Origin of the sequence: Alkalitalea saponilacus, from assembly GCF_900168165.1 — a bacterium.
Classification (GTDB): Bacteria; Bacteroidota; Bacteroidia; order Bacteroidales; family Marinilabiliaceae; genus Natronoflexus; species Natronoflexus saponilacus.
The window spans coordinates 57,672-111,001 of record NZ_FUYV01000019.1 but is presented as its reverse complement, the minus strand read 5'-3'; the positions used below and the strand labels follow the sequence as shown (position 1 = coordinate 111,001).

Genomic DNA, 53,330 nt, shown 5'->3' with positions numbered 1-53,330 from the left:
TTAATTGAGTTCACGCCTTTAAATTTATTTCGTTCATTCATGCTACTAAAGTAGCATTAAAAAAAATATTGGGCGGTCTAAGCGCCTATACCAATTATTTTATTAAGATGATTAAGGGGCGTTAGCCCTGTAATCTTCGTAGAAAATAATTATTTGATAATACACAAGGGGCGTAGCCCTGACATCTAAATATTTTATCACTATATGAATCCAATCCCATCCCATTGCTTCTAATCATTACGTGCATAAGTTAAATTAGTAAACCATTCGTATGAAAATTATAGCCTATAATAAAGTTTGAAAAATTATTTAAACAGTTACTTAAAGTTTGGGAGTTTAGGGTTGATGGTTTATGGTTCTTGTGAAAATGAGTTGTGCGGTTAGAGTTCTGCTTTCAGGGCGGTAAAGTTTAATGTTCGAGGTTTAAAGTTATAAGTTTAAAGTTGAGGGTTTGTGTTAAACATTGAACCTAAAACTTTAAACCTAAAACTTCCTGTCACCGATTCTCCTTTCCCACCCTGTCACCTTGTTACCCTTCCGTTTTCCGTTTTCCGTTTTCCCTTTTTCCTTATGTTTCTAAATTGTCATACATATCACAGCCTCCGTTACGGAGTTTTATCGCCTCAGGAACTGGTGCAGCGTGCTGTTGCAGCCGGAGCAGAGGTGTTGGTGCTTACTGATATTAACAGTACGTCGGGGGTGTTTGATTTTGTTGCGGCTTGCCGGGCGGCGGGAATAACGCCTTTGGTGGGATTGGAATTTCACAAGAACGGACGCTTGCTTTATACAGGTATTGCACGTAATTTCACTGGCTTTGGTGAACTTAACCGCTTTTTAACTTCTCATAGACTGTCGCAGCAACCCTTGCCGGATGTTGCTCCCGCTTTTCAAAATGCTTTTGTGGTTTATCCGTTTCATGGTTTTGTTCCGGTTGTTTTGCGTGAAAACGAATTTGTGGGAATCAGACACTTTCAGTTGAACAGGCTTCTGACTTCGCCCTTGTCGCGACAGATGCATAAATTATTGGTATGGCAGCCGGTAGTGTTTGCTTCCTGTACAGGATTTGAGGTTCATCGCCATTTGAGGGCAGTGGATGGTAACCGGCTTTTGAGCCGGATTACCGAAGAAGATATGGCTTCGAGGTATGACTGGCCTGTATCGGCAGAACGACTAAAAGCGGCATTCAATCATTATCCTGTGATATGGAAAAATACCTGTGATTTTTTAAAACGGTGTTCTTTCGATTTTGATTTTAAAACGGTTAAAAACAAACAAAGCTACACAGGCAGCCGTTCCGATGACGAAAAACTTCTGGAACAGCTGGCCTTGGATGGTATGGAATTTCGTTATGGACCCAATCATTCCGAAGCGCGTGAGCGCATCAGAAAGGAGTTGGACATTATTAGTAAACTTGGTTTTGCCGCTTACTTTTTAATCACCTGGGATATTATTCGTTACTCCATGTCGCGAGGCTTTTACCATGTTGGCCGGGGCAGCGGAGCCAACAGCGTTGTGGCTTATTGTCTTAAAATTACCGATGTGGACCCCATTGAGCTTAATCTCTATTTTGAAAGGTTTCTGAACCCCAAACGCAGCTCTCCTCCCGATTTTGACATCGACTACTCCTGGCGTGAACGTGATGATGTGCAACAATACATTTTTAAACGATACGGGCGTGAACATGTGGCGTTATTGGGAGCCATTTCCACATTTCAGGAGCGTTCTGTCATCAGAGAACTGGGAAAGATTTATGGTCTGCCCTCCGAAGAACTCGAGCGAATGACCAGCGCGGGATTTAATCCGGCCGGGGAGGAGTTGCCTGAAAAGATTTTTTCCATCGCGGCTCACCTCAAAGATTTTCCAAACCTGCGAACCATACATGCGGGAGGGATTTTAATATCTGATGCACCCATCACGGCATACACTGCGCTCGACTTGCCTCCCAAAGGCCTGCCAACCACTCAGTTTGATATGTATGTGGCCGAAGATATTGGTTTTGAGAAGCTGGATATCTTATCGCAACGGGGCATTGGACACATAAAGGATTGTGCCTCCATTGTGTTACAAAACCGTGGCGAAAAAGTGGATGTACACCAGGTGGAGCGTTTTAAACACGATGAGCGTGTAAAAGAGTTGTTGAGAAAAGGGGAAACCAATGGCTGTTTTTACATTGAGAGCCCCGCAACGCGTGGCTTATTGATAAAACTTCGGTGCGATAATTATCTCACTCTGGTGGCTGCAAGCTCCATCATTCGTCCCGGGGTTTCCCGTTCGGGAATGATGCGGGAGTACATCGAACGTTTTCACAATCCCAATGGTTTTAACTATTTGCATCCCGTGATGGAGGAGCAGTTAAAGGAGACTTTCGGGGTAATGGTTTATCAGGAAGATGTAATAAAAGTGTGTCACCATTTTGCCGGACTCGATTTGGCCGATTCTGATGTTCTGAGGCGAGCCATGAGCGGTAAATACCGCTCAAGAGCGGCATTTCAACGAATTGTGGATAAGTTTTTCAGCAACTGTAAAGAGCGCGGTTACCACGATGCATTGACAGGAGAGGTGTGGCGCCAGATTGAATCCTTTGCCGGTTACTCTTTTTCCAAGGCACATTCGGCCTCTTATGCCGTGGAGAGTTTTCAGAGCTTATACCTGAAGGCATATTACCCGCTGGAATTTATGGTGGCAGTGATTAATAATTTTGGAGGTTTTTATGCCACATGGGTTTACGTTCACGAAGCTGCGCGGTGGGGTGGGAAGGTACATGTGTCTTGTGTGAACAGGAGCAGCTATCTGACTTCCATTGACGGGAAGGATATTTTTCTGGGTTTTGTGCACATACGGGATTTGGAGCAGGTATTGGCGCATCGCATTGTTGATGAACGAAAGCGGGGAGGAGAGTATGTGAGTCTGCCAGACTTTATAGAGCGCACAGCTGCAGGTCGTGAGCAGATTGTACTTCTTATTCGTTTGGGGGCGCTGCGATTTACCGGTAAAAACAAGCCGCAACTGTTATGGGAGGCACATCTTTATCTCACCCGGGAGAAGATAAAAGAACCCATCCCACGGTTATTTCCGGCCAAAGAAGCGCAATACAGTCTGCCCCGGTTGATACAACAGCCACTTGAGGATGCTTACGATGAAATAGAACTTTTGGGTTTTCCTGTTACCATGAACTACTTTGATTTGCTTCAGACCCGTTTCAGAGGCGAGGTAAAAGCACGCCATTTATCCTCTCTTGTGGGAACAACAGTGAAGATGACCGGGCGTTTGGTCACCATCAAATATGTGCGCACCGTGAGTCGTAAATTGATGCATTTTGCCGCCTTTCTGGACGATGACGGGCAGTTTTTCGACACCACCCATTTTCCACCGGTACTTAAAAAGTACCCTTTTCAGGGAAATGGAATTTATTTAATACAGGGGAAGGTGGTCAGTGAGTTTGGTTTTCCATCCATCGAAGTGGAGAAAATGGCCATATTGCCATTAAATCCCGATCCCCGAAGCTCCTGATTATGAAGAAAAGGCAAGGAACCGTTGTTCCCTGCCTTTTCATTGGGTCCTATGAAACCTAGACTATTTTTTTTCGACCAGTTGATTTAAATACACTTCAATGTTTGTATATTTTGAACATAAGTCGTATTGGTTATGGTCATTGGGGTTATTGGGATCCAAACCGTTGGCAATTTCCCATGCATCAGGCATGCCGTCTCCATCAGAATCTAATAATGGTTCTGAATATTGAAATTCAGGCCATCCTCCAACTTCGTTCTGGCTGTTTATGATTCCTCCTTCACCAAAAGTTGCCATACCATATTTTACCTCTTTAATAATTCTTGAGTCAACAGTATCTCTTACATTGCTGACCCCGGCATATTTCAAAACAGCTTTAAAGGCTGTTTCTGTATCTCTTATTTGGTAATCCGACACAGAAAAGGATTCATATACAATCAGTTCATCAAGAGGGCCTCCGCGTTGCGTGCTAACTGCCAAAGTATTATCTTCTGAGGCTTCTTCATTACCGTAAACAATATTTCCTGAAAGATAGAACTTTCCGATAGGAGTGTAGGGTTCAAGTATAATTGATAATTCACTTCTGTTTGTTGCAGGTCCCGGTTTAAAATAGTTATTTATGATGTTATAGTGTCCTTCTTCTCCTCCGTACGCAGCTTTATTTCCCCAGTTGTAAACCACATTGTTTACAAATTCGACCAGTTCCTGCTGGCCTTTTTCCAGGCTTCGTGCACCCTGAAATCGAGGGTTTCTGCTGCTGTGATGAGCTAAAAGATTATGATGGAATGTTGCTCTATTTCCACCCCATATGCCTCCATATCCATGTTCTCCTTTTGAATGGTGTGAGTCGTTGAGGCTTTCGCTGATGATGCACCATTGCACGGTTAAATTTTCAATGTTGTATGGAGAAAATACTTCGTCAGTTCCCCAACTCATGCTACAATGATCTATTATGATGTTTTTGTGCCGCATGGTGGTTAGGGCATCTTGTTCAATTGGGTAGATATCGCCCGGGCGCATTCTCAGATATCTGAATATCACATTATCTGCGTTGATACGGAGCCCATGCCCTTTTATACAGATACCCTCACCGGGAGCCGATTGTCCGGCAATTGTCAAATTGCCGTGATTGATATTGAGAGGACTTTTCAGATGGATGTTTCCCGATACGGCAAACACAATAATTCTTGGCTCTTGCAGATTAACACCATATCTAAAACTACCTGGCCCGTCATCTTCTAAATTTGTAACTACGTACACCATTCCACCTCTTCCGCCGGTTGTGTACTTTCCTGCCCCTTCGGCGCCAGGAAAAGCTGGTGTTTTATTGATTCGTTCACTGTTTGAGACAGAGCATGCCGATATAATGATCAAAACAGTTAGGATCAATTTCGTGCTTAAATTCATTTCTGCGAGTTTTAGCGAGATCAAATAATCAACACAAATAGTGTTGTTATTTTACTCTATTGTTTAATACTACCAGATATAGGAGCCATGTAAATTGATGTATAATTACTGCTTTATCCCGGTTCCACCAAAGCCGATCTTTTCGAAAACAATGCTGTTAAGATAAACTTCTAGGTTTGTGTATTTGGGGCTTAAAATGTATTTCCTTCCGTCGGTTGGATCATTTGGATCCAATCCGTTTGCAATTTCCCACTCATCGGGTATTCCGTCGCCGTCGGTATCAATAGGCGCATCGGCTGTTGCTAATTGTGGCCAGCCTCCAACATCTTCCTGTGTATCGATAATGCCGGTGTTTGAGCCCCATGAACCTCCGTATGTAGCAGTACCGTTTCTTACCTCTTCAACGATGCGAGTATCAACAGCATCTCTTGAGAGGCTCATCCCTGCATGTTGGAGTACAAGTTCGAAAGCTTCCTCTGGCGTACGGATTGTTACGGGATAGATTTCGAAAGGGTTTTCTACTTTCAGGTTGTTAAGTGAGCCTCCATGTTTCAGGTCAACGCCAAACCAATTATTTTCTGATACATTGGGATAACCATCCACGTAATTTCCTGATATGTAAAACCGCCCATAATCGGTTCCTCTGTACGCTTCAAAAATACGACTGCGATGGCTGTTGGTGGCAGGGCCTGCTTTGTAGTAGTTATTTATGATGTTGTATTCACCATCTTCTCCTCCGTAGGCAGAATTATCTCCCCAGTTATAGATTACGTTGTTAATCATTTCAGCTCTTTCGCTCAGGATGCCGTCGCGCACTCCATAAAATCTGGGGTTACGGCTTTTATGGTGTGCAAGAAGGTTGTTATGAAATGAGGCGTTATTTCCACCCCACAAACCTCCGTATCCGTGTGCCCCTTTGTCATGTACCGATTCGTTAAGACTTTCGGCTATCAAGCACCACTGCATGGTAAAGTTTTCGTTGTCATAGAATGAAGCACATTCATCAGTGCTCCAACTCATTGAACAATGATCTATGATTACATTTTTTCTTCTTCTTCCCCAAATGGCATCATCTTCTGTAGCTGTTTCATCACCAAGTCTGAAACGTAAAAAGCGGATGATGACGTTATCGGCATCTACCATTACTGTATAATCTCTTATGGTAATTCCATCGCCAGGAGCAGTTTGACCTGCGATGGTTAAATTTCCGTTGGTTATTCTGAGGTTGCGGGTTAGTTTTATTTCTCCACTTACTGCAAATACAATTGTACGTGGCTCATTTTGCATAACGGCATGGCGAAGTGTGCCAGCTTCAAAAGTATCTTCCAGAGATGTAACGGTATATACTCTCCCACCTGCACCTCCTGTAGTGTACATGCCACCTCCCTCGGCACCTGGAAAAGCGGGGATGGATGAACGGTCAGGTGTAGGGAAACCAATTATTTCATCATCATCTTTTTCAGACTCTGATTCTTTTGAGCAACTAATAAATAATAATAATAATAGTGTTGCTGGCAATAAAAAGAACAACTTCTTCATATCCAATCTTTAAATAATGAATAATTGAGGGACAACATGTGTTGTCCCTCAATTTGGTTAATTTGATGGTAATTTATGGAATCCAACGAGAATCCCCGATACGGTAGAAGATTAGGTCTTCGTTGGATATCGTGAAGTTACCATTTTCAGGATCTGCAAACCCTGGGTTCAATTCTGTGTAATTCCAACGATCGTGCACTGTAATCTCGTCATTGGTCAGATTTGGAGCGTTGAAATAGTTATTTCTATCCATTTCAACAACTGTAGTAGCTGACTGATTAGAGTAGTTTCCGACAATATTTACAAAAATATTTTTTCGAACATAGATTTCATGATTCGCCAATCTCACATAAAGAATCCTTCTTGTTGATCCTTCTTGCGTGATAACGTTATAGAAAGTATTATTCTCTAAGGTGATAATGGCGGTGTTATCCCCTGAGAAAGCAGCAGCATTGTCCATTCTTATTACATCCCGGTTTACTACGCTGTTGTAAACTGTGTTGTTTTTGAAATTAAATACCTTAGTCATGCCATTTCTAAAGTCAATGAAATCTCCTCCCTCGGTTACAATGTCTGAATAGATGGTGCCTGTAATTGATACAGATTCAATTAATACAGCATTACTTGCGTAAAAGACTCCTTTAACGTAGTTTTTGATTTCACAACCTTCAATGATTGCATTTCCATAGGTCTCTCCGGCTCCAAGCACCTCGTCATAGATGATGGTTTGGTTACCGTCAGGTGCAGTTTCTCCATCAAGAATAAGGTCTTTTAGTCTAAATCCAGCACCTCCGCTAATTCTGAATACCGCACCATTAATCACTGGCTTTTCAAATGGTCTTACGGCAATAATTCCAATGGTTTTACTGATATGGATGTTTGCAGCAACTTCATATTCGCCTGGCATTACTGCAAATACATCTCCATCTTCGGCTGCCTCAATAATCTCCTTGAGGTTATCACCAGGTTCAACCAATATTGCATCACCAATATCGATTAATGTTGTGAAATTATGTGTTCCTCTTGTGCTGCCATTGTTTACCAGGCGAAGGAAATACCCTGTTTCGCTGTTCAACCCGGTCAGGGTTATTTCACCTGCTTCAATGTGCTCTTGTGTTACTTCAAAAACCAACTCAGTTGTTCCATCAAACAGTACAACGCTGGTAGCTACTTCCCCTGCAGGCCATCTTAGAATAAATGTTGTAGCACCAATGTCGTCCGGCTCAATTGCACTCAGAATTTGTTCTGTACCGGTTGTAAACAATGCTTCAATCCACTTTGATTCTAAAATGGATTCACCCACAGCCTTTACTCTTACAGAGTATGTGGTTTCACCTGCAAAACCGGGAACAGTGTATGGTAGTTGGCTGTATGTTATTCCTTCAATTATTTTGGTTGGAGAACCGGAAAATACCGGTTCTTCAATGTCTGAACTTTCATTTTGAAAAAATTCAACGGTATAGCTGCTTGCTTTGTTTACAGCTTTCCAGCTTAATCGTGCAGATGTTTGATTGATAATTCGAACTTCCAGGTCAACCGGAGAGAATAACCGGCTGACATTTATTTCAGTTATTTCGGGATCAATGTCGTCGGAACAACTTCCAAAAGACGCCATTGCAATTAATCCCAAAAAATATGCGGATAATTTAACTAATCTCTTCATTATTTTTTGATTTTATGGTTCATTTAATTTTTGCTGTTTGCAAATCAAAATACTTTGTTTTCAACATGTTTTATGATCGGCATTACAGCCACCTTGGTTTTCAACCAAAGCGTAAATATTAGAAATTAAACCCGTCATTGTTAAGCATTCCGTTACTGGTTTCGATAAACACTTGCCATATTGGCCAGTACTGTTGTAAGTCGGGGTCGCGTAAAAACAGTGCGTTCCAGAATGCTGATTGTTCCGTTGATGAGGTTATTACCCATGATTTGTTTGACTCAAAGCCAAGACTTTGCCCAATTTCGTCGGTATCACCATAATTCAAGCCATAAATGATAACTGTTTCGCCATCTTCTGCAGTTTCATAATAGATTCTTTCTGGTAAGTCGGCATATTTCCCTTCACGAGCTTCAAGTTGCATCAGCTTTTCTCTTGCTTCATGAAGCTTGGTGCTTAACATATTCCAACGGATAAGATCCTGTTTACGTAGCATTTCCCCTGCAAACTCAAGAGCTCTTTCATCAACAATAGCATTAAAGAATGCGTCTTTACTGGTTGTTACCTGTGTCATAAATTCATCAACCAGTTCTGGGTGATCAGGAAATGCACGCTCACGAACCTCTCTTAGATATGGAGCTGCCTCCTGTGGCCCGTCAAGGGCGTTGATGGCTTCAGCTGCCATTAAAAGAATGTCAGAATAGCGCATCACTAACCAGTTTAATCCGTCATCGTTAGTTGAAGTTACCCGTCGTCCTGCCTCTTCAAAAAGCCACTCATAACGGTATTTTCCAAACATCCATCGCCCATTGTTGGTCGGAACCTGAATTCCGTTTGTCCATTCATATGGAATACAAGTAACGTCACGACGAACATCATTTACGTCATACTTGTAAAACAGTATTGGATTGGGGCCGTTGGTTCCACCTCTGGCTTGTGCAGTATATCTGTTCGCATTTGTGTGTCTTACTCCGTTCTCAAAGATAACGCGACCGCGCCCCTCGCTGAAAGGTATTTCCCAAAGGATCTCTCTCCCTGCAACAAAATCCTCGCGGTGTAATGATCTGAATACACCCTCAAAAGTTTCAAGTTGTGCAGTTCCGCTGTTGATTACGTCAAGACACTCTTTTTTAACGATTTCGTACATTTTATCCGGAGATAGCTCCTGATATATGCTTCTGCGAATGGTTCCATCCATACGTTGGGCATATCCGCCAGCCATTAAAGCAACGCGAGCTCGTAAACCTTTAACAAATGCTTTGTTAATTCTTTCAGTTGTCCGCGTAGCAGCTGATTCATTAGGCCAGGCTACAAGTTGAGAGGCCTCTTCAAGATCGTCTAATAACTGCATGAAAATGATGTCACGATCTTCGCGAGGTAAATAAAGTGTTTCAGTGGATATGGGTTCAAATCTGGCAGGAACATCACCCCAGCCCTTTATAAGATCCAAATAAACAAAAGCTCTCAATGTAAGCATCTCTCCCAGTAATTGAGCCATTCTTGGATTCCTCTCAATATCTCCATAATTGCGAATTCCATCGATTGCAATATTCGCTCTTTCAATAGCCTGATAGAACATCGCCCAAGCGTTGTTTTCAGTGTTCATTTGGCTATTGTTTACGTTGGTGCTGTAATTTGTAAGCCTTACTGCTTCATGCGCAACGTCTCTTAGCCCATTTCTTACTTCTATGTCTGTATTGAGACCATACAACCCAAGGAATCTTCCTCTGTAGGCGTTTGTTTCACCAAAGGAGTGGATTATTGCAGCCATAGCTCCTTCTGTCAAGCTGGGATCTGAAAAGATCACTGATGGTTCCAGAGATGATTTCGCCGGAGTGTCCAGTGTATCATCGCAGGAGCTTATCACCAACACAAGTGATAAGATGATTGATATATTAAAAAATAACTTTTTCATTGTATTATTTATTTAAGCGTCAATTGATACTTCAATATTTTTCTATTATATGAATTTCTCCCTTTTGTTGATTTAGAAACTCAGGTTCATCCCGAATACAATTGAACGGCTTCTTGGATAAGCAGAATAATCTACTCCTGGTGTTAATGGCGTTCTCCTTCTGGTTGATACTTCAGGATCAAATCCGGTATAGTTAGTCCAGGTGTACAAGTTATAACCACTTACATAAAACCTTAAATTTTGAATGTTTACTCTGTTTACTATATCTCTTGGAAGAGTGTAACCTAGTGTCAGTGTATTAAGTCTTAGAAATGACCCGTCTTCTACGGCCCAGTCAGAGAACACGAATCGAGGCATATATGGCGACCACATGGTTGTATTAGCATTCATTGCAGCCAATTCAGCCGGATCATTACTAATCGTTCCGTCGGGAAGCAGATTGGTCCATCTTTTGCCATCTTCCATCATCGTAATCATATTACGTGAATGGTATTTGCTGGTTGAGGTATATTCAACTTTGTTTGCATTATATACATCATTGCCATAGCTCCAGTTGAATGCTGCTGACAAGTCAAAACCATAAGCTCTTGCATTTAGTGCGATACCACCGGTATGCAATGGATTTGCATCTCCAATAATGGTTCTGTCATCAAGATTTACCACGTTGTCTTCATCAGGATTTAGGTTGCGCAGTTTCTTGGTACCGGGGCGAATTGTGCCTACTACTGAGCTTGCGTTAGGTACGCCTTCTCTTAGAACCCATTCACCGTTAAAGTATCCTTCAAAGTCAGAAACTTCATAGCGTCCATCACTGATATATCCGTACATTTTCCCTACGGAACCTCCAATCTGTATCACATAGTCAGCTGGAATTTCAGTAGACGCCCAGCCTGATGACTGTTCAAAGTTCTCCATCAATCCAAGTGACTTGATTTCGTTTTTATTGAAACCAATGTTTCCACTAACTGAAAATCCGTAATTTGGCCTATCGATAGCAACCCAATTTATGGAGGCTTCAAAACCTCTGTTCTCTGTCTCACCCATATTTCTGTATTGGTCGATATAACCTGTGCCTGGAATCGGGAAACGCATTAACAAATCCTGGGTTGTATTTATATAAGCTTCAAACGAACCGTTGATTCGACCTCTTAACATTGTATAATCTAAACCAAGGTTTCTTGTAATGGTGGTCTCCCATTTTAAATCCGGATTAGCAAGAGTTCTTGAAGGTGCCCAATAACTGTCGTAGTTATTAACCCAGGTGGTTGTACTTACAGCCATAGATTGTACTATTTGCCCGGATGGGATGTTATTGTTTCCGGCTGTACCATAGCTGAACCTGATTTTAAGGTCGTCTAACCAATCTCGTGTGTTTTCGAAAAAGATTTCATCAGAAATCCTCCAGGCAAATGCAGCAGATGGAAAATACCCCCATTTGTTTCCATCTCCGAATTTTGAGGAACCATCTGCTCTGAATGTTGCACTTAATAAGTATCTTCCCATGTAATCGTAATTAGCTCTACCAAAGAAAGAAAGCAGGATGTCGTCAGGTGATAGATGGTTGGTAATTGAGTTTGCTGATCCCTGTGCAGACAGCTTTGAAGCTTCTGAAAAACCGAAAGTAGATGGGAATCCATGAACTACGGTATTATGAGATTCTTGTTCGCGGATGATATACTCCTGACCGGCTAGCACATTTACCCTATGATCGCTGGGAAGAATATTCCTGAAATTGTAATTTATAGTATTGGTGTTTCTAAATGTTTCTCGTGATTGTTTATTAAAAACAATCGCTGGCTTGTTTTGATTTTCACCCGATGGAACATTTTTTACATAATAAGTTGATGGGCCATAGAAACGATCATCTACGCTTCTAAAGTCATCCAGACCTACGTCTGATTTAATAGTTAGGTTGTCAATAATTTCCCATGCAACGCTTGCATTCAGATTATATGCAACACGGTTTTGATATCTGTCATTGTCTCTTAATGATTCCATTGGGTGTGTCAATAAGAAATCAGGATCAGTTTCCTCTGCATCAGTCAAACCTGAAACAGGAAATGGAGGATAAATCATAGCAAACTTTAATCGGGAATCTGCTGAAGAAACTTCGTTTTGTTCGTTTGCTCCACCACCATTTATCTCTGTATTGGCATACCTGAACGACAGGTCTATTGTTATTCTGTCGTTAGGGCGATTTGTCATATTAAACGAAAGGTTGTCCCTGTTGAAATTGGACATTTGCATAATGGCTCTGTCATACATGTGGGCATAACTTAAAGCATATGTCGTTTTTTCAGTACCACCGGTTAAACTAACGTTATGATTAAAAGTAAAGCCTGTTCGTCCAAAAATCTGATTCTGATAGTCGTTTGGCTGTACTTCTTGGTAAAGATCTAAGTCTTGAAAGTTTCCGTAAATATTGTTGTATCTACGCATGTCGTTTGCCAGTAAAGCTCTTTCATATTGCCATTTAGTAAAATCATATGGTGAAAGAACATCTAGAGTATTGGCGATTCTTTTCCAGGCAGTATAGGCATTGTAATTGACAGTCATTCTCCCTTCTCTTCCACGTTTTGTGGTAACAATTATTACACCATTGGCACCTCTGGAGCCATAAATTGCTGTTGAGGAAGCATCTTTTAGTACGTCAATGGACTCAATATCAGAAGGTGAAATATCTGAAATGGTTTCAACTGGAAATCCATCAACAATAAACAGAGGACTGTTGTCGCCTGTAATTGAACCTCCACCTCTAACTCTGATTCTGATTTCTGCATCAGGAGATCCTTCTGTGGCTGCTATTTGCACACCTGCTAATTTTCCGGTGATGGCTTCTGTTACATTACTAACAGGAATAGCCTGCAGAGCATCACCCGAAACAGAAGCAACCGAACCAGTTATGTCTCTTCTCTGAACCGTTCCATAACCTATTGCCACTACTTCGTCTAACCCAAAAAAACTTTCAGTTAGAACTACATTTATTTGACTTTGATTGTTTACTGCTATCTCCCTTTCATCAAAACCAATGAATCGGAATACGAGCACCGCATTTACTGCGTCGGGAACCTGCAATTGATAGTTTCCGTTAATATCGGAAACCGTGCCGATTGTCGATCCTTTAACTATAATGTTTACTCCAGGTAGCGGAAACCCTTGGCTGTCTTCCACTTTTCCCTGAACCAGAATGCTTCCTTGTGCCATAAGAGCGAGTCCAAAACTCCAAAGGCTCATAACGAATAGCATTTTAATTAAATTTTGCTTTTTCATAGTTATGTTACTAAAATTAAACAGTGAATGGTTTTTTTTCGATTTTGATATTATTCTGTTTCTTATGTGTGCAATACTAAATTTAATGAATTTTTTTCGGATTAATTCTTGTTAACTTTTTGTTTGCAATTTATACACTCTCGTTATTATAGTGGGTAGAAGAATTATCTGAATAACCGTTGCGAATTGACGTTGATATGTGTTGTGATTTGTCAAAGCATTGTAGTATAATTAGATAGTGTGTAGTTTGGTGCTGTGGAGTATGTGTTTTCTATAAGGGGAAAGTGAATTTTATAGACATTTTTTACATATGTCTTTTCTATAAGATGTAAGAAGAATGGAATGTTATCAGAAAAATATAGTAAGGATATCAGGAATTAATATATCAGTCCTCATATTATTTACTTAAAGATATATGATAAAATGTGGTATGTCTTGCTATTGATTTAACAAACACTGAATTTTCTGATTAAAGAAGAAATATTTTTCGATAGAAATGGTACTAGCTAAAAACGTCCGGAGATTATCTTAAATCATTCCGGACGTTTTTAACCCAACCTAACCCTAAACTATGAGAAAACTTAAATAGTTAACTATCAAATAGTATGCCAGCGATTTGTTGTAAAATGTCCGATAACAGATAGAACGAGTTCCAAGGTTTTGGGTGCCATTGAAAATCAATTTACAAACAGATAAAACGAATTCTATGTGAAAAATTATAAACACATGAATGTATCATTAAAAAAGAGGCTTAAACATTAAAAATTAATGCTAAGCCTCTTTTCTTCCTAAACCTAATTAACCTAACCTAAACCTATGAAAAAACTCTCGTTCTTTCAATACAAATATATGATTGAATTTAAGGAATGTCTAACTTTTAATGTTATAAAAAGTTAAAATCTGTCATAGAGAATCGGATATTTTCTTATAAATATCCAGATTGTTTAAAGGTATGATTTTTAAGTGATTCTAAAATATTTTCTCTCACTTCTCATACATCTGTTTATAATTTGTTTTTTAGTTGCTTTCGAAGTCTCGGGAGAACTCAACAGATAATCATACCCTTGTGCGGTAGCTCTTTGACTTCGTCGATCTTGCGATTCTCATGGCTCGTTTCATGGAAAACATTGGGTACTATTTGGGTTCTTGTTGTTAAATCGGACGCTATTATTTACAGGCGTACAGGTTACTTTGGTCCGGGAGGTTTGCAAGTTTCATCGACACGCTTAAACCAATGGGATTTATTGAAATATATTTGCGGTAATGTTTTGATATTATTGGCTCAAGCATGTTGTGCCTTGTGGTCTTTAAATTGAGGGCACTAATTTTATGGCAGTTTAAAGTTTTGTTTTTATTTTTAGCCGAAATTTTGAACAAAATAAATTAGGACGTGTTAAACGGATTGAGACTTAGTTGAAATCATCGGTTTTCGTTGATTCAAACCTGGTGTGTTACCTGGCTTATAGAACGGACTAAGACTTAAAATACTATGTTAGTAAAGGAAATATAAAGTATTCAAATGGCCAGATATTCAATAAAAGATCTTGAGAAAATCTCAGGTATAAAAGCTCACACCATCAGAATGTGGGAGAGACGTTATGGACTAATTGAACCTGAACGAACTCCTACAAATATACGCTATTACTCAGATTGCGATCTTAAGCGTTTATTGAATATATCCATTCTGAACCATCACGGCATAAAGATATCTCATATTGCCGGACTTTCCGATACTGAGATTCGCAGCCGGGTGCTGGATTTGTCTCTGGATGGTCGTACTAATAATGTCCAGATTGAGAGCCTCATGGTGTCCATGCTTGAGTTGGATGAGAGGAAGTTTCTTAATACCCTCTCAGCTTCTGTTATTAAATTCGGTTTTGAGTCTACAGTTGAAAGTATCTTGTTCCCCTTTCTCGAAAAGGTGGGAGTGCTATGGCAGGCGGGTACTATTTCCCCTGCTGAAGAGCATTTTATGTCAAATCTTATACGTCAGAAGCTATTTGTTGCCATCGATCATGAGATGCAGAATTCATCTGTTTCAGGCCCCAGAATCATTATGTTTTTGCCAGAAGGAGAGTTGCATGAAATTGGTCTGTTGTTTTACAATCTTTTGGCTCGTAAAGAAGGACTGGATGTTATTTACCTGGGGCCTGCAGTTCCAGTGAGCGATTTGTTGCAGGTACATCATGTCAGACCTGCTGATGCATTTATGACCTCGTTTATATCTGCTTATACAACAGAAGGATTGGAGGATTTGATGAAATTGTACAGAGAGAAATTTCCGGAGATACCTTTTCTTGTTTCGGGGTATCAAATTAAAGAATTGAACCCATCTTTACCTGATGGCTTTACTGTTATTCCCGGTGTTAAGGGTTTTAAAGATGCCATTAAGCTGGTCAAGTTCTCGGAATAGGAGTCTTTTCCACAACTGATTTACGTTTCCAACGTCCGCTCTTGTAATATATCCAGGTGCCTGCCAGACCAACCATCCAACCTGCGGGTATGCTCCACCAAATTCCGGATTCGCCAAAGTGTTTTGATAAAAACCAGGCAAAAGGAATTCTCACAATCCAGAGTGAAATCAGGGTTATAATCATGGGGATTATTGTATCACCGGCTCCTCGCAATGTTCCATGAAGCACGAACATGGAGGAGAATACAATATAAAAAGAGCAAACGATGATAAGATACTCTCTTCCCTGCCGAATGACTTCGGGATCATCATTAAAAAGAGACATCAACTGATTGCCCCAGAGTAGAACAATTAGCATTACGGCTAAACTTATGGTCCAGGCCATTTTTTGAGTAGCCCAAACGCCTTTTCTGATACGCTCTACTTTTCCTGCCCCCAGATTTTGTCCCACAAAAGCCGACAGAGCAGAAGCCAGAACCATGGCAGGCATGGCCGCAAGAGCATCAATTCTGCTGGCTGCCGTGTAGGCGGCTAAGGTGACCGTGTCAAAATTGTTGATGATTCTGATCAATCCCATTAACCCAAGAGCAACAAAGGTCTGCTGAAATCCTGTTGGTAAACCAATCTTAACGCTTTTACGGAAACTCTCAACATCAAAAGTAAGTGATTTGATGCTGAAATGAATCAGATGATCTCTTTTGTTAAGATAAAATATGGCAGAGATAAATGCGCCCATTTGTGCAATAACCGTAGCCCATGCAGCACCGGCAACACCCCATTTAAAAACAACGATGAACACAACATCAAGAACAATGTTTACAACCGTGGCAATGGCCAGAAACAACAGAGGAGTTCTGCTGTCTCCCAGTCCCCGCAAAACTGATGATGTGCTGTTAAAGCCAAAAAAGCCAACCATGCCGAGCATATAAACATTGAAATATGCCAGTGCCTGTGGCATTACATCATCTCCAATGCCCAATAATGTAAATATTTGACGGCTAAATAGAATTCCGATTATAGATAGTATAATGCCTGCTCCGAACATAAACAGGTATATGGTTCCGATAGCCTGTTTTACCTTTTCATAGTTTTTAGCACCAAAATATTGACTGATTACAATGGTGGCTCCACTCCCGATGCCAATAAAGAAAGATATCAGCGTGTAAAAAATGGGAAACGAAGCTCCTACTGCCGCCAATGCTTCTGTTCCCAGAAACTTTCCCACTATGATGCTGTCAACAATATTGTATAATTGTTGAAACAGATTACCGATAACCATTGGAAGTGCAAATCGGAAAATCAACCCGGCTTCATTCCCTGTAGTGAGATCCTTCATCAGTTAGTTTTTCCAGTAGAAACCGGAACTTTGTTCCGGCATACCGACTACAAAACAACGGAATTTTTGGGAGAAAAGGGAATTTATTATTTACAACACGTCCAAATTGGTAAACTTTTTGATTACTGAGGATTTATTTATTCAATAATTTGGAAATATTTGGTAATTTTCTATTTTTTGCATAGAGATTTGAATTGAATCCTTTTTTTACTAAAGGTTTTTGATATACTTTTGCAACGATTCAATTCTCATGTTAAAAATTAAATCATCCCATTGAAAAAAGATCTTAGCCATTTTTCCAAATATTGAAATCCTATATTGGTTATTACTGTATTCTAAAGTATTTAAATGCATTTGTATATGTATATGAGGTTTTTATTTGGACTTTTGTTTTTGATTTTTCTGATGCCACATGCGCAAGTGCATGCACAACGCCCTTTTCAGATATATTTTCCTGATTTTGTTTTGCCTGAAACCTGGTATGAAAGAGTAGGTGTCTTGGAGTTTCGGGAACAATATCGTGAAGCATTGGCTAAGCAATCTGCCGGACTGAGGCTTCAAAACTCTTTCATTCCCCATCATCCTTATCAGTTTATCCTTGAACCTCAAACTGTGCGATCAAATGTTTCGGCAGGCTTAATTCGTCAGAAAACCGGAATACTTCCTTTGAATGAATACCGTTTCGAATTTATGACTGCCCGAATTTCACGCTATAAGGCACATGCTCTTCCAGTTATATACATAAAGGAGGAGTTGCCTGATTTAACAGAGTTTCAGGCAACCGAAAGAAAGACGCCTTTTGAGAAATATCAGCACTTTCTGAATCATCCCGGTGGGAGTGATACATTGCAAACTCTAATCGCAGGTGAGGTGAAAACTGGTAGCGAAATGCGCCGTCATATTTATTATCATCATCCATATCTTGTGCAGTATGATTGGCATGAATTGCCTGATCCTCCACGAATTTTCAGAAGCAGCGAAACAATCCAATCGAGAACCGGAAGGGAAAGTCTTGAGGGACTTTTCAGGCCAAATGATATCCGTCGTCCCGACAGACTGGAGAGGGTCGCCTTAAAAAAATCACCATGGACATTTACCGGTTCGGAAAACATTCAGTTTTCTCAGGCTTATTTAAGTAACTGGGCCAGAGGGGGACAAAACTCGGTGGCTTTGTTAAGTGATTTGCGTTTGAGTGCCATATATAAGGATGATAACGTGGAATGGGAAAATACAGGTGTCCATAAACTCGGCATTATATCAAGCGAAGGAGCCAAATCACGGGTGAACGATGACTTGATAGAGTTGATGAGTAAATACGGGGTAAAATCAACAGAGAAGTGGTACTATAGTTTGTTGTTTAACTTCAGAACGCAGTTTTTTGAGGGATTTCTCGCAAGCGACACAGAAAAGGAGAATCCAATTTCCGCTTTTATGGCTCCTGCCTATTTCTCTCTTGCAGCGGGTATGGATTACAGGGTTAAAGATTTTACCCTGCTGTTATCACCTCTTACATCAAGGATGACAGTGGTTCTTGATACCGCGAAAATTAATCAAACACGCTATAACATCGACGCCGATAAAAAGTCCAATTTCCTAACGGGGGGATCTCTTCAGAATAACTTTAGATGGAAACTGGCTGAAGACATGACTTTTACCTCCAGAATGAACGTTTTTTATGACTACTTTGCAAAAGATGAAAATATCCAGGCCGAATGGGATCTGGTGTTAGATATGCGAATAAACGTGTTTTTGAGTACCCGCCTCACCGGTAGCTTCAGATATTATGAAAGTGAATCCAGTAAATTGCAGATCAGGCAAGGGCTCAGTCTTTCGTTCCGGTATAATTTCTGACACGGTTAGTTGATTAATATTATTACCTTTGTATAAAAGATTCTGTTTATGATAAAATCAATGACCGGATTTGGCAAAGCTGTTTGCGATCTCCCTGCAAAGAAAGTACATATTGAGATTAAATCCCTTAATGGAAAACAACTGGATCTCAACCTCAGGATTCCTGTTTTATACCGTGAAAAAGAGCATGAGATCCGAAACCTGATTGCCGGCCGACTTCAACGGGGGAAAGTTGATTTAACCATTGTTGTTGAATCTCTGATGCCCGATAACTTGCCGCAAATTAATAAAACTGTTTTTCAGGATTATTACAACCAGTTAAGCGCTATTTCAGGAGAATTAAATATAGGTGGAAGTTCAGATTTTATAAGAACCATCATGATGCTTCCCGATGTTTTAAAAACCGGGCAGGCTTCGTTGGACGAAAAAGAGTGGTCAGACATAAAAGACACCATTGAGGCGGCCATCGAATCCATCGATGGGTATCGTTCTCAAGAGGGGCGTGCACTTCAGGAAGATATTACGAGCCGGCTGGATCATATCGAAGATTCCATGAATCAGGTATTGCCCTTTGAAAATCAGCGACTGGAGAGAATAAAGAGCCGCATCAGAGAGAATCTTACGGAGGTAATTGACAGCAGCAAGATTGATGAAAACCGTTTTGAGCAGGAGCTTATTTACTACATTGAAAAACTTGATATTACCGAGGAAAAAGTGCGATTGAAGAATCATCTGGATTATTTTAAGGAGACCATGGGAGAGGAGCAACCCGTTGGTAAAAAGCTGGCATTCATCAGTCAGGAAATTGGCCGGGAAATCAACACACTTGGTTCCAAAGCCAATGATGCCGATTTACAGCGTCTGGTTATAAAAATGAAGGATGAACTTGAAAAAATAAAGGAACAAACTCTTAACGTACTGTAATGCAGAAAGGTAAACTGATCATATTCTCGGCTCCTTCCGGTTCGGGGAAAACCACCATTGTAAAGCACCTTTTAAGCAAAAGTCTCAATCTGGCATTTTCAGTTTCGGCCACCAGCCGAAACCCTCGGGTAAACGAGAAAAATGGTGAAGATTACCATTTTTTGAGCAATGAAGAGTTTCAGCAGAAAGTGGCAAACGATGAATTTCTGGAGTGGGAAGAGGTGTATCAGGGAACGTGCTACGGCACTTTGAAAAGTGAAGTAGAACGTTTGAGAAATCAAGGCAAAAACGTAGTTTTTGATGTGGATGTGGTAGGCGGCGTTAACATCAAGCAATATTATGGAGATGAAGCCCTGGCCATCTTTATTCAACCACCATCTGTTGATGAACTTCGGAGAAGGCTTGTTGTTAGAAATACCGATGCCCCCGAGGTTATTGAAAAACGAGTTGCCAAAGCTGAAAAGGAGTTGACCTACTCCTCCGGTTTTGATAAAATTGTTGTGAACGACATCCTTGAAAAGGCTTGTGATGAGGTGGAAAGTTTGGTTAAAACGTTCGTTTTAACCAATACTAAGCACTAGTAAAGCAGTGTTGAGGTGTTTTTCATCCCCTTGATATTTCGCATTCTAGCCCCAAATATTCAACCATAAACTAACTCTCAACTCTCAACTCTCAACTATAAACCCTTCAACCCGATACCTCTAAACCCTCAAAATAAATTAAAATGCTTGATTCGGCCAAAATAAAAACCGGTCTTTTTTTCGGTTCTTTTAATCCTGTGCACATCGGGCATATGGCATTGGCCAACTACATCCTGGAATATTCTGACCTATCTGAAATCTGGTTTATTGTAACGCCGAGTAATCCTTTAAAAGAATCGCAAGATTTGGCTGATGAAAATCTCCGGCTGGAGATGGTGAAAATTGCCATTGTAGATGAGCCTCGATTTTCGGTCAATGATATTGAATTCTCCATGCCCAGACCATCCTACACCATCGATACTCTCTTCGCTTTAAAGGAGAAGCATCCCGACAGACAATTTTCAATTATAATCGGTAGTGATAATCTGGTTCATCTTGAAAAATGGAAAAATCCTGAAGTCATCATCACCACCTTCAATGTGATTGTATATCCGCGTCCTGGATTTGACGCCGGAACTGCCAAATACTTCAGAGACAATGTTTCTCTCATTGATGCGCCGCTGTTGGATATCTCTTCTACCTTAATCAGAGATGCAGTTGCAGAGAAAAAGAGTATGCGTTTTCTGGTTCCATGTGGGGTTTACGAGTTTATTCTGAATCATAATCTCTATCGCGGATAGTTTATTTTGAAATGATCCTCCGGATCAATCAAACTGCTCATTTTCCAAGCTTTTGGCAATGTTTTTATACTCCTTTGCTTTTTTTGTCTCACCCAGTTTGGCGCAAACCTTGCTTAGTGCTTTGTAAGCTTTGGGATTACTGTTTCTGAGGTTAATGGCTTCCAGCAAGTCCTGATGGGCTCCGGAAAGTTTATTGAGTTCCAGTCTGATTTCGCCACGAAGCAGAAGTGCCTTAAAGTGTCGCTGTTTCTGCTTTAGAATGGATGAGCAATCGGTTTCAGCCGATTGATAGTCGCCCGTTTTAGTTAGCAAAAGAGCACGACGCAGCAGTGCTTCAATGAAATGGGGATTCAGTTTCAAAGCTTTATTGAGGTTGGCAATGGCTGATCTGGTATCGTTGAATTTCACTTCGCACTCATTAGCCATTAGGTAGTACTCCCTTGCAAATTCCTCCACGTTGTTTCTGTTGGTCTCCAACTGTGCTTCCAAATCTGATATGCGATGCTTATAATGATTGATGAACTGCAATTCCCTCACAATGAATCGTTGCATTTCTGCCTTGTCCAGATCGTTTCGGTAGCTAACCGCTTTTGAGAAATGTTTTACAGCATCCTGCCAGTTCTGACTTCGGAATGCACCTAATGCCATCAGGTAGGCACTGTCTGCTTTGGCTTTACGCAACTCCTCTTCGATGAGTTGCTTGTTGTTTGCCGCTTTGGCAAACTGCACCACCTCGTTGTTCACAATGATGTCGCTCTTTACCACCGGTGTTTTAAGAACCATCCCTTCCAGTGAACGGCAGCGGCTGAGAGCAACATAAAGCTGTCCGCCGGCAAAAGCCCCTCCGCTGAAATCAATCACTACCTTATCGAATGTGAGACCCTGGCTTTTATGGACGGTTACCGCCCAGGCCAATCGAAGCGGAAATTGGTTAAAAGAACCAATTTCTTCTGCAATGATTCGGTTGTTTTTCTCGTCGTATTTATATCTCAGGTTTTCCCATTTCTCTTTAGTGACCAGGTGTATGTTGTCATTTTCGAGTCTTACATAAATGCCATCTTCATCTATATCCTCTACAATTCCCAGACTGCCATTAAACCAGCGTCGCTCAATGTCGTTTTTTACAAACATAACCTGAGCATTTTCTTTTAAAATCAGCCGCTTTAAGGTAGGAAGACTCGATTCGGGAAATTCTCCGGAAATGGTTCCTTCAAAGGAAAATTCCACTCCTTCCAGTTCGTTTAGTTTTTGGTCGTTGATGTAATCTACCGTATCTCTGCGTGTTGCCAGCGTAATGAAGAGTTCGTCTGTAGGCGTTTGAAAATGAGGATTAAGCCTCGAATTGATCGTTTTTAATTCCAGATCGGAGGCATTTTTAATTCTGATTTTATCCAGAATGTTTACAAAAACCGGGTCGTTTTGACGGTAAACCTTTTGCAACTCGATCTGAACCAAAGGGATTCGGCTAAAAACCTGTGCCGAGAAAAAGTATGGCGTTCGGTAAAAGCGGTTGAGGATTTGCCATTCGTCTCTTTTCACCACAGGCTCAAGCTGAAATGCATCGCCAACCAAAAGCATCTGTTTACCTCCAAAGGGAGCTGTTTTGTTTCCCGTATAAACCCGCAACACTTGGTCTATGAAATCAAGGATATCGCAGCGTACCATGGATATTTCATCAATGATGATGAGTTCCACTTCTCTGATAAGCTGCATTTTTGCTTTGTTGTATTTCAAAAAGTCATAAATTCGTCTCTCTTTGGTTGACAAATCGGGATCGTTTGGCAGTATGGGCCGAAAGGGAACTTTAAAAAATGAATGGATGGTAACTCCACCGGCATTGATGGCTGCTATTCCTGTTGGAGCCAGTACAATATGTTTTTTATGCGTGTTGTTACACACGTATTTCAAAAATGTGGATTTTCCTGTTCCTGCACGGCCTGTGAGGAAAACGGAACTGTTGGTATGTTGAATAAGACGCAAGGCATCCTGAAACTCAGGATTGTTGGTGTCTATATTTTGAGGTAATTCACTCATTTTTTATTCTTCCTCTTCCATCATGGATCCGGGACCAATCCCGTAACGTTTAATTACATTGTATGCCTCGAATATGCCAAGTTCTCCGGCCTTACTTAAATCAAGAGTTCCTTCTATTTCCTGCTCCATGAAAATTCTGATCAGTCCTCGGTTAAACCAGGCCTCTCCAAAATCGGGACTGAGTTCTATGGCTTGGCTGAAATAGAGGAGTGCTTCTTCAAAATTTCGTTGGGTGGCGTATATCATTCCAATATTAAAATGAGCAAAAGCAAAATCGGGATTGATGGTTTTGATTTTCTGTAAATCAGAAATTATCAGGTCGTAATCCAGTATACGTCGCTCTCTTTCACTTGGTTGAGTTGGCGGTCTTGTCGTTGTGGTTCTCACATCAAGTCTTTGGGGTGATTCAGGGGTTTCTTCATCCAGAGATCGAACCAACTCCACCATTTTAAATCGTGCGTAGGCACGATTTAGGAGTGCCAGATAATTCTCAGGATTAATCTCAAGCACTCGGTTGTAATCATTCATCGCATTGTTCAGATTCAAAACCGACTGATAAAGAGCACCCCGCGCCAACAGGTAGCCCTCAATGTCCCTGCTGTCTGGATTCTCGTTGATATATGTGGTTAATCTGTTAATCTCTTCAAACACCCCGGCCGAAGTCGTTCTTTCCAACTCCTTTTCACGATTGGATATTTGAAGTGGCCTGTCGGTTATTCTCCGTCTATTAAATCCATCCAGATCAATATTGAAATATCGTAAGCGATGTACGAGGGTATCTCCCGGGTAATATGTAAGTCCAAATACCGGTTCAAGGTCAATCACCACATTGCGGTATTGAATTCTGCCTCTTAGAGAAGTACCTGCCAGCTCCTCGGGTTGTTCGCTTCCAAAGTCATCAAGAACTGCAATTCTATCATAGTTGCGGATGTCCCGGTCAGATTCCCGTCTGGTGGCTTTACGTCCCCCGGTTTCTTCATCTTCTGATTCATTGCTGCCTATAGTTTCAGCGCGGTCGGAGGCTTGTCTGCGATCCATTTCCAGACTCATGGCTGTGCCATAGTCCAATTCTGCACCCCGTCTGTCGCCCAACAGATGTTTTACCTGCGACCGGTTATAATAAACAGGGGCAAAATCGGGATGGTTATCGGCCACAATGTCCAAATCGGCCAGGGCGTTTTCCAACTGTCCGGTTTCCATATATAAAAGCGCCCGGTTGTAAAGGGTCAGTAAGTCGTCGGATCGCAAGGCAAGAACTCTGGAGAAATCATCAATGGCTCTGTTTAGGTCACCAACTTGTGCCCTGAGGATTCCACGGTTGTGGTAGGCCAACGCATTACGAGGTTCCAGCTCAATTACTTTGTCAAAATCTTCTACGGTACCACGTAAATCATCCAGTTGGTATCGGATGAATCCTCTTGTCATGAACAGCCGGCCATCTTCGGGACGAAGCCGGATGGCTTCGTTCAGGTCTTCCAGTGATTTTTCAAATTCAGACAACTGATAATTAACAATGGCTCTGTAGGTAAATCCTTCAGGAATATAGGGGTTTATTTCGATGGCTCTGGTAAAATCTGATAATCCTCCAATGGTATCACCTGCGGAAACTTTTGCGTGTCCACGATTCAGCCAGGCATTGACAAGGTTGGGAGCGAGGCGTATGGCCTGAGAGTAGGTTTCAACGGCTTTTTCGTACTCTTCGGCATTGATGTAGGCAATTCCGATGTTTGTGATCAGATTAACATTTTCGGGGTCGATTTCAAGGCCTCGCCTGAAATCGGCAATGGCTTCGTTGGTTCGGCCAAGGCGTTGGCGAATAATTCCCCGAAGGTTGTATGCATCTACAAAAAACGGATTTCGATCAAGAGCCAGAGAACAGTCTGCCTCTGCACCTTTTAAATCGTCGAGGTAATATTTTCCCTGCGCTCTATATAAATAGGGTCTGCTCAGATAGGGTTTTGTCCTGATTACCTGATTAAAATATTGTATGGCAAGAATGTAATCTTCGAAAAAGAGAGCATTCCGTCCTATGATGGTCATTCGGTCGGTGTCGATCTGGGCCTTAACCGGAGCTGCCAGCAAAAGCGGTATGAGTAATATGTATAGTTTTCTTACCATTCGGTGTTTTATATCAAGTACACAAATATAAAATAAATTACAACAGCAGAATGTTCAACAGGCTAATAGATAAAGTCTGTTGATAGTCGGGTTTCGTTGCCAACGTTATCGGTGGCAACAATCTCCAGCGTATGGCGCTGGCCTTTGTTGATTCTGAATTTATCAAAAAAACCAATGAGTAGGTTGTTTTTCGGATCATACTCAAAAAGTGCCCACTCGCCATTAATGGTCGCTCTGTAGCTGGCAATGCCACTGAAATTGTCTCTGATATCAACCCTGATGGCATCCCGGTTTGAATAATTACGTCCGGCGGGAATGTTCAGCAACCTCAGTGTTGGAGGGGTTTCGTCGGTGGTAAGGCAGTAGGTTCCTGCATCGCGCGTGCGTACCACCATTTGATTTCCTCTGCGCGTGCCACCTGCATAAATGAGAGATCCATTGTTTCCAACCCTGGCGGCTGTAAGTCGCTGGTGGTTTAGGTATTGATGAGGAATGGGAATGGTAATCTCAAAAAACTGATGGATGGGGACATTTTCGTTCAAGACCGAAAAGTGTTGCCCAATGCCAACTCCGGGATTGGGTATCACATTGAAATCAGCTTTTACACGGGAGTAAAAGCTGTTGGCCGGAAAACTCACCCCGAAATCGCCAAAGGAATCACTCCATGCACTTGCCGGATGAAGTGTCTCCATTTTTGGTGCTGCCGAGACTTCTGGAATTCGTGGCGGGTTTGTCCCATGTATGTTGAATATGAGTTGCGACAGGTTGCCGGCAGCATCCTTAACTCTGTAATGAAACTGACGGGATTCGCCTGAGGTCATGGCCACAACGCCGCGGGATGCCCCGGTTTGATATATGTCAAGTTGATTGTTTTCGTCCAGAAAACTCTTTTGAATGACCTGACGATGAGTACGGCGTCGTTTAAAATCTATGTGACTGTTTAGGTAACGGGTTTGACTAAAAAGAAAACCATCCAGTCTCGATTTAAACCAAGGTTGTTCGTCCACAATTAGTTGAATGGAATAAACGCTGCATTTTCGCCAGGAACCGGTAAAATAATCCAATGTTTCAATACCTACACCTATTTGTCCGGAAGCTTCGACTCTGGGATTTCCGCGCAGGTGAAACCTGCCGGAATGAAACACCACGGGGAGGTAAAGTGGTTCGCTTTTTCCATTCACCCTGCTCTGTTCATTCAAAGGGTATATAACCACAGCTTCGATGTGCGGAGGAACATCATCCTTAACGGGAAAATCAAAAAAATGAACATTGATGGGTTTTTGCGTGTCGGTTTCACGAATTTCGAAATGCAAATGCGGACCACCAGAACTTCCAGAATTGCCTGAATATGCGATGATCTGACCCCTCTTTACCGGAATTTCGCCCGGTGCAAAACTCTCATCAATGGCGAAGGATTCCTTTTCGTACTGGATGTTTGTAACAATCTCCTCGATGCTTTTAGAAAACCACTCGGCATGTGCATAAACCGATGAAAATCCGTTGGGATGATTCACATATATTGCTTTTCCAAATCCAACCGGCGAAACAGCTATGCGAAATACATACCCGTCGTCGATGGAGTAAATGGGAAGTCCGGTTTTACCATGCGTTGTAAAATCAACCCCTGAATGAAAATGGCTGCCTCTAAGCTCTCCAAAACTACCACTCACCACCAGATCAATGTCCAGTGGCATATGAAAATCCCATCGCGGGTAGTTGTATTGTGCCCTGCTTAAAGTGGGTGAAATATATAAAGCGCTAATAATTATCAAAAACAGTCCGGTACACCTTGCCATATTATATCGTAATTTTAAATTTCATTCAACATTATCACCAAAATCCAGGGCCTGTTCCGGCCGTTCTCCGGTTCCGCTTTGCGGAATTACGCTGCGCTTCATCTCCGTTCTCCGTTCTCCGTTCTCCCTGCTACCTTGTCACCCTCCAACCATAAACCCAAAACCATCAACCCTGACCTCAAACTTCAAACCTCATATCCCCGTCGCTAAAATAACCAATGCGATGCAATTTCCAGACCATTTTTTAAAAAGTTTTGATCTGTTTTGGACTGATTTTTGGAGCAGTTAAAGCAACCATACATTTTTTTTTCATCTAACGGTTGAGTGAGATAGTTTTAGTTTGACAAAAAACAGGAGGATATAAAAGATGAGAAAGTTAATGTTACCATTCGTTACAATTTTAGCAACTATGTTTTTGTTGCAGGGGTGTTTAAAAGATGATGATAGTTACTCGCTTGGAAAGTACTGGGTAACTACCGGCACCATTGAGAAAGGGGACATCTCTCCCTATGTTGTTGTCGCCGATAACGGCGACAGGTTATTCCCGTCGGCTACGGCTGTTCCCCATTTTAAAACTAAAGACGGACAACGGGTATGGATCAGTTATACCATACTGGGTGATGCCGAAGGACAAATTGATCACTATGTAAGAGTGAACGATCTGTCGGAGATTCTGACAAAAGGCATTCTGGAACTTACTCCCGAAAACGCCGACAGCATTGGCCATGATCCCGTAACAATCAGGGATTATTGGTTCACGGGCGATTTTCTCACTATCCGATTTATATACGGAGGCGGAGGGCGTATCCATTTCATTAATCTGGTTCAGGATGTGGAAAATCCGGTTAACGAAGAGGGGCTTCCCATTTTGGAATTCAGGCATAATAGAAACAATGACCCTTACAACTACAAAATGTATGGTACTGTATCCTTTAATTTGGAAACTTTAAAAACAGAAGAACAGGATGAGGTTCAATTTGTTCTGAAGGCTAAATCGAGTGGAGATAGGGATGATTTTGAGAAGGTGTTGACATTTAAGTACGACCATTGATTGAGCCTTGGTGCAATGTGGGACATCCCGTGCGTCTGGAAAAGTTCAGCGCACGGGATGTTGTATATTTATCATCACAATATCCTGTAAATCAAATTTGAGAAAAACTGAATAAATTTTTTGTGATTTTTTTATTGAAAATGATTTTTGTATTCGTTCAAAGTTCCTATATTTGCACCGCGTTTGAACGAAACGCATTTGATGAACATTGATTCCGTAGCTTAATTGGATAGAGCACCTGGTTACGGCCCAGGAGGTTGGGGGTTCGAGTCCCTCCGGGATCACAAAAAAAATAGAACAAGCCCTTGTAACATTATATGTTGCAAGGGCTTTTCTGTTTATTGCTTCTTTTATTATTAGTCTGTAAATCTTCATTCGCCAAAATAGGGCGTTCATTTATTTGAAGGGAAATCCGGGCAAGATAAAATGTGGTGCTATAAAGATGTTTGACAAAAATTGTTTATCAGGACTGGCTCTGCAAATCAACTCCCTGTTTTCCCGGCATTCTGGATGATGGTCTGAATCTCTTGCGATCCGTCGAGCTCTTCTGTAAACCAACTTCTGGAATCCCATACGGAGTAACGCTTCCCAAATCATCTCATCGCAAAACCCATCTTCAAACTTTGCATAAATATCGGGGCGTGAACAGGGGGAATGATTGCACAGAATGTTCCCGAAGTTCCGTATGATGGCATGATTGGTACATTCACACCGGGCGAAATGCTTCTGATAAAACGCTTTTCTTTGTTCCACTAATCGAATATCACTCGCAATTGGTCAATTGTTGGGTGGGTATTTTACTTTTTTTATTAGATTTAAGGTGTTTTTGATAATTAGGATTAATACACAATTTGCTTTTTGAGATTTATAATGTAATTGTGATAAATAATAGTTAGGGGCAAGTGTAGTTGACCAAGCAGCACAAGGTTTAACTAAATTTCGACATATGAAAAATATTCGATTTTTGATAATTTCCATTACTAGCATTTGGATAAGTAGTTGTGCTTCTCTAAAACCGCCGATTATCATTAAAAATGAATCTATTGAAGCCTTCAAATTCTTTTATATAACACCCACAGTCGGTTTGACCTCAAGTTCTGGTGCTACATATGGTGGACAATATTATTCTTCCAGCAAGAGTGTTAATCCAAGCGATGTTATCACAGGAATATTAACAAAAGAAGGTTTAATTAGATTGCCTGAATTAAAACGAGAATTAAATAACCAAACTCTAATTGTTAATTACGGAGAAAGTGGCAAAAGAAATATCGCTGGTGGACTTGGTGGATATACAATTGAAGTTACTATACAATTCATTTCTGCTGAATCACATACACTAATATGTTCATGTACAGCAGAAGGAATAGGAGCAACTGAAGCAGATGATATTAGAAAAGCAATAACCCGTTGTTTGACAGGGTTATTAACAAAATAAAAATGCCAACGTACAGACAAAATATGGAAATTTATGCACAACATTATTATTATTTCTTCATTCCATAAAAACCTTGGAAAATGTAACCCCAATGAATTATATAAAATCATAGAAGAAATACAACCAGGAGTAATATTTGAAGAACTTTGCTTTGAAACTTTTTCTATGGTATATGCTGACAATTCCATTCCTAATACAATAGAAGCGATTGCAATTAAGAATTATATACGAAATTATTCTGTAAAACATTTCCCTGTTGACACATACCCATTAGATGAAAGAGACCTTTTTAGTGGAGCTGATAAAATCGCAAATAGAAGTCCTGAATATATAAACCTTTGGAATAAACAAATATCAATGATTACAAACCACGGGTTTGACTTTATAAATAGTAATGCATGTTATGAACTTCTGGACAAAATTAGTGATATTGAAAAAAAGGTTTTAACAGAAATAAATGATATAAAACTATCTCGTGAATATGAATCAGAAAGAGCACTTAATAATAACCGAGAATGTGAAATGTTAAAGAACATTTATGATTACAGTAGAAAAAATGATTTTAACATCGCTGTTTTTATTTGTGGGGTTGAACACAGAAAACCTTTAAAGAATAAAATTCAAGAAAAAGTGACTAAAGAAGAATTGAATATAAATTGGAAATTTTACAATGACAATTGACAACTAATTAAACACCAGCCCCTAACAGGCAATATAACCAATGGCGGGCGCAGTGGTAGCTTGAAACAGTCTGCCACGCATCAAGTTTTGTAACGGTTGACAGGGATGTCGCCCGCATTCCGCCACTGGTCATATTGCAATCCGTTGGTCAAAAGGATCTTGGTTCGAGTTTTGCCAGTTTGATATTCCGGAACGTGTTGCCCCCTTATATCTGTTATTAAGTTGGATTTTATTTTTTTGTGATCAAAAAAGATTACTAAAAGAGTAGTATATGACAGGAAAAACAAAATCAATGAGCCACCAAATTAAGCAATTGTAAAAATGGCTGAATAATATATCTTATTTTGCGTGGGGCTTGTCAAGCCATTTTTCTTCTTGTAAAATATCAAAGCTACTTTTGATATTCTTGTAGTAATCTTCAGATAGTCTATTCCAAATCCATAGGGATAAAACAAAAAACAGAAATGAAAAATGAAATACATAGAGGAAATACGGAGCCGTTGTTTGCATCATGAGGTAGTATGTCAAGAAAGAAAAGAACAGAAAAAAGAAGTTTATAATCCAAGATCGGCATAATCTTAATCGTGTTCTGTTGTAAACTATCTGTTCTTCTAGATTAGAGGAACAACTTATAATATAAGTTATCATCGGTTTTGGGTAAATAATATCTCTTTTTTTTCCAAAATCTTTTTCGTTTGGGTATTTATTGTCATTTGGAAATACCTTTGAAATTTTTTTCTCCTCAAATCCTATAAAGAAATGATAACCCAAGCGATCAATCATGATCCCCAAAACATAAGCGAACACTGCAAGCAGAATTAAAGACGAAGATGAAAAATCTTTGAATATAATATTTTCTAAATCCAGACCACAAAAAGCACAAATAAAAGCTATTATCCAGGTAACTCCTCCTATACCGGTGATCAATAATTCGATAAATATTTGAGTGGTCGTCATTTTATGAAATTTATTAGAAATAACTTTTCTTAATTAGAATATTTCAAAATTTAGGACTGAATGGGTTTTAGTTACAATAGTATATTGACCAAACGTTAAAATTTTTTGACTAAAACTTCAATACCGATAATTTTGTTAGCTGCTAGTAGTTCATGACTCATTGTGCTGCGTGTATATTGGTTGGAAGATTGATGCGTTTACCAGCGTTATTGAAACGCTGGAGCAAAGACTTTTCTTCAAAGCATGTTGGCTAGTAATTGTTTTGAAATTCGCCAATCATCCACACCAATACAAATTCAAATTCAAATGCGTTTTATCCCAACTCGGGAGTAAATTCTAAATAATCACCACCAAATTTTATTGAAGCGCAGTTAGTTGTTCTTTTTTACAGGTTAAAATACTGTATCCTTCACAAGCTTTCTTTGCAAATAAGAGATCCTGAATTTTGCATCCACGAGTAAAATGTACTTTTATTTTCAAAAAAGATTAAATTATTTATTTCATATTTATATATTTGTTTGCAGATACGGTTGAATTGCGTTCTTGAGATTTGTTAAGTAATTAGTAATCACAGCTAAGTATCTATTGGGTTATGAAACCAACCTTTTTTATAATGACTGAATATATATATATATCTGAATCTTTAATAGTTTAAATTACACTTAAAATCTATGAAATCTCAAAAACTCAGTGTTCTGGAAAAAATCGGTTATGGTTCCGGTGATGCCGCTGTAAATGTGGTAATCTCCTCCATGTTCCTTATCATCAGCTTTTTTTATACGGATGTTTTTGGTCTCAAACCCAAAGATATGGCGCTCATGTTTTTATTGGTGAGGCTTATTGATGCAATAACCGATCCCTTAATGGGACTCATCACCGATAAGTTCAAAACCAGATGGGGACGCTACCGTCACTATTTTCTTTTCCTATCAATTCCTTTTGGCATTTCGGTATTTCTCACCTTTACAACCCCGGAATTTGACTATGCCGGGAAAATGATTTATGCCTATCTCACTTATATTTTCGTTACCATCATGTTTACCTCGGTTACTATTCCTTATATATCGTTAATAGGGGTTTTAACCAGCGATCCACAGGAGCGGTTGTCGGCAAATGGATACAGGCTTTTCTTTGCAAAAGTGGCCGCTTTTGGGGTGTCCATTATTGTCCCCATCCTTTCAAAATATTTGGGTAAAATAGATTGGGCCACTTTTTCTGTAACCATGGAAAGTTTCTCTATAAAGTTTGTTTACGACACAATAGCCGGAGATCCTGATTTATCAAAAGGGTATCAACTGGCGATGGGGTTAATGGCACTTATTGGTACTTTACTATTTCTATTTTCTTTTGCAACTACAAAAGAGAGAGTGGAGCATGTTGTTGACAAAAAAACACTTTTTGAACAGTTTAAGTTACTCATCAAGAATGGACAATGGACCCTTCTGTTTGGTGTTTGTTTTATTGGAACTGTAGGGTATGTTATACGTAATTCAGTGGCCATTTATTATGCAAAATACTATTTGGGAGGCAGTGCCGAGGTACAGGCTATGTTTATGGCTACTGGAGTTGGGGCTGCTATTCTTGCAATGATAGCATCAACTTACATTACCAAATACTATTGTAAGGTAAAATTATTTAAATGGTCTCAACTTGCAGTCGGAGTAATTAGTTTAGCTTTGTTTGTTTTGGTGCGTCCGGGAAATATGATGTTGGCCTTCCCGCTATATTTTATACTCTCTTTTGTCGTGGATTTACATGCTCCTGTTTTCTGGTCCGCCATTGCTGAAGCAGTTGATTATGGCCACGCAAAAACCGGGAAGCGAGTTTCAGGTCTGGCCTTTGGGGGCATCTCTTTTGCTCAGAAGTTGGGAATGGGAATAGCCGGAGCTGCAGTTGGATTGTTGCTCCATACATTTGAATATATTCCACAAGCTGATGTTCAAAGTAGTTTAACTCTTACCGGGCTTGCACTGATGTTGACCGTAATTCCTGGCTTGTTTCATACACTTATGGGTATGATGATGTTTCGTTATAAAATCACCGATAAATATTATGAGGGAATCAAAGCCAAACTTAAAATTTAGTTATATGGAAAAATATAATTCAAACAAACCTCTGATTGAACAAAGAGCCGATCCGTTTATCTATAAACATACCGATGGATTTTATTATTTTACCGGTTCGGTGCCTTCCTATGATCGCATAGAGCTTAGAAAGGCAAAAACCATTGATGGTTTAAAGGATGCGAAAACATTTGATGTTTGGCATAAACGCGAAACAGGCATTATGAGCCAGCATGTTTGGGCTCCTGAAATCCATTATCTGGATGGGAAGTGGTACATCTATTTTGCGGCCAGTAAAGTGGACGATATATGGAGGTTAAGGCCCTATGTTCTTGAATGTAAAGGACAGGATCCTTTAAGCGACGAATGGATTGAACTGGGACAGATGCAGGCAGCTGATGGCGATGAAAAATCTTTTATTGATTTTTCATTGGATGGAACTGTCTTTGAAAATAATGGGAAGAGATATTTCAGTTGGGCTGAGAAAACCGGCGGGCAATTTGCTGCTTCAAATCTATATTTGGCCGAAATGGAATCGCCAATCAAGCTTAAAACTCCTCAGTTTATGCTGACTACTCCGGATTATGATTGGGAGAGAATTGGTTTCTGGGTAAATGAAGGTCCGGCAGTGATCAAAAATAGTGGTAAGGTTTTTATAACATTTTCGGCAAGTGCCACCGGTGCATGCTATTGTATGGGCATAATGGAGGCCGATGAAGGCTCGGATCTTTTAGATAGGAATTCATGGAAGAAATCCAGGTATCCGGTACTGAAAACTGACTATCAAAAGAAGATTTTCGGGCCTGGCCACAACTCTTTTACAGTGGCCGAAGATGGAACGACTCCCTTATGTGTTTATCATGCCAGAGATTATGAAGAGATTGTTGGTGATCCTTTGTATGATCCCAATCGTCATACCAGAGTTTTGCCAGTGAAATTTGACGATGAAGGGAGACCCCTTTTTGAATTGTGGTAGTTGCTGTAAATAGATGTCCATAAGTGAGTTGTAGCAAGTATCTTGAATAGTAGGGAGGTTATTTTTGAATATTCAAAAATAACCTCCCTACATTTTTATAGAGTATGATCAACTATTTTGATTTTATACAAATACTGATTAATTTGGATGTGTATCCATATCCATGATTTATATGACGGTTGTCTGATGAACAACTCTATTAATTTTAATTCCATGGCTGAATTCACCAATACAAAAGCCGTTCGAATTGCAAAGCTTAAAGAGGTTTCCAAACTTCTTTTAGAAACCGGTAATGCAAATTCTTTCATTACGACTAATAAGGAATTCATTTCAACTGTAATACCTTCCGATTTCATTACTCTTTTTGACGAAGTGATTAAGGATGGATTTCCAATGGGTGATGTTAAAATATTGACAAATAAATTGTTGAATATATTTCATATCCCTATCCGAGAATATGAAAGGGTGGTGCCTAAATCTGACTCATTTTTAGGAGTGCTCGAGCAGAACAATCTTATTATGACTGAGCTATTGGATAAGATTCGTCCGGTTTTTTGAATCATTTATGAAGTCTCGCAGGAAATTTCCGGTATTAAAAAGCAGGAAGGAGAGAAGCGGCTTTTGGATTGATAAAAGCATTTCAGCGTTTGTAATTTCAATCTTTAGAAGTTATTATTGGCTGCTGTCATGATTAGGTAAACTGCGAATCCTACCAAAAAAGTACCACAAATTCCTATCAAAATTCGATAAACCTGATCGGTAAACAGTTTTTTTCCTTTACTTACAGCCGTTGAAATAGCTGTGTACCAGATGTAATCACCTGTAATATGTCCTAAAAAGAAGAAGACAATCCCGGGTAACCCAAATGTTTGTGAATAAAATATGTAACCAATTCCGATGGTTGCCCACCAGATGATCCAGTAAGGGTTGGCAAGGCTCATGAGAGCACCTGTTATAAGTAAATTGCCTTTTCTTTCAGTTCCTTCTTGGGTGTTTACCGATAGGGTAGGTAGAGAGCGAAACATGCCCCAGGCCATCCAAAACATGATAGAGCCCCCAAGTAAAGCACTTATGAGGAAAAACAAATCATGTTTGAGCACAGGAGCCAATCCCAGTAAAAGCCCGGTAATCAATAGCAACTCTAAAATAGCATGTCCGGTAATGAGCAGGGGGCCTGCCATAGCTCCACGCTTGCTGCTTTCGCTGATGGTGACTGTGAGCAAAGGACCAGGCATCATGGCACCTGAGAATGCGATGATGAGTGAGGTGAAAAATATTGTTGCCAGAGATGTTAGCATTGGTTTTGGTAATTAACTTTGGTTCAACAGATACAAAGCTATTTATTTTAATCAATTCAACAAATTTTCTCTTTCTACTGATTTTATCTGTAACTATTAGTTATAAATTTTCGTTAATTAAATAGAGAAAAAAATCTTTAATTAATTTAAAAATGTTAATTTTGGCTTCCGAAAACAGGGCTAAATTTCATTGTTTACAGGTGGTTTGCCTTACTATTTTATGTTTTGCAACATATCCAGGAGTTATTAAAGAAGTTTTTCTTTAATTCGATTGATTAAGTTGCAGAAATATAGATAATTGGTGAGATTGGTTTGCTTCTTGATGGTAGCTTGTTAATTATCCTTAAATTGGCCTTATTTATAATTGCTTGATATATTTTTATCATTGAAATTTAATAGAATATTTAACTCAGAGGGTCGATAGATGTATCGTTGTTATGATTGTTTAATCGTCAGATTCCCTATAGTATAAAGTAAATATTAATAACTTATATAAAAAAATCCTATGAAAAAGTATCTGATTACCGTGAATGAGAAACAGTACGAAGTTGAAGTTGAAGAGGTGAGAGCTACTACAGCAAGAGCCGTTCAAACATTAAAGTCAGCACCAAAATTGAAGACTCCGGTAACCGCCGGAAATGGAAACGGAAATGGAAAAGCTGCTGCAGCTGCCTCCGGTGGTCATAAAGTTTCAGCACCCATGCCCGGAAACGTTTTTAAAGTATTGGTAGCGCCTGGTGATGAGGTGAAAAAAGGACAAGTCTTGCTTGTTTTTGAAGCGATGAAAATGGAAAATGACCTGACGTCACCAGCTGATGGAGTTGTTCGTGAAGTGAATGCTGTAGAGGGCAATGCCATTGCTGTTGGAGAAGTTTTAGTTGTTGTTGAATAGTTTTTTATTGTCATATATGCGTAAAGTTGGAATTACAGAAACTGTTTTACGGGATGCGCACCAGTCGTTGATTGCAACCCGAATGAGAACAGAGGAGATGTTACCCATTGTTGAACAGTTGGATGATATCGGATATCATTCTCTTGAAGCATGGGGTGGAGCCACTTTTGATGCCTGTTTGCGTTTTCTGGATGAAGATCCATGGGATCGTTTACGTAAAATTAAAGCCAAAGCTAAGAAAACTCCTTTGCAGATGCTGCTTAGGGGACAGAACTTATTGGGATATAAGCACTATGCCGATGATGTTGTGGAGTATTTCGTTCAAAAGGCCATTGCCAATGGAATGGATATCATCAGAATTTTTGATGCCATGAACGATCCTCGTAACATAGAAACGGCTATCAAAGCATGTATCAAAGAGGGTGGACATGCACAGGCATGTATTAGCTATACAACCAGTCCTGTACACAGTTTGGATCTGTTTGCAAAGGATGCCAAAATTCTTGAAGGAATGGGAGCCCACTCCATCTGTATTAAGGATATGGCCGGTTTGTTAAAGCCTTACGATGCATACAATTTAATTAAAGCCATTAAAGAATCGGTTAAAATACCGGTGCAATTGCATACTCATTATACCAGTGGTGTAGCTTCAATGACTTACCTTAAAGCCATCGAAGCCGGTGTAGATGTTGTGGATACTGCCATTTCGCCTTTGGCACTTGGAACTTCACAGCCTGCTACTGAGCCATTGGTTGCTTCTTTACAGGATACGGAATACGACACCGGTCTTGACTTAATGAAATTAAGTGATATTGCCGAATATTTCCGTCCCTTCAGAGAAAAATGGATAGAATCAGGTCTTTTGGATCCGAAAATGCTTGGTGTTGATGCCAATGCTTTGATTTATCAGGTTCCAGGAGGTATGTTGTCAAACCTGGTTTCACAGTTGAAGCAATCCAATGCGGTTGATAAACTGGATGAAGTACTTAAAGAAGTGCCTCGTGTGCGTGAAGATTTTGGTTTCCCTCCATTGGTTACTCCTTCCAGTCAGATTGTTGGTACCCAATCGGTTTTCAACGTTTTGATGGGTGAGCGTTATAAAATGGTTCCTAAAGAATCGCGCGGAGTTGTAAAAGGGGAGTATGGAAAGTCTCCTGCACCCATCTCCGAAGAGATTTCTAAAAAGATATTGGGTGACGAGAAACCAATTACCTGCCGTCCTGCCGATTTGATTGAACCTGAACTGGATAAAATCAGAGAGGAAATTAAGGACATGATTGAGCAGGAGGAAGATGTACTCTCTTATGCCTTGTTGCCACAGGTCGCCAAAGCTTTCTTTAAGAAAAGGAAAGATGGAACTTTGAACCAGACTCCTTTAGAGCCTGCTCCAAAAAAGGCAGAACCGGCCAAAGAGCAGTTTGATGAAGAGGATGATGATGAGGTGGCGGCTGTGATTTCTGCTGCAGTGGCTGCAATGGGGAGTCAGTCGGGTACACAATTTGCAGTCAACTCTATTCGCCAGTTGAGTCCCTGGGTGTTGGCAGGACGAATTAACAGATGATTTTTGTAGATTAATATCACCAATGATCAAAAGGTTGCCTTCACGAGGCAACCTTTTGCATTTGTAATCACACCCCATTCATCACAGGATGAGTGTTCGAGTAAAGGAGTATCCTTTCGAATTATTCATACATCCTCTCCTGATAGCGATTTCTCCACTTCATTTTACGATAAAATTGATTATTTTGAAAAGTCCCGGAATAAAGCAAAACATATACAACATTAAATTTTATTTTTATGAGAGCTTATTTGAAATTGTTGGTTTTGAGTAGTTTAATTTTTACGATTGGTTGTAGCGATGATGACGATTTGATTCCCAATGGCGATGAAACAGGGAACCAGCAAGAGTTTAGAGGTCCCCGGTATTCTGATGATTATTCAATGATTTCATCCTGGTCGTCCAGGAATTCTTGGAATCTGGCCAATGTGCACGATCCAACGGTTGTTAAGGATGGAGACTATTTTTACATGTATCAGACTGATGCATCTTATGGAAACGTTCATGTGGGGCATGGACATTTTCCTGTTCGGCGTTCGCGGGATTTGGTTAACTGGGAGTTTTATGGAATGGCTTTTGACCATGTTCCTCTATGGGTAAAGGATTCGTTAAATAATATGAGATCGCGAATGGATCCGCCACTTCCTGCCATTGAAAATCCGGAATATGGATTTTGGGCTCCTCACATCAGCAAGGTGGGAGATGAGTTTAGGATGTATTACAGCATAGTGGTTATCAATCCCATCGTGGGCAACAATTCTGATTACTCATGGACAGAACGAGCTTTTATTGGATTGGCCGTATCCCGTGACCTGGCTTCAAACCTTTGGGAGGATCGCGGTATGGTGGTCTGTTCAGAACCCGACGGGCTCGAAACCTATTCTCGAACAGGCCCCCATGATTGGAGCGGGTATTTTCAGTTCAATGCCATTGATCCAAGTTTTATTGTGACTCCCGAGGGAGAGCATTGGTTGATTTATGGTTCATGGCATACAGGTATTGCAGCTGTTCAATTGAATCCGGAAACCGGAAAACCTGATAGCTGGAATTCTCTTGAAGATTATGGTGTAAGGATCGCCGGACGAGGAAATTTGGCGACAAATCGATGGCAGGCACTGGAAGCTCCTGAGATCGTTTATAACGAAGAAACCGGCTATTACTATTTGTTTCTGGCATATGACGAGTTATCAGTTGCATACAATACGCGAGTGGCCAGATCAAAAAGTATTACCGGACCTTATTTGGGGATCGATGGTGGAAATGTTACTGAAGGAGCCGAATGCTGGCCTATGTTAACACATCCTTATGCTTTTAGTGGCCACCATGGTTGGGTAGGGTTTGCTCATTGCAGTGTTTTTAGAGATCCGGATACCGGACAATGGTTTTATGCCTCTCAGGCAAGATTACCTGAAAATTTACCCGGTGTGAATGCTTCAAACGCGATAATGATGGGACACGTAAGAGAAATTGAATGGACCAGTGACGGGTGGCCTGTCGTGATGCCTCAAAGATATGCTGCTGTTCCTGAAACTGATATCAACAAAGAAGATCTTGTAGGCAGATATGATGTTATTATAAAAAGCTATGATTACCAAAAGATTCAAAATTCAAGAACGGCTGAATTTCATTCCGATGGCAGAGTAACTGGCGCATTGTCTGGAACCTGGAATTTTGATGAGGAGAAAAAGCGGTTGACCATTGGTAATTTGGAATTGATTGTTAAAGATGCCTGGGATTGGGAAGCATCACCTCGAAAAACAACCATTACTTTTTCCGGACTAACCTCAGATGGAAGACCTGTTTGGGGAAAATTAAGAGAATAAAAAAAAAGCGCCTCAGGCGCTTTTTTGCTTTTAATTCGTTAACAGTGCCCATGTTGTTTTTGTTGATTTTTATAGTACTTTAGGGTCTGATTGTTTATATTGTGCTTCATTATTATGAAACAACCCGAAAATAGCCCGTTATATTTTGTTTATGAGTTCAGTAAAATCTTCCCTCAAAAATTATTTTGGTTTTGATGCCTTTCGTCCGGGGCAGGAGAAAGTGGTCAATGCTTTGCTTGCAGGCCGTTCATCTGCGGCCATTTTCCCAACCGGTTCAGGAAAATCTCTCTGTTATCAATTGGCGGCATTGCATTTGCCAAATTTGACTTTGGTGGTTTCTCCACTTTTGGCGCTCATCAGCGACCAGCTGGAATCCATGGAGGCCTCCGGAATTCCTGCTGCACGTATTGATTCTACCCTGAATCACAAAGAGATGAATCAAATCAGAGATGAGGTGCGTTCAGGAAAAATCAAGGTGCTGATGGTTTCTGTTGAAAGATTCAAAAATGAATCTTTCAGGCGGTTTTTATCCGGAATTAAAGTTTCCATGTTGGTGGTGGATGAAGCGCATTGTATTTCCGAATGGGGACACAATTTCCGCCCCGATTATCTTAAACTGCCAGAATACAAATTGCAGTTCAATATTTCTCAGGTTTTACTGTTAACTGCAACGGCTACGCCCAAAGTCATCGAGGATATGTGCAAAAAGTTTGACATCGCCAAAGACGATGTGGCTATTACCGGATTTTACAGAGAGAACCTTCACTTATCAGTCATTCCGGCTGAGGAGAGCAAGAAAAAGGATGTTTTGGCCAAGCTGTTGCTCAATGAGAGAAACGATTCGGTTATTGTTTATGTCACTTTGCAGAAAACGGCCGAAGAGGTGGCTGCATATCTTCGTGAAAAGGAGATTGTAGCGGCGGCATATCATGCCGGGATGAATAACATTGACCGGGAAGCCATTCAAAATGGCTTCATGAATGGCCATATTCCTGTGATTGTTGCAACCATCGCTTTTGGTATGGGCATTGATAAACCCGATATCCGGCATGTGGTGCATTACGATTTGCCCAAATCCATTGAAAGTTACAGCCAGGAAATCGGACGTGCCGGTCGCGATGGCCAGGTTTCAAAATGTAGTCTGCTCGGAAATCTGGATGGCCTTAACGTTCTGGAGAACTTTGTTTATGGCGATACACCTGAATTATCCGGTATCAAAGCACTTCTGGGGGATATACAAAAGGCTGACAACCGATGGGAGGTTCAATCCTTAAAATTATCGGGTGAAACCAACATCCGTATGCTGCCTTTGAAAACATTGCTGGTCTATCTTGAAATGGAAGGAATTATTAAACCGTTGTTCAGCTATTTCAGCACCTATCGTTTTAAAAATGTGTTGGATAATGATGCCATCATTGCAAAGTTTAGCGGTGAACGTGCCAATTTCATCAAAGCTATTTTTGAACATTCCCAAAAAGCCCGCACCTGGACAACTATTGATTTTGATGCCATAATGGCTGCCTTTCCTACCGACAGACAACGTATTGTAGCAGCTCTCGACTATTTCAACGAACAGGGTTTTATTTATTTGGAAGCCAAACAGATGATAGAAGTGTTTGAGGTTCTTCAGAGCAATTTTGATGTCGATGTTTTGGCTTCGACCATCCACCAAAAGTTTGCAATACGCGAAGAGGCAGAAGTAAAGAGAATAAACGATATGGTAGAATTTTTTGGGAGTGCTGATTGTCTCTCAAAAACGTTATCCACATATTTTGGTGAAGATACCAGCTGGGAGAAGTGTGGTACTTGCTCCGTTTGTAAAAACGGAGCAGCAAAGCTTCAAAAAACCATTAAATTGCCGGAATTAAAGCCTGAGGATGTGAAGGCTCATCTGTCTGCTTTTAATCAGGCAGTGAAAGACCGCGATTTCTCTCCGGTTGTTTTAACCCGTTTCCTATGTGGAATTCACACCCCTGTTTTTTCAAAAATTAAAGCATCATCTATAAAAGGATATGGAGTTTTAGAACACCATCGTTTCAGAGAGGTATTGCAAATGATTAATTAATCATCACCCCATTCTTTTCTTATAATCATCATAACCAAATTCTCGGACGATGTTCAGACCGTTTTTATCGTTCCAGATCGCTAGTGCCGGATGGGGTACTCCGTTGAACATGGTTGTTTTTACTATGGTGTAGTGTATCATGTCTTCAAATACAATTTTGTCTCCCGGCTTTAATGGCGCGTCAAAAGACCAGTCGCCAATGAAATCACCCGAGAGGCAACTGTTTCCACCCATTCGGTAAGTGGGTTTTCCCTTAACAGGTTCGTGGTAAGCACCACGAATCCTGGGCTTGTATGGCATTTCAAGACAATCGGGCATGTGTCCGGTAAAGGATACATTGAGAATGGCTGTTTTAATGCCATGATTCTCCACAATGTCCACTACTTCAGAAACCAATACTCCGGTTTCCCATGCAAAGGCACTGCCGGGTTCCATTATTACCTCTACGTTCCATTTGGCTTTAAAACGTTTAAGAGTCTCTATCAAATGGTCTGTGTTGTATCCTTGGCGAGTCATCAGGTGACCTCCTCCCATGTTGAACCATTTGATTTGGTGCAGATATTTGCCAAATTTCTGCTCAATGGCTTCAAGGGTTTTTTCCAGGTTATAGGAGGTTGATTCACAAAGTGTATGGAAATGGATTCCTTCAATTTCGGCAGGCAACTCATCGGGCATTTGGCCGGCTATCACTCCCATACGGGAACCCGGAGCGCATGGATTGTACAGATCGGTTTCTACTTCACTGTATTCGGGATTGATGCGGATACCCATTGATGCTTTGCGCTGGAAGTTTTTTACCATTGGTAAAAACCTTTCGAACTGCGTAAAAGAGTTGAAGGTAATATGGCTGCTGTACTTCAGAATTTCCGAGAACTCTTTTTCAGTATATGCCGGTGAATAGGTGTGAGCCAGACTTCCCATCTCCTCATAAGCCAAACGGGCTTCATGTATGGAACTGGCGGTGGAGTAGGGGATATACTCCCGAACAATTGGAAATGCAGGCCAAAAGGCAAATGCTTTAAAGGCCAGAATGATGTCCACTCCGGCTTTTTCCTTAACAGATTTAATAAGTTCAAGGTTTTTTCTGAACAGTTGCTCATCCAACACATAGCACGGAGTTGGTATTTGTTGTATATCAATTGCCATTTGGATACGTTGTTTGGTTCCTTGGGCAAAGATAAAAATTTAACGCGACTATTCTTTTCGTTGTTGGTTTAGTTTCGACTTCATCCCTGCTATCATCAGCGCCCCTCCCATCAATGATACATCTTTAAGCATATTCATGAGGGCAATCATGCTCTCATTTTTCTCCAATAGTTGAGGAACATGGATGGTTATTATGAATAGAAATAGTAATCCGGCAAGCGTTAGAGCGGTAAGTTTTACATATTTTCTGACAATCATGCTGATTCCCGCTGCAATCATTATAATCCCTGTGAATATTACTGTGTAGGCACCAATAATTGGAAGAAACGATTGGAAGTTTTCGCTGTACCAAGAGTACTGAAAAATATGGTTTAAACCAAACAGAATAAACGGAAGAGCAAATAGTACTCGACCAATGTGTGTAATGTCTTTCATAAGGCTGGTTTATTTATTCTATTAATGCAATTTAATACTTTTTTTTCAATGTGTCATCGATTATCAATTGTGTTGTGCGAAATAATTAAGATGCCAGGGCTAACGCCCCTTGGTTATTCGTGGTGATGCCTTGTTGCTACGAAGACATCAGGGCTATCGCCCCTAAATTTATTATAGGTTGTTTGTTTTCTACGAAGATGTTAGGGGGTAACGCCCCTAGATAAAACAGTTCGCTTATATTTCATGAACATATTGGTACGACACATCAAATCCTTAATTAACCGGGGATGGTATTTTGCTATGATTTGGTACAATGCCCTTTTGTCAAAACGAGATGGTTATAGCAATAATGTAACATGAATACATCCATTGTAATTTAATGCTCATTGTTTTTAGGGGCGTAGCCCTGTTATCTTCGTAGAAAATGGATCAAACATTGAAAGTAGAGGGGCGTTAGCCCTTAAATCTGATGTAGTTATAAAAATATAATCTTCTATCCTGGATTAGACCAATCTGTCGAAGTAGAATTAAAAAAGGAGAACTTCACAACGAAGTTCTCCTTAGATTCAATATGCTTAGATTTTTTTCTATAACTCCAAATCCACATTATGTTTTTCAACCCATGGTAATCCATGATTATTGAGCTGTTCCATAAATGGATCGGGGTTAAATTCCTCTACGTTGTACACCCCTGGTTTTTTCCAGGTTCCCTTAAGGTACATCATAGCGCCAATCATACAAGGCACACCTGTTGTGTAACTTACAGCCTGTGTTCCGGTCTCTTTGTATGCCACCTCGTGGCTGCAATTGTTGTAAACGTAGTAAGTTTTCTCTTTTCCGTCTTTAATACCCCGTATGCGGCATCCGATAGAGGTCCAGCCTTTGTAGTTTTCACCCAAGTCTCCGGGATTTGGAAGAACTGCTTTTAAAAACTGTATGGGAACAATTTCAACTCCATTATACATTACCGGCTCGATGCCTGCCATTCCTATGTTTTGGATGACGCGAAGGTGGGTGAGGTATTCCTGACCAAATGTCATCCAGAAACGTGCCCGTTTCAGGGTTGGAAAGTTTTTAACCAAAGATTCCAGTTCCTCGTGATAGATCAGGTACGACTCCTTAGGCCCAATCTCAGGATAATTAAGGGGTTTGTGTATCTCATGTGGCTCGGTGTAAACCCATTGTCCGTTCTCCCAATACTTTCCTTTTTGAGTCACCTCCCGTATGTTAATTTCCGGGTTAAAATTGGTGGCAAAAGCCTTTCCATGATCACCGGCATTACAATCCACAATGTCAAGATAATGTATCTCATCAAAGTGATGTTTTGCCGCATAGGCGGTAAACACACTGGTTACACCGGGGTCGAAACCACATCCCAGAATGGCTGTAAGACCTGCGTTTTTAAATTTGTCCTGATATGCCCATTGCCATTTGTATTCAAATTTAGCTTCGTCTTTTGGTTCATAGTTGGCAGTATCCAAATACGAAACACCGGTTTCCAGACAGGCATCCATAATGGTGAGATCCTGATAAGGGAGTGCAACATTGACTACCAAATCAGGCTTGAAACTGTTGATGAGATCAATCAGTTCCGGCACATTGTCAGCGTCTACCTGAGCTGTTTTAACGCGATTGCCACCAATTTGTGCGGCTATGTCATCACATTTGCTTTTGGTACGGCTGGCCAACATGATTTCTGAAAACACATCGGGCAAACCTGCCATTTTATGAACCACCACGGTTCCAACGCCTCCGGCGCCTATTACAAGAACTTTACTCATTTTCAATATTCTGTTTTTCCGTTAATTCAACTTTTTGCAAAGGAATAAAAAATAATGTGATATTAGCAATAGAATGATTGCCTTTTCAATATACGAATTTCAGTTGTAATATAAAAACTCTCTGTTAATGTCAGATAAAAAGAGCCCTCGTTTAAAGGGCTCTTTTTGCGCAAAATATATGAGAGGTGTTTCTGTCCTAATGGTTTATCATCACTTTTTCTACGCCGTATCCATCAATATGTAAAAAATAGACACCGTTGGTTTTTACAGAGATTTTTGATACGCTGTTGATAAGTGTTTTTTGAGCAATTAAATGACCCGATAGATTGTAAACCCTTGCATTGACAAGCATACTCACTGTTTTGTGAATGTAAATGTTTTTCTGATGGGTATGGACTAATATGTCATTGGTTTCTTCATTGATGTTTGTTCCTGCTGATACGTTAATGGTATTTGAAGCTTCGGTACGAATTCCACTCACTTCTCGGGATACATTATACGAATACTGTTTCTCAGGGTCCAGGTTGACAACTTCGTAGAAGTTGTCAAAAATATCATCCTGAGAGAATAAAAGTTCTGCTTCTCCATTGTCATGCTCATACACGTGAAGGATATAAAAATCGGTATCTTCCATGGCTTGCCAATTGGCCTGAAAACTTGTCGCAGTAACATCAGTGGCCGGCAGAGCGGTTGGTGGAACAATCTCGTCTTCAGCTATGCTTTGACCATGAATGTTAACAGTGACACTACCATTCATTCCTCCATCAGAAACTAATATTGTAGCGGTATGGTTCCCTGTATTTTGGGTAGGAGAATATGTCACTTGAAGTTCAAAACCTTCGGCCCGATTGGCAAGGGATGATGGTATTTCGTTTACATTTATATTGAAAAACTGCGAATTTGTACCGTACAAAAAGAGGGAGAGTGGTTGGGTGAGGTTATTTCCTCTGAAAAAGAGCGATCTGGTAGCTGTTTGACCTTTTACCACTGTTCCAAAGGCCACTTCGGTATTGTTGGTTGGGGTGATTAAAACCGACTGATAGTTATCGATTTCAATTATCCACTCATCATCTTTTTTGTTGCCCCAAATGTGTTCTGCAAGTTCCGGAAAATCGATGAAAGGATTTCGGTTTCCCTGAATCCGGAACACCTCTTCATTTCGCTCTAACTCTTTTGTACTTACCGGGTCTTCCCTGTGCCACTCCAGTAAAAGATTGATGGCCCATTGTTGGTAAACCGGATAGGTATTTGTTTGTAGCATGGTGAAATTTCTCCAGCGGTTGACATAATCCTGATAGCGCGTAGCCATATAAAGATAGGCTCTTGCAAAATCACCTTTATATTCATCGTCCGGTTCAAAAACCAATCCTGTATACCCGGGAAAGATATTCTGACCCACCTTAGTCATTCCGTTGTTATAGGTGGGATTGGAGCCTACCACACCAAGTGGATGGTTGGATTTGGCCATATTGGCCTCAGCATCAGACGGAAAAATATGATTGATATCGGTATATGCAGCCAGGGATTCATCCCTTGTGCCATCCCACCAGCTTACCGGAAAAGAATGTTCCCTGTTTAATCCTCTGGTCGTATTAAGCGTTCTGATAATTGGAGAGTACATGTCCCATACGGTTCCATCAGCACGTTCATCAGTCTGTCTGAAAACCACCCAAAGAGCACTGTAACTTAAGTTTGTGTGATACCTGATGATGTCGTGTAGTGCAGTTTTTAACTCAGCTTCTTTTTTGCCGATTGCGTTGTTATAATATCCATGGGGGTTTTGCGAAAGCAATATGGATGCTGTCAGCAAAAAGAAAACGGTGAAATGAAGTCTTAAAAATCTTACCATATGCTATTAATTTAAAACAGAGGTTTATGAGATAAACCTCTGTTTTTATACATTGTTTTTTCGAAAAGGTTATTCTTCAATATCGCCGGTCAGCTTAATATTATCAAGTCTAAAGCCAACAGTATTCTTGCCTTCTTCCCCAATGAACTCAATTTTCAAAGGACTTTCTGCGGTGATTATCTCAGGTATGGTAATGGTGCTGTAGGTGTTGCTGGAAATATTGACGGAGGGAACCGTCATTTCTGTACCATTTACCTTTACAATTAAATTATTGGCATTGGTTGTATTGTTGCCGGTAAAATCATAATGCAACTGTACATTGGTAAATCCCGATATGTCAATTCCTTCAATGACCAACTCGCTATCACCAACAGGCAACCAAACATGTGCATTTATTGATGCTGTTGATCTTATATCTGCACGCTCTGAGCTGTCTGAAAAAGTGACATCTTGATTATCAAAATCATCAAATTCATTGATCTTTGGTCGTTCTCCAAAAGGATAATCCCCATCCCCAAAAGTTTCAAGGAAGATCACATTGCCTGAAGGATCTCCCGGGTCACCAGGATCACCCGGATCGCCAGGATCAGTCCCATCACCACTTAAAACAAACGGGTCGTCGCTCTCGATGTCTCTTAAACCTGCAATTCCAAAATAGTTACGCATATTCCCGTACACTTTTAATGTTTTGCCTTTATTTTCGGGATTGTCGGCCAGGTTCACCTGAGAACGCAGTGCTGAGCCGGACGGTAGATTCACTGCAATTAAGTTGTTGTAGTCCGTTTCATTGGGGTCGTCGGCCAGCAATACATTGGTGAAATTTGGGAAAGGCGCATTGAATGTAACATCATTACTGGAGTTAATCGTTGACACCTGCTGATTGACCACTCCCACGATGTACCCTTCAACCCATGTGTACGTGCCAAGGTTTTGATTTACCAATGCTTCTGCAATGGAAAGCGGGTCATCAAAATTACCATCTCCGTTACCGGGGTCTTGTCCTTCAGTTCCTTCTCCGCTGATCACATAAAAATCGTTAAGTTGCCAGGTTCCCGCTCTTGAGGTTGTTGACAGGTATTTAAACGCTATATGAATTCCATCCTTGCCGGTGAACTCTTCCGGGATGTTCAATCTTCCACTGTTTGCCCAATCGTACCATGAACCACCCGATGAATAATTCTGTATGATGATTTGTGTCCAGCTAGCAGAATTAGGATCACCTCCTGTGTAATCATCACTGATCCACAATGTATGGTCGCTGTTATTGTCGCCATACCTGCTTACATGCTCAAAAGTAACATGTGCTGCGTTGTATTCCGTTAGATCAATTGCAGGGGAGATCAGCCAATCTTCGTTTTCGTAGCGGGTTTGTGTAGCATTTACATAACCGCTCATTATGGCGTAATTATATTGCGTGTTTTGTTGCCACTCCTGTGCACCAGTCACGCTATGGGTGGTGAACGGACTCAAAGTCGTACTGAATGGTACGTATAGAATCTCTTCTCCGGTGGAGCCAAACTTGTAGTCGGCATCAGAACCGGTTGCTACTAATACTCCGGCAGCCCCTAAAATGTTTTGAAGTGACCCCCTTACGTGAACCTCACGGCCTAAATTCCCTAGATTGTCTCTTAGGTTAAGAACAGAACGCATGGAAGAATTTTGTGGCAGATTTACCACCAGACAGTTTTCCCAGTCTCTTTCGTCAGGCGATTGAGCGATTACAATATTGTCGTTGATTATAAATTCAGGTCCAAAGACAATGTCATCATTACTGGTTACAGGGTTGTCGGCATTTATACCTGGTTTCAGGGTTCCTACAATGTATCCTTTTACCCATCCTGTTTTATTGTCGTCCTGATTTTCAATGGCGTACTGAACCGACCACGGAGACCCTTCAAGTCCCCAGCCGTCGGGATTTTCTTCAAAATTAACGTCACTGATGTCTCTTACCATCAATTGAACCGTGTTGTTAAACACGGTCAATATCCCGGTTACACTCCCTATTCCCGAGGGGATGGTATCTCCGGCAAAATTCGCAGCACTGCTCATTCTGGCAGTTACAGTTTGCGAATAATTAGACGAGAAGCGGATAATTCTGTTAAGAGTCTGAATGTTTCCTTCCTGCGTTGGGAACGAGTATCTTTGCCCGGCATCATCAAAATAGACGCCATCCACTCTTACAAGTCTTCCATAGTACTCCGCTCTGATGTTGTTTGGCGTCAATGACATGGGGACAACTGCATCCGGGTCTGGGTAGTCATCCTTAAAAAGATGTTGCCTTGAGAGTTCCCATGGAATTTGTCCAATGGAATAGTTCCCGTCGTTATCTCTGGAAAAACGGTATCCCAATTGTGACATGCCTCCATATTGTCCCATGTATAAGCCGGAGGCTTCGATGTAAACGTTTTGTCCAACCCGAAAATCGTTGTAGATATTGTTACGGTCGATGGCCACTAACAAACCTCCGGTTTCATCCTCAATAAAAATTTGTTTGTACAAATTTCCGGAAACGTCATTGGCGGTTACAACGCCTGAAATAACCTCATTTCCGGTTATTTCTTCAAGCTGACCACTGTATTTTGCCTTGAATTCCTGTATGGATATGTTTGCCTCACCCTGATATTGAGGTCTCTCATGCGGTGGCGTATCAAAATTCTCATCCTGGCATCCGCTGAAGATTGTGAGCAGAAATATGAGAAGAGCCGGTATGTAATTTAATGGTTTCATGTGTTTATAATTTTGTTTTTCAGTTGCCAAATGGAACTCGTCCCGAAGTCTCAGGACTCGTTTCATGGGATTGTATGTTTTAGTAACTTGTATCATCTGTTAGCTGTTTGTTGTTTTAAAATCTTAGGCCAATATTTAAAAAGAAGTTACGTCCAAAGGAGTAGTAGTATTTACCCGGAAACGCATCAATGGAGTACTCGTTAAAATCAAATCGTCCTTGCTCAAAACCACCGGTTTTGAGGTCGGTTTTGTTTAGAATATTATTCACATTAAAATTGATGCTCAGGAAATATCCACCATCCAAACGGAAAGATCTTCCGATAGAGGCATCCAAAGTGCCACCTGCATTGTATTTTTCCTGGGCTACAATCTCATTGACTCTGGCAGAACGCTCTTCCTGAGAGTTGGCAGGGAATTGAGTGACTGCCTCGGTTCTCCTGATGGGGGTCAGTTGAATATAGTTCCGGTCGAAATAGTTGTAGCTGACCTCCACGAAAGTAAAGCTTGGGTGTGAATAGTTCAGTCCAATGCTACCAGCCGTTTGCGGGGATCCTCCCACAAAAAAGTTTTTGAGATAGACGGTTTCGGTCTGATCCGGCTGACTGGCATTTTCATAAGTGATGTAACCTGTAGGTCTGTTTTGGTAGCGATATTCCGCTATGGTTCCAAGAACCCTGGCATCCAGTCGGGGAGTCAGTTTGACTGAGGCACCCAATTCCACCCCTCTGTGAACTTTTCTTACACCGGTCATCACATAATTTACAAAGGTGCGATAAGCATCGTGGTAAAAGCTGTTCAGTTCACTTTGATCATAAAAATTGGTTTGAAAAACAGAGAGGCGACCTGATACAGCTGGCATGGCCACAATGTAACTGGCATCAATTCCGGCGATGCGTTCGCTTGATAATTCCGGAATGGCATTGTCTTTTGTTCTTGCCGATAGGTAAGAATTAAATGGAAGTGGTGCTTTTGTTTGGTAAATGGCGTTGGCTGCCACCATGTGGCGGCCTGTTATTTTGTATGTTCCACCAGCCTTAACACCTTGATCAATAAAATTATGCACTTCTCCCTTGCCATATGAATTATCCGGTGCCCTTCCGTTCCTCATGTTCCCATCCCGGTAAAATCCGGTATAGGAGAGTTGTGCTGCATAGAATAGTTCGGCTCTTGGAAATTCAAACTCATTTTGAAACCAAATGGATGCACTGTTTACGTGCATGTCGTAATCGTAGCCAAATACATCTCCTTCACGAACCTCTCTGTTGGGATTATTCATGTCGTTTTGAATACGTTGCGGATCACCCCGGAAATCTCTTTCTGCAAACTGATCCACATCCAGCCAATACTGAGCACCTAAAAGGTCGTTTACAGTTTTATAAGACATTCCTTTTGATTTTTTTGCCTCAATGCCTATGTTGATGGTTTGAACCTCGTTTACCCGGGTTCTGAAATGAGAGTTAAAGGTCATCTCCAGTAAATCGTTGTGGCGTTCTTCCACCATGTAGATACCGCGATCACGATCACGGTTTACGTCGTAAAGCCGATCCCAATTCACCTGACGAACAGAGACATCTCTTCTCCATTGTTGTCGGTATAATTCCTGAATTTCAGGCATGTTCTGATAGCTGGGGAGGTATCGGTAATAGTCCGGCCGAGGATCGGCCGCGTTATACCAGTTTAATGCGGTGGTTCCGTATTGGTTATATCTTAAGCCAATTCCCGACATCAGTTCGGTATTTCTGTTAATGGTCCATACGTGTGATAAAATCACAGCCGGATCATACGATGTTGCAACTCTGGCGTTTCGTTTTTCTCCGTTCTGATATCCCCAGTTGGGATTATAGTATGTATTATCCAACAAATCATAAACCTCATCGAATGAGGGACCCTGCATGCCACGTTGGGTTGGTGCCCCAAATGTTGTAAAGGAGAGAGAGTGTTGGTTGTTCGTCCCCAGTAATTTTTCAACTGAGAGAAAATAGCCAAAGCTGTTGTAAAATGTTCCTTCAACGTAACCTTCTCCTGCCCAACGGTATCCAATTGAAGTTGTAACGGCAACATTGTTTTCCATCAGTCCGGTTGAGTAAATTCCCATTCCCCGCAATGTGTAGTTTCTGTTGGTGTAGGATGCAGTGACCCTTCCACCGGGATGGAAGGACGTTGAACGCGTATTGATGTGGTTGAGTCCGCCCAAATCGCCAAATCCATATCGGGAATTGGTAATTCCCATGGTCACGTCCCGGTTTCTTACGGCGTCGTTAAGGCCTCCCACCATTCCAAAATTAAATCTGCCACGAATCTGGTCGTTAAAGTTCACTCCGTTTATGTAAGTGCGGGTATACTCATGATCAAATCCTCTCACGGCAAATCGTGTCGCTCCAAACTTAAAGGCCGACTGTGAAAGATATAAGTCTTGCGAAGCACTTAGCAAGCCAATGATGTTTTGAGATGCCATATCTCCATCTTCATCAACGTCGAAAAAATCCATGGTAGGAATGTCACCAAAATCTGTGGTGGCTTCCATCATGTGAATGTCTCCCAGGTTCTGCATCCGCCCGGGTACAGTCCTGATTACCCTGATAAACTCTTCGTAATCCGGGTGGGAGAATGTGATTTGGAATTCTTCTCCACCTGCTAGTTGAAGCGAAAAAGATCCATCTTCGAGTGTTGATGTCCCAACATTACGGCCCTCAGCCTGTATTGAAACATCAGGGATTCCTCTGCCTGTAAAGGTGTCGATAACTCTTCCGCTTATGCCGGTTTCCTGTGCTTTTACCAAAAAGCCAGCCAGAAGAAAAGCTATTAGTGTACATGTAAATTTATTCATGAAAAGTATTACTTGATTTATGGTATTATATGAACGATTTTAGCAAAACAAACCTGAGACAAAACTGTTCCTTTTTTTTGTGTTTTTAAAGTTGTTGATGTTAAATATTTGTCAACACATTACCCCTTTTGAGTTGGTTCGATTCCATTCCGGAAAATAAATAATATATTTGACTGGGTTAATTTATTTAAGATTAAAATTGGGAAATTGTTTTCAATTAATTGATTGCAATGTTCAAAAAAAACGGTAAAAAGATGGTGATTTTTATCACTTTTGCCTGATAATTATTTTAATATCTTTGAGATGGTTGATGAATATAGTTGGCACTATAATTGGAATAAAGGATTAAGTTTAAATATACGAAAAATATAGGATATGTTTTTACCAAAGAATCGTTGTTTTTCTGTTGTTGCAATCTTGATATTGCTGTTTGGTGCAACACATTTCGGTCAGGCTCAACAAACTCGTGCCGGGGTTATTGCATTCTATAATCTTGAAAACCTTTATGATACGATCAACGACCCAAACATCAGAGATGATGATTTTACTCCCGAGGGAGTAAAACGGTGGAACTCTGCCAAATATTGGGAAAAAATCGATCGTTTGGCTGAAGTCATTTCTAAATTGGGTTCTCATGAAAACATCCCTGGTCCGGCAATCATTGGATTGTGC

35 protein-coding genes and 1 tRNA gene (1 of these 36 only partly in view) are annotated in these 53,330 nt (G+C 40.7%); 18 read left to right on the top strand and 18 right to left on the bottom strand.

Translation table 11 applies throughout. From position 1 onward, the window contains the following. The first annotated feature begins 453 nt into the window (after positions 1 to 453). Positions 454 to 3,510: a DNA polymerase III subunit alpha gene (locus tag B5X70_RS14610; protein WP_232468359.1), complete on the top strand. Its 3,057-nt coding sequence runs from the start codon at positions 454 to 456 to the stop codon at positions 3,508 to 3,510. A gap of 63 nt (positions 3,511 to 3,573) precedes the next feature. Here the strand turns inward: B5X70_RS14610 and B5X70_RS14605 are convergent, their stop codons facing one another. The 5 genes from B5X70_RS14605 to B5X70_RS14585 all read right to left on the bottom strand — a co-directional run bounded on the left by B5X70_RS14605 (position 3,574) and on the right by B5X70_RS14585 (position 13,277). After that, entirely contained in the window at positions 3,574 to 4,917 is a 1,344-nt protein-coding gene (locus tag B5X70_RS14605; protein WP_079558649.1) for a pectate lyase, read from the bottom strand. A 105-nt stretch (positions 4,918 to 5,022) separates the two neighbouring features. Continuing rightward, entirely contained in the window at positions 5,023 to 6,456 is a 1,434-nt protein-coding gene (locus B5X70_RS14600) for a pectate lyase (protein WP_079558648.1), read from the bottom strand. Positions 6,457 to 6,529: 73 nt separating this feature from the next. Continuing rightward, positions 6,530 to 8,119 (bottom strand): DUF4957 domain-containing protein, encoded by a 1,590-nt coding sequence (locus B5X70_RS14595; RefSeq protein WP_079558647.1) that lies wholly within the window; start codon positions 8,117 to 8,119, stop codon positions 6,530 to 6,532. 118 nt (positions 8,120 to 8,237) lie between these two features. Next, the gene (locus tag B5X70_RS14590; protein WP_079558646.1) at positions 8,238 to 10,031 is read right to left on the bottom strand and encodes a RagB/SusD family nutrient uptake outer membrane protein; all 1,794 of its coding nucleotides are present in this window, start codon (positions 10,029 to 10,031) and stop codon (positions 8,238 to 8,240) included. A gap of 72 nt (positions 10,032 to 10,103) precedes the next feature. After that, positions 10,104 to 13,277, bottom strand: coding sequence for a SusC/RagA family TonB-linked outer membrane protein (locus B5X70_RS14585; RefSeq protein WP_234995085.1), 3,174 nt, complete (start codon positions 13,275 to 13,277; stop codon positions 10,104 to 10,106). 1,543 nt (positions 13,278 to 14,820) lie between these two features. On the opposite strand from B5X70_RS14585, the gene B5X70_RS14580 reads away from it, so the two are divergent. Further along, entirely contained in the window at positions 14,821 to 15,714 is an 894-nt protein-coding gene (locus B5X70_RS14580) for a MerR family transcriptional regulator (RefSeq protein WP_079558644.1), read from the top strand. On the opposite strand, the gene B5X70_RS14575 is transcribed toward B5X70_RS14580, so the two are convergent. Beyond that, a complete protein-coding gene (locus B5X70_RS14575; protein WP_079558643.1) occupies positions 15,698 to 17,050 on the bottom strand; it encodes an MATE family efflux transporter in 1,353 nt (450 codons plus the stop codon). The two genes, B5X70_RS14580 and B5X70_RS14575, sit on opposite strands and share 17 nt — an antisense overlap. 366 nt (positions 17,051 to 17,416) lie before the next feature. On the opposite strand from B5X70_RS14575, the gene B5X70_RS14570 reads away from it, so the two are divergent. The 4 genes from B5X70_RS14570 (at position 17,417) to nadD (ending at position 21,146) form a co-directional block, all read left to right on the top strand. Next, positions 17,417 to 18,901 carry a DUF3078 domain-containing protein gene (locus tag B5X70_RS14570; RefSeq protein WP_198314199.1) on the top strand — a complete coding sequence of 495 codons (1,485 nt, stop codon included), beginning with the start codon at positions 17,417 to 17,419 and terminating at the stop codon, positions 18,899 to 18,901. A gap of 48 nt (positions 18,902 to 18,949) precedes the next feature. Beyond that, the gene (locus B5X70_RS14565; protein WP_079558641.1) at positions 18,950 to 19,825 is read left to right on the top strand and encodes a YicC/YloC family endoribonuclease; all 876 of its coding nucleotides are present in this window, start codon (positions 18,950 to 18,952) and stop codon (positions 19,823 to 19,825) included. Then, positions 19,825 to 20,406, top strand: a complete 582-nt coding sequence (gmk, locus tag B5X70_RS14560; protein ID WP_079558640.1) for a guanylate kinase — start codon at positions 19,825 to 19,827, stop codon at positions 20,404 to 20,406. The genes B5X70_RS14565 and gmk overlap by 1 nt, the downstream gene beginning before the upstream one ends. 143 nt (positions 20,407 to 20,549) lie before the next feature. Beyond that, positions 20,550 to 21,146, top strand: a complete 597-nt coding sequence (nadD, locus tag B5X70_RS14555) for a nicotinate-nucleotide adenylyltransferase (protein WP_079558639.1) — start codon at positions 20,550 to 20,552, stop codon at positions 21,144 to 21,146. A 24-nt stretch (positions 21,147 to 21,170) separates the two neighbouring features. On the opposite strand, the gene B5X70_RS14550 is transcribed toward nadD, so the two are convergent. From B5X70_RS14550 to B5X70_RS14540, 3 genes are all read right to left on the bottom strand, one after another. Further along, entirely contained in the window at positions 21,171 to 23,180 is a 2,010-nt protein-coding gene (locus tag B5X70_RS14550; protein WP_079558638.1) for a DEAD/DEAH box helicase, read from the bottom strand. 3 nt (positions 23,181 to 23,183) lie between these two features. Further along, a complete protein-coding gene (locus tag B5X70_RS14545; protein WP_079558637.1) occupies positions 23,184 to 25,298 on the bottom strand; it encodes a tetratricopeptide repeat protein in 2,115 nt (704 codons plus the stop codon). Between the two features lie 62 nt (positions 25,299 to 25,360). Then, positions 25,361 to 27,094 carry a M23 family metallopeptidase gene (locus tag B5X70_RS14540; protein ID WP_079558636.1) on the bottom strand — a complete coding sequence of 578 codons (1,734 nt, stop codon included), beginning with the start codon at positions 27,092 to 27,094 and terminating at the stop codon, positions 25,361 to 25,363. Positions 27,095 to 27,461: 367 nt separating this feature from the next. On the opposite strand from B5X70_RS14540, the gene B5X70_RS14535 reads away from it, so the two are divergent. Both B5X70_RS14535 and B5X70_RS14530 read left to right on the top strand, forming a co-directional pair. Further along, complete coding sequence (locus tag B5X70_RS14535; RefSeq protein ID WP_079558635.1) at positions 27,462 to 28,145, top strand: NigD1/NigD2 family lipoprotein; 684 nt, start codon at positions 27,462 to 27,464, stop codon at positions 28,143 to 28,145. A 210-nt stretch (positions 28,146 to 28,355) separates the two neighbouring features. Then, positions 28,356 to 28,429 (top strand) — tRNA-Arg (locus B5X70_RS14530). Between the two features lie 112 nt (positions 28,430 to 28,541). Here B5X70_RS14530 and B5X70_RS17945 read toward each other — a convergent pair. After that, the gene (locus B5X70_RS17945; RefSeq protein ID WP_143255085.1) at positions 28,542 to 28,898 is read right to left on the bottom strand and encodes a hypothetical protein; all 357 of its coding nucleotides are present in this window, start codon (positions 28,896 to 28,898) and stop codon (positions 28,542 to 28,544) included. A gap of 193 nt (positions 28,899 to 29,091) precedes the next feature. Between B5X70_RS17945 and B5X70_RS14525 the strand changes: the two genes are divergently transcribed. Both B5X70_RS14525 and B5X70_RS14520 read left to right on the top strand, forming a co-directional pair. After that, the gene (locus B5X70_RS14525) at positions 29,092 to 29,580 is read left to right on the top strand and encodes a hypothetical protein (RefSeq protein ID WP_079558634.1); all 489 of its coding nucleotides are present in this window, start codon (positions 29,092 to 29,094) and stop codon (positions 29,578 to 29,580) included. A 33-nt stretch (positions 29,581 to 29,613) separates the two neighbouring features. Further along, positions 29,614 to 30,261 (top strand): hypothetical protein, encoded by a 648-nt coding sequence (locus B5X70_RS14520; RefSeq protein WP_079558633.1) that lies wholly within the window; start codon positions 29,614 to 29,616, stop codon positions 30,259 to 30,261. A gap of 339 nt (positions 30,262 to 30,600) precedes the next feature. On the opposite strand, the gene B5X70_RS14515 is transcribed toward B5X70_RS14520, so the two are convergent. Beyond that, positions 30,601 to 31,218, bottom strand: a complete 618-nt coding sequence (locus tag B5X70_RS14515) for a hypothetical protein (RefSeq protein WP_079558632.1) — start codon at positions 31,216 to 31,218, stop codon at positions 30,601 to 30,603. A 671-nt stretch (positions 31,219 to 31,889) separates the two neighbouring features. Between B5X70_RS14515 and B5X70_RS14510 the strand changes: the two genes are divergently transcribed. The 3 genes from B5X70_RS14510 to B5X70_RS14500 all read left to right on the top strand — a co-directional run bounded on the left by B5X70_RS14510 (position 31,890) and on the right by B5X70_RS14500 (position 34,815). After that, positions 31,890 to 33,302: an MFS transporter gene (locus B5X70_RS14510; protein WP_079558631.1), complete on the top strand. Its 1,413-nt coding sequence runs from the start codon at positions 31,890 to 31,892 to the stop codon at positions 33,300 to 33,302. 4 nt (positions 33,303 to 33,306) lie between these two features. Continuing rightward, on the top strand, positions 33,307 to 34,257 hold the full coding sequence (locus tag B5X70_RS14505; RefSeq protein WP_079558630.1) for a glycoside hydrolase family 43 protein: 951 nt from the start codon (positions 33,307 to 33,309) through the stop codon (positions 34,255 to 34,257). Between the two features lie 213 nt (positions 34,258 to 34,470). Beyond that, positions 34,471 to 34,815 (top strand): hypothetical protein, encoded by a 345-nt coding sequence (locus B5X70_RS14500; protein WP_079558629.1) that lies wholly within the window; start codon positions 34,471 to 34,473, stop codon positions 34,813 to 34,815. A gap of 104 nt (positions 34,816 to 34,919) precedes the next feature. Here B5X70_RS14500 and B5X70_RS14495 read toward each other — a convergent pair whose 3' ends face one another. Then, positions 34,920 to 35,555 carry a LysE family transporter gene (locus B5X70_RS14495; protein ID WP_079558628.1) on the bottom strand — a complete coding sequence of 212 codons (636 nt, stop codon included), beginning with the start codon at positions 35,553 to 35,555 and terminating at the stop codon, positions 34,920 to 34,922. Positions 35,556 to 36,060: 505 nt separating this feature from the next. Here B5X70_RS14495 and B5X70_RS14490 point away from each other — a divergent pair. The 4 genes from B5X70_RS14490 (at position 36,061) to B5X70_RS14475 (ending at position 41,893) form a co-directional block, all read left to right on the top strand. Beyond that, on the top strand, positions 36,061 to 36,447 hold the full coding sequence (locus B5X70_RS14490; RefSeq protein ID WP_079558627.1) for a biotin/lipoyl-containing protein: 387 nt from the start codon (positions 36,061 to 36,063) through the stop codon (positions 36,445 to 36,447). A 16-nt stretch (positions 36,448 to 36,463) separates the two neighbouring features. Beyond that, positions 36,464 to 38,008 carry an oxaloacetate decarboxylase subunit alpha gene (locus B5X70_RS14485; RefSeq protein WP_079558626.1) on the top strand — a complete coding sequence of 515 codons (1,545 nt, stop codon included), beginning with the start codon at positions 36,464 to 36,466 and terminating at the stop codon, positions 38,006 to 38,008. 236 nt (positions 38,009 to 38,244) lie between these two features. After that, positions 38,245 to 39,828, top strand: a complete 1,584-nt coding sequence (locus B5X70_RS14480) for an arabinan endo-1,5-alpha-L-arabinosidase (protein ID WP_079558625.1) — start codon at positions 38,245 to 38,247, stop codon at positions 39,826 to 39,828. Positions 39,829 to 39,979: 151 nt separating this feature from the next. Then, positions 39,980 to 41,893 carry a RecQ family ATP-dependent DNA helicase gene (locus B5X70_RS14475; RefSeq protein WP_079558624.1) on the top strand — a complete coding sequence of 638 codons (1,914 nt, stop codon included), beginning with the start codon at positions 39,980 to 39,982 and terminating at the stop codon, positions 41,891 to 41,893. A 3-nt stretch (positions 41,894 to 41,896) separates the two neighbouring features. Here the strand turns inward: B5X70_RS14475 and nspC are convergent, their stop codons facing one another. The 6 genes from nspC to B5X70_RS14445 form a co-directional block, all read right to left on the bottom strand. Continuing rightward, positions 41,897 to 43,039, bottom strand: a complete 1,143-nt coding sequence (gene nspC, locus B5X70_RS14470; protein ID WP_079558623.1) for a carboxynorspermidine decarboxylase — start codon at positions 43,037 to 43,039, stop codon at positions 41,897 to 41,899. A 48-nt stretch (positions 43,040 to 43,087) separates the two neighbouring features. After that, positions 43,088 to 43,474, bottom strand: coding sequence for a DoxX family membrane protein (locus B5X70_RS14465; RefSeq protein WP_079558622.1), 387 nt, complete (start codon positions 43,472 to 43,474; stop codon positions 43,088 to 43,090). A gap of 587 nt (positions 43,475 to 44,061) precedes the next feature. Beyond that, positions 44,062 to 45,255, bottom strand: coding sequence for a saccharopine dehydrogenase family protein (locus tag B5X70_RS14460; protein ID WP_079558621.1), 1,194 nt, complete (start codon positions 45,253 to 45,255; stop codon positions 44,062 to 44,064). Positions 45,256 to 45,451: 196 nt separating this feature from the next. Next, complete coding sequence (locus B5X70_RS14455) at positions 45,452 to 47,104, bottom strand: endonuclease (RefSeq protein ID WP_079558620.1); 1,653 nt, start codon at positions 47,102 to 47,104, stop codon at positions 45,452 to 45,454. 69 nt (positions 47,105 to 47,173) lie between these two features. After that, positions 47,174 to 49,927 carry a DUF5689 domain-containing protein gene (locus tag B5X70_RS14450; protein ID WP_079558619.1) on the bottom strand — a complete coding sequence of 918 codons (2,754 nt, stop codon included), beginning with the start codon at positions 49,925 to 49,927 and terminating at the stop codon, positions 47,174 to 47,176. Positions 49,928 to 49,946: 19 nt separating this feature from the next. After that, positions 49,947 to 52,658: a carboxypeptidase regulatory-like domain-containing protein gene (locus B5X70_RS14445; protein WP_079558618.1), complete on the bottom strand. Its 2,712-nt coding sequence runs from the start codon at positions 52,656 to 52,658 to the stop codon at positions 49,947 to 49,949. 375 nt (positions 52,659 to 53,033) lie between these two features. On the opposite strand from B5X70_RS14445, the gene B5X70_RS14440 reads away from it, so the two are divergent. Beyond that, positions 53,034 to 53,330, top strand: partial view of an endonuclease/exonuclease/phosphatase family protein gene (locus tag B5X70_RS14440; RefSeq protein WP_079558617.1) — the 5' portion only. It continues 765 nt past the right edge of the window; 297 of the gene's 1,062 nt are visible here — the first part of the coding sequence; its start codon is at positions 53,034 to 53,036; the stop codon falls past the right edge of the window.

Bases quoted from the DNA above. Each gene is read 5' to 3' on its own strand.
- B5X70_RS14605 (WP_079558649.1), bottom strand. From the start codon at position 4,917: ATGAATTTAAGCACGAAATTGATCCTAACTGTTTTGATCATTATATCG.
- B5X70_RS14600 (WP_079558648.1), bottom strand. From the start codon at position 6,456: ATGAAGAAGTTGTTCTTTTTATTGCCAGCAACACTATTATTATTATTA.
- B5X70_RS14595 (WP_079558647.1), bottom strand. From the start codon at position 8,119: ATGAAGAGATTAGTTAAATTATCCGCATATTTTTTGGGATTAATTGCA.
- B5X70_RS14590 (WP_079558646.1), bottom strand. From the start codon at position 10,031: ATGAAAAAGTTATTTTTTAATATATCAATCATCTTATCACTTGTGTTG.
- B5X70_RS14585 (WP_234995085.1), bottom strand. From the start codon at position 13,277: ATGCTATTCGTTATGAGCCTTTGGAGTTTTGGACTCGCTCTTATGGCA.
- B5X70_RS14580 (WP_079558644.1), top strand. From the start codon at position 14,821: ATGGCCAGATATTCAATAAAAGATCTTGAGAAAATCTCAGGTATAAAA.
- B5X70_RS14575 (WP_079558643.1), bottom strand. From the start codon at position 17,050: ATGAAGGATCTCACTACAGGGAATGAAGCCGGGTTGATTTTCCGATTT.
- B5X70_RS14570 (WP_198314199.1), top strand. From the start codon at position 17,417: ATGAGGTTTTTATTTGGACTTTTGTTTTTGATTTTTCTGATGCCACAT.
- B5X70_RS14565 (WP_079558641.1), top strand. From the start codon at position 18,950: ATGATAAAATCAATGACCGGATTTGGCAAAGCTGTTTGCGATCTCCCT.
- gmk (WP_079558640.1), top strand. From the start codon at position 19,825: ATGCAGAAAGGTAAACTGATCATATTCTCGGCTCCTTCCGGTTCGGGG.
- nadD (WP_079558639.1), top strand. From the start codon at position 20,550: ATGCTTGATTCGGCCAAAATAAAAACCGGTCTTTTTTTCGGTTCTTTT.
- B5X70_RS14550 (WP_079558638.1), bottom strand. From the start codon at position 23,180: ATGAGTGAATTACCTCAAAATATAGACACCAACAATCCTGAGTTTCAG.
- B5X70_RS14545 (WP_079558637.1), bottom strand. From the start codon at position 25,298: ATGGTAAGAAAACTATACATATTACTCATACCGCTTTTGCTGGCAGCT.
- B5X70_RS14540 (WP_079558636.1), bottom strand. From the start codon at position 27,094: ATGGCAAGGTGTACCGGACTGTTTTTGATAATTATTAGCGCTTTATAT.
- B5X70_RS14535 (WP_079558635.1), top strand. From the start codon at position 27,462: ATGAGAAAGTTAATGTTACCATTCGTTACAATTTTAGCAACTATGTTT.
- B5X70_RS14525 (WP_079558634.1), top strand. From the start codon at position 29,092: ATGAAAAATATTCGATTTTTGATAATTTCCATTACTAGCATTTGGATA.
- B5X70_RS14520 (WP_079558633.1), top strand. From the start codon at position 29,614: ATGCACAACATTATTATTATTTCTTCATTCCATAAAAACCTTGGAAAA.
- B5X70_RS14515 (WP_079558632.1), bottom strand. From the start codon at position 31,218: ATGACGACCACTCAAATATTTATCGAATTATTGATCACCGGTATAGGA.
- B5X70_RS14510 (WP_079558631.1), top strand. From the start codon at position 31,890: ATGAAATCTCAAAAACTCAGTGTTCTGGAAAAAATCGGTTATGGTTCC.
- B5X70_RS14505 (WP_079558630.1), top strand. From the start codon at position 33,307: ATGGAAAAATATAATTCAAACAAACCTCTGATTGAACAAAGAGCCGAT.
- B5X70_RS14500 (WP_079558629.1), top strand. From the start codon at position 34,471: ATGGCTGAATTCACCAATACAAAAGCCGTTCGAATTGCAAAGCTTAAA.
- B5X70_RS14495 (WP_079558628.1), bottom strand. From the start codon at position 35,555: ATGCTAACATCTCTGGCAACAATATTTTTCACCTCACTCATCATCGCA.
- B5X70_RS14490 (WP_079558627.1), top strand. From the start codon at position 36,061: ATGAAAAAGTATCTGATTACCGTGAATGAGAAACAGTACGAAGTTGAA.
- B5X70_RS14485 (WP_079558626.1), top strand. From the start codon at position 36,464: ATGCGTAAAGTTGGAATTACAGAAACTGTTTTACGGGATGCGCACCAG.
- B5X70_RS14480 (WP_079558625.1), top strand. From the start codon at position 38,245: ATGAGAGCTTATTTGAAATTGTTGGTTTTGAGTAGTTTAATTTTTACG.
- B5X70_RS14475 (WP_079558624.1), top strand. From the start codon at position 39,980: ATGAGTTCAGTAAAATCTTCCCTCAAAAATTATTTTGGTTTTGATGCC.
- nspC (WP_079558623.1), bottom strand. From the start codon at position 43,039: ATGGCAATTGATATACAACAAATACCAACTCCGTGCTATGTGTTGGAT.
- B5X70_RS14465 (WP_079558622.1), bottom strand. From the start codon at position 43,474: ATGAAAGACATTACACACATTGGTCGAGTACTATTTGCTCTTCCGTTT.
- B5X70_RS14460 (WP_079558621.1), bottom strand. From the start codon at position 45,255: ATGAGTAAAGTTCTTGTAATAGGCGCCGGAGGCGTTGGAACCGTGGTG.
- B5X70_RS14455 (WP_079558620.1), bottom strand. From the start codon at position 47,104: ATGGTAAGATTTTTAAGACTTCATTTCACCGTTTTCTTTTTGCTGACA.
- B5X70_RS14450 (WP_079558619.1), bottom strand. From the start codon at position 49,927: ATGATACAAGTTACTAAAACATACAATCCCATGAAACGAGTCCTGAGA.
- B5X70_RS14445 (WP_079558618.1), bottom strand. From the start codon at position 52,658: ATGAATAAATTTACATGTACACTAATAGCTTTTCTTCTGGCTGGCTTT.